This window comes from Aureispira sp. CCB-E (assembly GCF_031326345.1).
In the GTDB taxonomy this organism is placed as follows: domain Bacteria; phylum Bacteroidota; class Bacteroidia; order Chitinophagales; family Saprospiraceae; genus Aureispira.
The window spans coordinates 6,135,686-6,193,356 of sequence record NZ_CP133671.1 but is presented as its reverse complement, the minus strand read 5'-3'; the positions used below and the strand labels follow the sequence as shown (position 1 = coordinate 6,193,356).

The window sequence follows — 57,671 nt, the reverse complement described above, 5'->3', positions numbered from 1 at the left end:
CCCCGATAATCTAATAGAAAAATATCATAGCCTAAATTCAAATAAATTGGAGCGATTCGCCCCCAGCCATTTAAGGCACCTGCATTGCCATGCAAATAAAAGATGAGTCCTTTAGAAGAGTCTTGTTTGAACCAAAGCCCGTTTAATTGCTCAGGTGGATCAACTGGAATTTGAACTTCTTCAAAAGGACGTTGAAAAGAAAATTCAAAATTTGAAGGCAACTGGCGAGGAAAGAAAATTAATTTTTCTTGAAAAAAATACAACCCAATACAAATCACTAGGTATAAAAATAGAAGGGTTTTTAAAGTAGCTTTGATAAACTTTTTGAGTGATTTCATAGAAGCGTTATTATTTTTGTCGTTTTGTAGCGCTTTAGATGTCTTTGGCAGAAGTGTTTTAAACAGGTTCACCAATTAGATACATTTTATTCCCTGCTTTTCCTTTTATAATGCCCTTTTTCCATGTATAATTATCAGAAGGTAATTGTGCCAAAATTTCATCCCAATCGGCTAGGGTGTAGGTTCTAGCGTTAGAAACGGCGCCATCCCAAGCAATAAAAATGGGAAGTAAAGGAATTAAATAAGTAAAAATGATTTGTCGAAAACTGAGAGGTCGAACAAATGGCGTAAGAAAAAAGACCATTAAGAAACTTGTAGGGATGGCTAACCACCAAAGAATAAACGGCAGGCTATTGTCACTAATCTCATAAATACAAATTGGCTGTCGATCCTGTTGTGCAGCACGAAGAATGTTTTGTGCTGTTTCGGGACGCATATGATGCATACTACAAACCATGGTGCGAAGACCTTCTTTCCCTTTTGAAACATTGGTTGCATCTACAGGCTCGGTTAGGTAACTAAGGTTCGGGTCTTTTTGCGCATTAATTTGGGCTGCAACTTCTGTATTGGGGTAGAGGTCTGTCAAAGTTAAGGACAAGTTAGAAAAATCATATTGAGTTTCTAAAACTTGTTTAACCTCTTCCATTGGTCCTCCTGCCCCTGAACATAGGTCTATAATTTGATGCGTACTCGTTCTTTTTAAAACAGGAGCAAGTAGTTGCGCTACATCATCTGCCGATCCCAACAATCGATGCATGGTGAGGATGTAACGAGTCATGCTCATTCTCAAAAAATTAGGAAACCAGTGAAAGTCTTCAAACTCAAATAGGTGGATGCGTTTCATAGTGGTATGATATTTCAATTTAGCGAATAGAGATGCCAATAGTAAATTTATAATTTTTATAAAATCAAAGGAACAAAAATTCTATTAAAATGATTGTATTGTTGTATTTTACATCATACAATTTACGAGTATCAATTCTTAAGAACGATTATTTACTATAAATCTTTAAAAACTATGTTCGATTGGTTTTTTAATTTATTTAAAACAAAAAAAGAGGAAGAAGAGCCTATAAAAGTTGACTACAGTGTGCATGATTTGGGAACGGGGTTTCTTCTGGATTACAATATGGAAAGTTGGGAGGTTTTGGCTTCTTATACTTACCGCTACAAAGGGTATTCATCCAAAGAATATAAAATTAGATCAAGCTCAGAAACAAGATTCTTGAACGTGTCGGATAGCAATAGTTTGTTATTAGGACTTAGTAGAGAAGCGAATATTAATAACATAGATAGCGGTTTGCGTTCTAGTGTTGCTATGGGGCAACCTTTAACACGGATTACTTGGAATGGAGAAACGTATTCGTTGAAAGAGTCTGCCAAAGGACAGTTTGCTGATGATGCGATACAAGATTGGGCTAATTTTTCTAGTTGGGAGTATGTTAATGCAGCCAATACGAAGTTTATTTATGTTTCCAAATGGGAAGATAATTCGATAGAGTGTTATGTTGGAGAGTACCTTAAAGAACATGAAATTTCAAACATCTTAGCGAGTACTTGAAGGTCACGTAAGAGTGGTATGAGAAAAGGATGTGGAATCTTGTTCTTATTTATGTTGGTTTCTCTGTTTTTAAACCTCTTGCCCTTTAGTTGTAATAATGCTGATATAACCGAAGACCCCGTTCGATTATTGATCGAACAAGAGTCGATGGAGCCAATGTTTACCATATTGCTCTTTGATATGGATCAAGAGGGTGTTTTTTCTAAGACGTACAAACATCGTTATCGGGTTATTAAAGAAGAAAATGGTAAGGTGGTTGGCAAGGATACCAAATGGTACAATGTGCCTTCTAGTTATTTTCAGCAGAATGAAAATAATTTAGGTATGGAAATGGCGGCTAAAGATAGTACTGGAAAAATTGCTCGAACAATAGGACCACCTGGTTATACCAACTACATCGGAAATCCTAGATACGGTTATTGGGGAGATGGTACAAGCCAGCCTGATTCGTTGTCTAACAATGGTGCCAATGTGGCGACTAATTTTTGGTATTTTTATCCTAAATACACTAATATTCGAGAATTGCTACAACTTCCAGCAGGTAAGATTTATCAAAAAGACCACAAAGAGGCTAGAAATTATTACAATCGAGGATTTATTTACTACGGAATTATTACCTCTGGAGGACGGCGTAGGTATGGAACGTATAGCAACCACTATCGTACGAATACTTATAACAAACGATGGTCTAGAGGGGGAGGAGGATATGGAAAGTAGTTGCTCGTTGTCTTGGGAAGCGTACTTTTATCCTATCAAAGGTGTTGTGAACAAGAATTGCATAAATTCTCAAAATGCCAAAGTCCAATTTGAATAACCTTTATTAAATTTAATTTGAAATTATGTTTAAAAAACATATACTATTCGTAGTCTTTTGCTTTTTGACACAACTATTAATTGCACAAGATGGCTATTATAAGAATCATAATGACTACTTAAATGATAGACTCCAAGAATGTGAAATTTTATCAATAGGCCATATCGCTACTGATTTTTGCATGGATGTGAAAATTAATGGCAAAAAAATAAGAATTGATATAGATGTAAAAAACATGTGGGGCTATAAGAGGGGAGATCTTGTTTATAGAATTGGGGATAAAAATTTTCCTTTTGAAGTATACAAGAAAGGAGAGGTCTATACTTACAGATCAGAGTCAACAGCAACTTCAGGTAGTGGACATGAATATACGTCAACGATTATGAGAATGTCAAAAGGATCTGATGGAGAGATGATGCCAATAACAAAAGCGAATCTCAAAAAGATGTTTAAGAATGATGAAAAGATGCTTTCTGAAATAGAAGAATTAAAAGGTTTAAGTTCTGTGATTTATTTCATTTATGGTTTAAATCTTAATGATAACAATTTTCCACAAGAATTTTTAATTGCTAAAAAAGATGTTTCTGAATACATCTATTTTCATGCAGGTATTCAAGATTATATACAATCAGTTCAAAAAGAATTGTTAAAGAGCTATGTCAAGTTTTCCTATATTGAAGAACAACAGCTTGAAACGCCAGGTTATTCTGATGCTCTAGAAAAGTATAGTATAAAATATAAGAAAGATTTATCTGAGAATAAGACCTTATTGATAAAAATTGATGATTTGCACAAGAAATTAAAAACCATACCTAAAGAAGAACGAGAGGTTTATATCAACAAGCACCTAAAAATTCCAAGTAAGTTTAAAAAAAACAAACGATAAGTAAGCGGGCAGAGAAAAAGTATTGTTAGAGAATAGACTTATTTTTGAAATCAAAGTATTAGGGGAAGTAGAAAAAGTAAATTGGTTTGATTATGCAAAAGTTCAGTTAAATTGAATTAAAAATGAAAGAATATCTAGAAGTCAGTTATTGGGGAGAACCTTTTATTTATATGTTGGTAGGGTTTCTCTTATTTTTGAGTGGAAAGTTGTTGTATCAATTGCTACACAAAGGAGTAGATGTTGATGCAGAAATGGTGGATAAAGATAATCTAGCATTTGCAGTCACTCATGTGGGGTATTTTGTAGGATTGTTGTTGGCAATATGTGGCTCTATGTCTGGTATCAAACACGATTCGTTAATACATGATATAGGAATTACAATGGGATTTGGTTTGGGAGCCATTGTCCTGTTGAATATAGCGATTATTATCAACGACAGAATTATTTTTGGTGGCTTAGAATTGAAAAAAAGCATTGTCGAAAAGGGAACAGTTGCTGTTGGAATTGTAGAATCTGCTAATTCTATTGCCAATGGTTTAATTATTTATGGAGTACTAACAGTAGAGTCGGAACATATTTTTGTTGCCTTAGTTTTTTGGTTGGTAGCACAAATTTTAGTGATTTTTATGGCAATGGTTTACAATAAAATCATGCCCTATGATGTGTTTTCAAAAATCTATGCAGGCAATGCGGCTGTTGCTGTTGCCTTAGCAGGTTTTTTAGTTGGAATGGCTAATATTATACGCTATGCAATAGAATCGGAGCACAGCGATTGGGCAGAATCTGCTGTTGCAATAGGCATCCAACTCGTAGTCGCAATGATTGCGTTTCCTGTTTTTCGTTTTTTGACAGACAAACTTTTATTGCCTAAGAGAAGTATTACAGATGAATTGGTTCATCAAGAAAAACCTAATTTTGGTGTCGGCTTGGTAGAAGCATTCGCTTATGTTAGTGCTTCTGTATTAATTATTATTTCATTGTAGGGTATCGCTGATAGAAGTAAAATGGAGGATCGGAAAAAGGGACATTCTTTGATATTAATGACCGCACTTTTTGCAACAGGGCTGTCTGGAATTGTAGCAGAGTATGTATTAGCAACGTTGGCAACTTACTTTTTGGGCGACTCGGTTTTTCAGTGGACGATCGTACTTTCTCTAATGTTGTTTTCAATGGGACTGGGCAGTCGTTTTAGCCAAAATTTTAAGAAAAATCTATTAGAGACATTTATAGTTATAGAGTTAATCCTTTCTATCTTAATTTCTCTTTGTGCCCTTATTACATACCTAATTATGCCTTATACTACTAGTATTTGGTTGGTCATGTATTTAATGGCAATTGTGATTGGTCTGTTGATTGGGATGGAAATTCCCTTGGTAACTCGAATCAATCAAGATTACAAACCATTGCGTACCAATATTTCTGGTGTAATGGAAAAAGACTATTATGGCAGCTTATTTGGAGGCTTGTTTTTTGCGTTTATTGGTATTCGTTACTTGGGTTTAACGTACACGCCCTTTGTTGTTGGAGGAGTCAACTTCTTTGTTGCTTTGTTGTTGTTTTATTATCTAAGAAGAGTCATTATTATCGAAAAAAAAGGGCGGTTGCAATTCGGCTTTGCGATTACTGGTGCCATCTTAGCCATTGGACTATTTCTAGCCGAGCCAATTGTCTTGTTTGGAGAACAGAGTCGTTATCGAGAAAAAGTAGTCTTTACCCAACAAACGCCTTATCAAAAAATTACTGTTACCCAGTGGCAAGGAGATTATTGGTTGTACCTCAATACAGGCAAACAACTAAGTACCTTTGATGAATGGATGTACCACGAACCATTGGTGCACCCAGCGATGCAATTGGCAAAGTCGCACAAAAATATCTTAATTATGGGAGCAGGGGATGGCTGTGCCATACGAGAGGTATTAAAATACAAAGATGTTGAACGTATTGTGTTGGTTGATTTGGATCCAGAAATGACGGAGATTGGAAAGAATCACCCTATCTTCAAGCAGCTGAATCAATCGGCTTATTTTTCACCTAAGTTGGAAGTGATCAATGCGGATGCCTTTAATTATGTAGAGTCTACCAAGGCTTTCTATGATGTTATTATTGCCGATTTTCCTGATCCCAAAAGTGTAGAAGTCAATCGACTATATACCCGAGAGTTTTATCAAATTTGCAAAAAAAGATTACGCCCCAACGGTGTATTTATTACTCAAGCTGCCAGCCCTTATTATACCACCAAAGCATTTAGAACCATCGAAAAAACAATCAAAGCAGCTGGTATGAATGTTGTCCCTATCCACAACCATATTTATACGTTTGGAGAATGGGGTTGGGTGATTGCCATGAAAGAACCGCCTTCGGAAGCTATAAAAAAAGAACTACAAACGCTGACGTTTGAGGGAATTGATGTTCGATGGATTAACCAAGAAAGTATGTTAATGATGACTTCTTTTGGAAGGGATTTGGTAAAGGTAGATACGGCAGATTTGGAAGTAAATACCATTCATAATCCTGTTTTGTATCGTACCTATGCAGAAGGGAACTGGTCGTATTATTTTTAATTATGTGGTTGTTCTCCAAACATATAGATTTAGCAGCCTTATACCTCCCTATATGGTTGTGTTGGATGGTGTTATTTAATTTGCCTTCAGAATATTTGCAAGCAGATATTCCACTTTGGGTTTGGGTGCTATTTGTTTTGTGTATTGATGTGGGACATGTGTGGAGTACCATTTTTAGAACCTATTTAGACAAAGAAGAATTTAGAGAACACAAAACGTTGTTGATGGTGGCTCCCTTAATTAGTTTTGTTGTTGTTGCAACGATTGCTTTTATTTCCACCTTTTGGTTTTGGCGATTATTGGCTTACTTGGCTTTGTTTCATTTTGTAAAGCAACAATACGGATTTTTGGCATTGTATAAGATGAAGGCACAAGATTTTGGAATCAAAAAAATCTTTCAAGATAAATGGGTGTTGTACTTAGCAACACTGTACCCTGTTGTTTATTGGCATTTTGCCGAAGGGCTTTATTTTAGTTGGTTTGTAACAAATGATTTTATTAACCTTCGGTCTTTATTTGATATTTCTTCTCGATTTTGGGTGCTTTTTTTTCAACCTTTAAACATTTTGTATTGGTTGATTATCATAGCTTGGACGGTCGAAGAATGGCAACGTTCTCACAAAGTCAATACAGGGAAAATTCTATGGATGTTGACAACGGCTATTAATTGGTATGTGGGAATTGTCTATTTTAATTCAGATTTGGCATTTACCGTTACCAATGTGGTTGCACATGGCATACCTTATTTGACCTTGATAATTTATTATCAATACCAAAAAAAAGGAATAAAAGGAGATGGATTAACAACAGCATATCGAGTGGCGGCGGCTATTTTGCCTGTCGTTTTTTTCTTGGGCTGGCTAGAAGAGTATTTTTGGGATATGCTTATTTATGGAGATCGAGGATACTTTTTTGGTGCTGTCATTGCTTACCCATTTGACTTGTTGCAAAGTCCTTTAGCCCAAGCTATTGGTATTGGTTGTTTAGCATTGCCACAATTGACCCACTATATCATTGATGGGTTTATTTGGAAATCAAACGAGTCGAACCCCTATGTCAGACAGATATTTAAAAATGGATCAAAATAGCAGTATGAATCGACGTGAGTTTGTAAAATTTGGAGCTTTGGCATTAAGCCCTATCTTGGTTAAGTTTTTGAATGATTGGACGCAAGGAACGACTGAAAATGATTTTGATATTGAAATTTTATCCGATGCAGGAGTCGGACATTTGCTTTGGGAAAGCAAGGATTATCCTCAAGGAGAAACCTTAGAAACTTCTTATTTGATAGTTGGAGGAGGTATTGCAGGGTTGAGTGCCGCTTATGAATTAAAGAACGAAGACTTTTTACTCTGTGAATTATCGGATTATTTGGGAGGAAGCTCTTCCGCCAATACGCACCAAGATCAATACTTTTCTCAAGGTGCACATTATGACTTGGCTTATCCAAAGTATTATGGAAAAGACTTGTTGGAGGCTTTATTTGACTTGGATATTATTGATTATAATTACCAAAAAGAAGAATGGGTTTTTGTAGACAAACAATTCCTGATTCAACCCAAGAAAGCAAGTCAAAGCTTTGATCAAGGTATTTTTAGGGCAGATGTATTGCCAGAAGGAAAGCTCAAAGAAAGTTTTGAAGCCTTATTGCGTCCTTTTGTTGGTCAGATGCCCATGCCTACCACTTCCATATCAAGAGAGTTTCATTATTTAAACCAACTTACTTTCAAGGAGTTTTTGGAACAGCATCTTACCTTAGATGATGCTTTTGTGCAAGCCATAGATTATGCTATGTTAGATGATTGGGGAGCTACTTCTGAGGTTGTTTCTGCGTTGGCTGGAGTACATTATTATACCTGTCGATCGTATTTTGATGGGAATCCAGAACTTTTTTCTCCACCGCAAGGCAATGCTTATTTTGCTCAACAATTTATTCGAAAAATTCCACAAGAACGCTTATTAACCAATCGCTTGGTAAAGCAAATAGAGCGTTCCTCAACAGGCTTTAGTGTGAACGTTATAGATGTCAAACAAAAAAAGATTGTCACCATCAAAACTTCAAAGATTGTCTATGCAGCACACAAACACGCTTTAAAATACATCTACCCAGAAGCTTATCCTTTGTTTCAACAGACAACGTATGCCCCTTGGATTGTTGTCAATATTGTGCTGAATAAAGCCGTTACAACGCCTGTTTATTGGCAGAATGAATACCTCTCAGGAGAACAAGCTTTTATGGGCTTTGTCGATTCGGGGGCACAGTACCAACCCTTGACGACTAGAAGAACTTTAACAGCTTATTATTGTTTGCCAACGGAACAACGAAAGGAGTTATTAAACATAGAACAAATGGCTCCCTCGTTGGTAGAACAAAGTATTGTTGCTATAGAAGAGGTGCTGCAACAGTCGATTCGACAGGATATTGAAAAAGTTTACATAAAAGCAATGGGACATGCCATGCCGATTCCAAAACCTCACTTTTTGCTTCAAAACCATAATGCCAATGCTAGGGATACAGGAATTGCCTATGCTGGAGTCGATGCTGGGCACTTGCCTTTGTTTTTTGAAGCCGCTAATTCTGGCTTGCAAGCTGCTCGTTTGTTAAAAGGGTAGTGTAAGGTGCTCAAAGTATTTAATTTGGATGATAATAAATCAAAGGCTTTTGAGTAATGTTCCAACGATGCAACATTTTGGACTGTGGAGATATGTATTGATGAGGAGGAATTGGTTCCCAAGATAAGATGCTGCAATCAGGAATTAAAACAGGTTCCTCGGTAGCCTCTGATAGTTGAAATAAGGTGCTTCGTTCACAACTATTACGAACAGGATAAAGGGACAAGGAATCGATTATAGTAACCAATGTAACAACGGCTAGAATGGCTGTTTTAAGTTTTTGAGCAGAAGATTTGGAAAGTGATTGGAGCAATAAATTAGCAGTAGCTCCTAATAGAATAAAAAGTCCAAATGTAATCGGAAGCATCGTGTCAAATCGGATGATTAAATTGCGGTAGCCTCGATAACCGCCAAAAGGAAGCAATACGGTGTAAATGAGAATGAAGATTATAATGTATTTTGCAATCGTTAGCAGCTTTTTTAAGGCATCCGATGGGTGATAACGGTGTAAAAAATAGAGGGCAATGGTTGTCAATATTACAATGGTTAGAGGTGTTGTTTTTACTAAAAATAAAATCTTAAAGATGCCCGCAGCTAACAAATCAAATCGCTCTAAGATACTAGGAAGTGCTGTTGGATTCTCAGTGTTAAATGTTCCTAAGTAAAACGAGTATAGCCCAAGTAAGATGATCCATCCAAAATGAAATAAAATAGGGCGTGGAATTAATGAGATAGCTTTGACAAAATGAGTGACACCGTACCCAGGTTGTTGCTTAAAATTATGCCACCACAAACCCAATAAGGCTAAAGAACTAATTAAGATAGCGGTAGGAGCGTTGATTGGACCATTAAAAATAACAACAAAAGATAACGTTATTAAAAGGAGGTGTTCCCACCATTTGAATTCAAGGGGACGCGTTTGACAATACATTTTAACAAAGGGGTGCATATAGGCTAGCAAGGCTAACAAAGAAAAAGCATAGGCAAAGGTATAGATAATGGATTGGTCTATGACTCTCATTGGAAATAGGAAGCCATAAGGAGAAGCCAAAGACAGGGAGCCAAGTAAAGCAAAAATAAATAAAAATCTTTCGTGGAAAAAAGGTATTCTGGGAGTCACCCAACTAGTTAAAATATACGTAATCCCAATGTGAGTGAATAATTTGTGGATAGCACAAGAGACATAAACACTATCAACTGGATGAATGAAATTTTGTAAAAATAAAGGAAAATGATTAAAGTAAAGGTATGAAAACCAATGCAAAAAGAAACGATTGGGACCAGTATGTGTTTCTCCACTAGATAGCATTTTGAAGCCTAAAGGGTCAGACAAAACAGGGGCATATTCTTCTGATGGAAGAACCATATTGGCTAAGTCTCCTAATAGTGGTGTTTGGAGAAAACAAAAATAACTGGCTATTAAATCAATTATAATAACTAGTATAATGAAGTATCGTAGTGTTTGGTTAGAATTGTTTTGATGCATTGCTCTCCTTTGTTAAACATTTTTAATGCACGATAATGCCTATGAATAAGATTATTTTCTACGTTTTTGTGTTGATTTGGTGCGATTAGGTTGTCAATAAAAAATAAATGGATAGAACAATCCTTTGACGAAGTAGAAAACAAATAAACACATTAGATTACTGATATCGAAACAAACCATTGTAAATTATCTCAGAAGAAGCAATTCGGTAGGCATATATTCCTTGTGTCAATGCTGGCAATTGTACTTGAGTAGAATTACCTTCAAAAGAGTAAGTTGCTATTTTTTGACCTTCTAAATTATAGATACTAACTTGATAGGTTGCTGAAGCCTGTGTTTGGATATGCAATAGTTGTTCCTTGCCAATGGGATTTGGAAAGACAGTAACAGGATTGGGCAAATACTCTTTTTCAACCCTAGGTGCAGTGACTATTGTCACACTGTCTACTGTGATGACCAATTGTCCCCAAGTTGTTAACGCCAAATGATTTGAGAAACTGAATTCTTGTTGTTGGATGGCATCACAAGTATCTAGCACAACTCCCCAGGTTGCACCATCTGCTCTAGCCGAACGTTGGTATAAGGTATAATCATTAGGAGCGAAAGGAATAGGTGTAAGTGTTTTAAATAGAATACTGTCTAATGCCGTAAATTGGGTATTATGACCATAATTATTAATAATCCAATAACCACCCGTGACCAAGTTGTTGGCAGGGATTTGGTCAGGAGCAACATTGAGACGATTTAAAACCAACGTTCCATCTGAATAAATGCCAGAAGAAGGGGTAGCAAAACACAACTGTGTTGTAGTGCTAACAAAAAGACCACTGTTGTTGACTTCTATTTTTTCACTACGTCCCCCACCAACAGGAGCAGTAGATAGCACTCGGCTAGCTGTACCCAAAAATGTTCCGTGCAGTAAACCACTTCTATCTTGTACCAAGGGTGCTAAAGCATTGAACTGATAATAATGAATTAGATTGGGCTGATCGACAGTATATTTGGTTAGGTGTTGACTTGCTCGAATGGCATCTTGGCTCAAGGCAATGTCCCAAATACAGACTTCATCAATTTTGCCTTTGAAGGTACGGCTAATCCAATTGGCATAGCGCCCAATAGTGATGCCCCCTTTCCAATGAAGAAGCCCCATGTTGGCGGCATAAGTACTGGGAACTCCATTTAAGTAGACCCTTGCTGAATCAGGACTAATCACCAAAGCAACATGTGCCCATTCGTTCGTAGGAACAAACAAACCACTGTTCCACGTCCATTGAGCCCCTGGCCATTGAAAGATGAGTTCATTGTTGTTGCCAAATAGTAGCCCAGCAGGAAAACTATCATTGCTATGGGCAATAATACCCGTATATTGATTTTGAATGTTGTCGGCTTTAATCCATGCCGATAGAGTCATTTGGTTGGTCGTCAACTGAAGTGCCTCTGTTTGAACATAATCATTAGGAGTACTGAGTTGCAGCGCATAGCCAGGGATGGTATCTTTTTCACAAGCACTAGCAATGTGAATAAAATCTGTTAAAACCTGTGTATCGCTTCCCCAAGCATCGCTAACGGTAAGGGTTACATTGTAGCTACCAGAGTTACCAAAAACGACCTTGGGGTTTTCATCTGTAGAACTACTGGGTTGTCCGTTTTCAAATTGCCAAGTATAGCTAGCATTACTTCGAGCGGTAGAATGACTAGCAAAATAGAAGGTATCTCGATGGCAAGCACTGTTCTTTTTATGGACACTAATTTGGGCTACAGGAGGTGTGTTTTCGTAAAAATCAACTTCATAAACCGAACGATTGGTGCCGTTGCGCAATTTACCCGCTTTATAATAAGGAACCAATTGCACAGAATGTGTTCTTAAAGGCAAATTGTTGTTAAACAAAACCCAATTAGACAAGTTGTCGTTTTTGTAATAAACAGCGTTCCGTGTGCCTAAATACAGCCCTCCTTGACTGCCCTTTTGATGCTCAATGTTGGTGCTATACACGCCGTCTAAGTCTGGAGTTGTCTTATTTTGCCAAGTAAGTCCACCATCGGTAGTTTGATAAACCTGTTCTCCATCTAAAATAGGTGTTCCTTCATATTTAGAAATTCTAGCTGCCCAGAGTGTATTGGCATCTGTAGCGCTAATAGTCAAGTCATAAGTTACCCAGCGATGGTTAGGGATAAGGCTTGGGGGGGGAGTGATGTCTGTCCAACTATAACCACCATCCGTACTTTTATAAATGAGGCGATCAGCATTAGGCTGGCTAGGGTGATAATTTAAATACATAATGTCAGGATTGCTCCAAGAAATTTCAAAAGAAGTAATTAAGCCATCTCCAAAATCATAAATTTTTTCCCATGTCAGACCATTATTTTCTGATTTCCAAAGGTTGTAAAATTCTGTACTATAAATAGTATTATAAATCTGTGGATGAGTGGTAATACTCCCCGAAAAACCTACTGTAATTCCTGCATGAGGAAGATGTGGCATTGGAGTCGTGGTATTGGGAATTAATCGGTTGCCAGATAAGCTCTTCTTGCCATAATCAGAAAAGGTTAAACGAGTATGAATAGGGTGTACAAAGCCACGATAATTATCTCCTCCATCTGTAGAAAGCCAATCGTTTATATAAACGTGGTTGTCCTTCAAAAGGGTGCCATTGTGATACGTGCCTCCTAGCATGACTTCGCCATCTTGAAAACCTGTCCCAAAGCCCCAAAAATCAGTTCCTTCAATTCCCTTCATTCGACGTTGAAAATGAGCACCATTATCATCCGAATAAAAAATGCCCCCATCACAAGCTATCCAAATTTCGTGATCGTATATGCGAATATCATGGATGTCAGCATGAACGTAATTATCTTTGTAAGAATGATCCCACTGAGCAGGACAAGAAAACGTATTGGCACCATCGCTGGAGAACCACAAATTGACACCACCGACTAATACTGAATCAGCATCGTTAGGAGCGGCAGCTAGTGCCAAATCATAGTAATATTGCCCCCCATTTCCAAGACCATCATCCGACCAGTGCATTAGATTAGGATTGGAGGCACTCGGAAAATTCAAGAGCGCAGCCCCACAGCAGATACTAGACCAACTTTCACCCGCATCATTACTCACCAACATGGAGTGCAATCCACTAGCAAAACCTACTTGACCAGTCAAAACCGCATAGACTTTATTCGAATCGTTGGGCGATACTGCTATTTCTGTACGGCGTTGATCACCTAGTACAGCGGGAACAGGCCAACCTGTCGGCTTTTGAGTAAAAGTGAGCCCATTGTCAATAGATTTGTAAAACTCTGTTCGGTTGCTAACTTGTTTGACAGCATAAACAATATGTGGCAAGTGTGGATGAAATTCTATTTCTTGAAAGTTACCTGCTTGTATCAACGTCCAAGTAGCACCACTATTATTGGTACGGTACAAGCCCTGATTGGAGGCTAAAAGAAGTACATTGCTAAACGTAGGGTGCATGACCATATCGGTACAAGCATGCTGTAGGCTATTAAAAGCGGTCCCGCCTGTTATACTCCAAGAAAGACCGCCATTGTTGGTTTTGTATACTTTCCCATCCAAGTCAGACGCAAAGTAGACAATTTGTGGGTCATTAAAGCTAATCTCTAAAGCCCTTACACTGCTAACGGGCAAATTGGGGGTTGTTAAAGACCAGTTTTTGCCATTGTCTGTACTTTTCCAAACGCCTGCTGTTGCTGTGCCTGCATAAAGCACGTTGCTGTTACTCTTTGATTTTTCTACAGTATAAACATGAGCTGCCCCACAAGCATAAGACGTACTAGCAGCGGTTTTATCAAAATCAAAGGGTCCCAAACATTGCCAGCTAGAAGTAGGACTGCGTTGTTGTTTTAATTGCAACGATTTTTGATAATACTCGGCTTGTTTTTGTTGATAATGCCGTTGTTCTGTAGGATTCATTCCTCCCCAATGCGGGTAGCGCGCAAAGTGACGTTGCCAGCGTTTGTAATATTGTGTATGGCTGTTCTTTTGGAAAGGATGATTTTGATAATAACGTTCAAAAGCTACTTGTACGGCACTAAGGTTGGGATTAGGAGCGTACATCATGGTAACCCAACTGGGTACTGTGGTATCCGTCAAAGGATAGGGAGTTTGTAAATTTTGAGCAACAGCTCCAATCGAAAAGAATAAACAATATATAAGCAGCCATTTTTGCATAATTCTAACCTTTGATTATCAATAGAAAAACAAAATAAGAATAAATCATTATAGAAGTATGCTTATTGTGTCATCTTTGGTCATGGCTTATTGAGCTAATAAAGGGTATGGATCTATAACAAATAGTGTATTGGATAGCTTATATTATGAGCAGTAATTGTTATGGTTGATTAAAATAATCCCAAGTAAGCTTAGCTATTTCTGCGATAATTTGTTGGTTAACATTATCCTCTTCCATAGAATCACTTACCAAAATGCTTATATAAAAATAAGAATTGTCTGATAAAAAGACAATGCCAATATCATTCAATGCTCCTGTTAAACCATCCTTGTTTTTGCCAGAGTGCCCTGTTTTGTGTGCCACGATAGTTGCTTGGGGCAGCAACCCACGAATACTCTTTTTCCCTGTTTTAGTACCTTTTAGGGTTTCCAACAAAAAACGGTGGCTTTGAGCACTCAATAAGTTGTTTTTATTTTCAAAGAATAATTCTAAAACTTGATTGGCCGCCTTGGCTGTTGTCCAATTGTCGTATTGCTTTTCCCATTCTGATTGCATGACCATTTCATTGTGATGAATGGCAATATCTTTGATACCAATTTTATGTAAAAAGGATTGTACAACCGATGTGCCTCCTATCAGTTTGAACAATATGTCACAGCCTAGATTATCACTTAAAGCAACCGTATATTGGAGTAATTCGGCTATACTGACTCTAGCACCATTGGGATACTTTTTACGCAATGGACTCCATAAGTGGCTGTACGCTTGAATGTCTTTTTTTCTAATAACAATCTTTTTGTTTAGGCGAAGTTTCCCTTTGTCAACTTGGTGAAGAACAGCTAAAGCTAAATGATATTTAAAGACACTTTGCATGGGTAAATGTTGATGACCATTGATCGACATACTATCGTTGGAATTACTGCCTTGTATGGCAACGCCAACCGTAGCCGACTTGTTTTCAATCACCGTTGTTATCTTCTCTCGTAACGTTTCAATAGATTGAGCTTTTGTGACACTTAAGGTTAGTAGAAGGATAAATTATTTTGACCATCATAAATAAAGTTTTTCAACGACCACGTAGTAGCAGCGCAGCTAACTATTGTAAAAGTAGTTATTGGGTTTTATAATCGAATCTAGAGGAACAGGCAATTTCAGACACTAGTAGATTGGTTTCATAGCGTTAAGTTATGATCACTCTAGTTTGTTGACTCTATCAAAAATTGTAATGCTACCAGCAACGGCAACATTTAGAGAATGATCGCCAGGGAGTTGTACTAAATCATGACATCTTTGTTTTAGTTGGTGGGGAAGCCCGTTATCTTCAGAACCTAAAATGTAGATGGCTCTTGGAGGATGTTGGTATGATTTAATTGCTTGTGCCTTGGCATCCATTTCAACCCCAACTAGCTTACAACTATAGGGGATGCTATCCAAAAATGCATCTAATGTCTTATACTGAAAGAGTGGAATTTTAGACCAAACTTTTAGGACATCGGAACTTTGTTTTTTGTACTTTTCTTCAATAATAAAAATGAAACTAGCGTTAAAAATATGCGCCGTTCTCCATAGAGAACCAATATTTTCTGCTGTTTTGGGTTGGTAGATACCAATACCAAAATAACGTTCCTCGCTAGCATCCCATTTTCGTTTCATTGTTATGTGTCTTTATTTAATCATTGCCTTCTTCTTCATAAAGAGCATCATCTCCCAAGTCATCTTCGTCTATAGGAAGGGGATCTTCCTCTTTGCACCCCTCTGGAAATTCACTCATTAACCAAAGATCAATACCTGAACCCATGGTTGCATTCTCTCCTGCCGACGGACTTTGTTTCCAAACCCAAGCAGCTAAAGTATCGTTAACAACACCTTGAATGTGAACCGTTCCTAAGTTGAATTGACTTCCTTTGATCGTAAACTCAGCAACCCCATAAGTATCACAAATTAAATTAGGAATATATTGAGGCAAAGCATCAACACCTTCTAATAAAACTAAATCTACAACAGCATTTTGAGGTATTTTTTTAGGTTCTGTAGGTGGTTTTTCTCCTGCATTGGGATCGGCTTCGATAAACAAAGGAACACCATCTACGTAGGCTTCCACAACTGTGTTTTCTGCTTTTCCACCAGGTTTATAAGTTAGTTTGCCTACTTTTAGATTGCTTCGTTGTAGTTGGCGGACAACATATTCTCTAGGTCGACCGATTAATTGGTTGTAGTACAAATTAACTGTACAGTCCGAATGTCTGGTAATTGTCAAGTAAATTTTTCTACTTTCTTTTACACGGAAAGAAGGACGTGGATTTTGCTCTTTAATAATGCCGCCACTACTATTTCCTTTACAGATAGAGTCTGTTATTACAAAATCTAATTTTCTTGTAGCTAATAATTTTTCAGCTTCGTTCAACTTCATATTAACCAAGTCGGGAACTTCAATAGATTCACCGTGCAAAGTATAGAAACTCAGCGACCACATTAACACCTGAACCAATACAAATGTTAATACTATGACACCAAGGATGTTGAGTAGCAGGGTTTTGCGGAGATACCACAAGTCACTAAAAAAGGTACGTATTTTACTCATAATTTATGTTTCTTTTCTACTATTTACTGTAAGTATTAACTAGCTGTTGGTTGCGTTGAATACCAAAATTTAGAATTTGATGAATAAAGTCATATGGTTTGTAACCATTAATAGCGCATTGATGGAAAATACACGTAGCAGGAGTCATACCTGGTAGTGAATTAACCTCAATAACAATTGTTTCAGCCGTTCCATCTTCAAAAATGCGAACAAAAGCATCAATGCGGGCATAACCAGTCACATTTAGTATTTCCGCTGCTTTTTGTAAGGTAGCACGAACTTGTTTAGAAATGTACTCGTGTTTATAAGGCAAATGAGCAGGAACAAATCGGGCAGGAGTGATATTTTGACCTTCACCAGCTAAAAATTTCTCTTCCAAAGACAGCACTTCGCCTGTTGCCAAAGCTTCGGAAGGTTCAAAAATTTCATAAACCAAATTGCCTTTAGCGTCGTACTTAGTTAGTAATCCACCTGTAATTTCCAGAAAATGAACCGCATCTTTTTTCTCAATAAAAGCTTCCAACAAAGCAACTTCTTTTTGGGGAAACTCTTCCTTGGGTTTTAAACCCAAAATTTTAGCAGGGTGAGGATTGATGAATTCTTTGTCACGGAAGAGGGCTTTTAAAAAAGCATCCAACTCCGTGGCGGACTTAATCAATTTAACAGCCGAACTACAGCCATCATCTACTGGTTTACCAATAATAGGATAGGTTAGTACTTTTTCAATATTACTAATTGTAGCTAGAGGATTTTCTAAGAATTCTTTTTTGTTGATTAGTAATTGATCTGTTACCGACAAACCATGCTTTTTTAGCAATTGCAGGGTATCGTATTTGTTAATGGTAACTTGTGCCGAACTAGCCAACGAACCATTAAAAGGAATGTGCTGCTCTTGCAAGTATTGTTGAACTTCTCCATCTTCTCCTGGGCGACCATGCAAGGCGATAAAAACACCATCTACCTCTTTACCTAATTGTTCATATTGAACCAAACGAGGTGAAAAAATAGGAGGTTCTTGAGTGTATCGTTTTATAATCGCATGACAAGCTTGCTGTATGTTGAGAATAATGGGGTGTGTTGTATAGGCTGCAATTTTATCTCGAATATCGTCGGCATTATCCTTTAGCAATAAATTGATAGGAATATGGTATAATTGATGTGCTTGGCGATTTCCTGTAACAAAAATTGGAATGGGTTCATAGCGGTCAGAGCTAGCTAGTTTTTCGTAAATATTGCGCCCACTTTCAACCGAAATGTGTCTTTCGGAAGAATAACCACCTAGAAAAACGCCTATTTTTTCTCGCTTAGATAGGTTTTGCTGTTGTTCTTTAAGTTGAGCGTCCAATTGGTCCAACAAATCTTCATACAGCCCCAATTGTGTGCTTGTTTGTATGCGTTCGACTAAAGAAGTACGAATGATATAAGTTAAAAATTGAGATGGATTTAGACCAATTTCTGCTGCTTGATGAAAGAAAAAAGAGGAAGGCAACATCCCTGAAGTTGTGTTGGGATCATTTAGAAAAATGCGGCCATCTTCTTGAATAAAACCATCAATACGGGCATAGGTGTTAAACTCCAAATAATCAAACAATCGTTCGCATTCTTGGCGAATGGATTGAATCGTGGCTTCTGGTAAATCAATAGGCGTTAGCTTTCTAGATAATCCAGCTAAATACTTAGAACGGTAATCAAAAATTTCTTTACCTTTTAAAATTTCGGTAGGAGGCAAGGCAATAGCTTCGTTCTCTTCGCCTCGAATAACAACACAAGAAAATTCTCTACCGTGAATAAATTCTTCCAATACCACCGTATGTTCTGAATTATCACCTTGTAAATGAACAACAGAATGTTGTGTGAAATAGGATTCTAAGAAGGCTAGTAGAGCCTCAGGGTGATATAGGATCGTTTGGGTCTCCATAATTTGTAAAGGAAAACCTATTCCTGTCCGTATATCTGTTAGCGTTTTAAGAAAATCAACTTTTGAGGCAGCAGCCCATGCATTCCATTGCTCAGCAGTAATCGTTTCTACAAAAAAAGCAGCATTGACAGCAGGCTCAATATCCTCGATTTGGTTAATAATGCGTACTCCAATAGAGGAACCTTGATTGGCTGGACGAACAACCATTGGCAATCCAATTTGTTGGACAACGCTTGCTTTCCAATCTTTTGAGCAGCCTTTGAGCCATTGATTGCGTTTGACAATTTCCATTTTTGGCATGTTAAATCCACTGGCATCCATCAATTTCTTTTGGTAGGATTTGTCCATGCCAATACTGCTAGCTCGAATACCTGAACCAGAATAGGGTAGGCGAAGGCATTCTAATAGCCCTTGGATCTGACCATCTTCACCTAGATTTCCATGTAAAGCCAAGAAGGCAAAGTCAATTAAATCAGGAAGCTGATCTACCGCAATAGGTGTCCCAACTTGTTCGATTAATTCTTGCAGTTGTGCTTCTTCTAAATTTTGTAAACTCTCAATATATACTTGAAAAGAATGTTTGGTTTCGGGAAGATAGGCGGCAGGAGGGTAGAAATCTCTAATGGTGCCTTTGTACAAAAATTGCCAATTGAGTAAAATAAAATTTCCCAGACTATCAACAAAAATAGGAACGGGAGTGAACAAACTTTTATTCAAATTGTCATAAACTGTTCTACCTCCTGCAAAGGAAATTTCTCGCTCTCTGGATGTCCCTCCAAAAAAAATACCGATACGCATTGTTTGTATGCTTAAATTTTTGAGATAAGTAAATCTAAAAAAATAATTGATTGATTTTTTCCCTTAATCGTGCGTTCATAAAGTAATAATCAATGCCCACGCAGTAGCAGCGTAGCTAAATACTATCACAAAATAGATAGTAGGTTAGGCTGTAAAATTACAGTTTATTTTTGTACTTACATAAAAAAGGCTTAGACAACGAGTAAATGGTTGCATAAGCCTTTTAATTGGTCAAAGGAGTTACCTTATATTTTGATGAATTGATATTCTAAGTCGTTGAGTGTTAAGTAGAACGTGCGTTCATCTGTAAATTCAATAGCAATATTATCATCAAAAGGCCCTGTATTTGATTTTATAGTAAGTGTTTCACCTACGTTGTTAAGAACTTTTCGACTAGATTGAGTAACCGACCAAGTTGCTTCTTCTACAATCCAAGTAGTTGAATTACTGCTACTTTGCATTTTTGTTTGCAAGGTACCGTTGGAGTTGAATGTCATGCTAGCATTTTTGAGCAAGAAAGGTCTATTCTGATAAAACATTTGCAAGTCTCCAACATTTTTCAATTCCCATTCTCCAATTAACTTTTCTTTATAATTCGTCAAATCCAAATCATTGCCACAACTAGAAAAAAAAGAACAGGTTGCCAAAGAAAGAAATACTAATAGTAAGTTTTTTGAAATGTTAAAAAAGTTCATAATAAAGTAGTTGGTCTAATGGTGATAATACTTTGCGGAGAAATTATATTCATTTATTCTATGAATGCTTCGTAATTGATTATCAATAAGATGATTTTAGTTTTGATTTTGATAGTCAAGTGTTTATGAAGGCTTTTTTTGTTTTTGTGATCGCAAGCATAGAATCCACAACTACGCAGTAATAACGCAGTTAAGTACTAATTTTGAAAACATATCATAAATATAACATTTCAAAAGATAAAACGACGCTTTGGAGACAATATTAAACCAATTTTTGCATATTTTCCTTAAGCCTTTTAAGGTAACGATTTTGCAAGTAATAATCTCTGATTTGCTCTAGTTGTTGTGGTGTTGCAGTTGTATCATTATAAGTATCAAAAATCGGCTGTACCTGCTCAAGGAGTTCTTTTTCTTTTTCCTCTACCTCCGTTTGTATCGCTTGATGTATGGACGCATCGTAATCGAATTGCAAATCCATAACACGTTCGTTAATATCCATCATTTCCAACAAAAAAGATTGCGGTAAGTTTGTTTTTATCTCTTTGCCTAACAAGCCTTTAAGTTCAAGAACATATTTGATTCGTTTTTCCTGATCTTTTAATAATTTATAAGCCTCGTTGTTGAGGGTGGATAAGGCTAAGATTTCTTCTTGTTTTTCTTCTGATTCTAAAGTATAAAAATCAGGATGATATTTTTTGCTTAATTTTAAAAATTGACGACGCAAAGCTTCTGCATCTAATTGAAAAGAAATAGGGAGGTTATAAAATTCAAAATAGTTCATAATTAGTGTGTAATACTCCGTTAATTATTTTGTGAGCAGCTCCTTTAAAGCTTACTCGTACTTCCTGTTATTATATATAAGTGCTTCGCAGTTGATTTTCAGGTTTAAACGATTTTGGAACGGAGTGATGAGTTTACTTAGTAAATCTAAAAAATAATGCTCAATCCGTTTGCATTTTAGAAACCGGATTGAGCATAAAAAAGAGCCTAGAATGGTTTATGATTCAAATCCATTGACTCCGTTAACAGTAGTATATTTGAACTGTACTTTTTTATCTGGATAAATATGCTTAAAAGCAGATTGCACCATTAAGGTTCCTTCATGGAAACCACAAAGAATTAACTTTAGTTTTCCTGGATAGGTATTGACATCGCCAATTGCATAAATCCCAGGAATGTTGGTACTGTAATCAAATGTATTTACCTCAATAGCTGAACGGCTAATATTTAAACCCCAGTCGGCAATAGGACCTAGCTTAGGACTCAACCCAAATAGAGGGATAAAGTGATCTACGTTTTGAGTAAATTCCCCATCTACTTTGTGCTTGATTGTCACTTCGTTCAATCGACCATTACCATTAAGACCAACTACCTGAGCTTCTGTGAGTAGCTTGATTTTGCCAGCTGCGGCCAATTGTTCTACTTTTTCTACAGAATCCAACGCTCCTCTAAATGCTTTGCGACGATGCACAATAGTCACTTCTGATGCCACTTCTGACAAGAAAATAGTCCAATCTAAGGCAGAGTCACCACCACCTGCAATAACAATCTTTTTGTCACGGTATAGTTCAGGTTCTTTGATGATATATTCTACACCTTTATCTTCAAAATCTGTAATATTTCCAATAGGAGGTTTGCGAGGTTCAAAACAGCCCAATCCCCCAGCAATAGCAATAACAGGAGCAATCAGTTTTGTTCCTTTGCTAGATGTCATACAGAATCGCCCATCTTCTAACTTTTCAATAGTTTCTGCTCGTTCCCCTAAGGTAAAACCAGGCTTGAATGGTTCAATTTGCTTCATCAGGTTATCTACTAAGTCACCAGCTAATATGTCTGGAAAACCTGGAATATCGTAGATTGGTTTTTTGGGGTAAATCTCTGTTAATTGTCCTCCTGGCTGAGGCAAAGAGTCAATTAAATGGCATTTTAGTTTGAGCAAACCTGCTTCAAATACAGTGAACAAACCACAAGGCCCGGCGCCAACGATAATGATGTCTGTTTCTATCATTTTTATACATTTTTGATTTGGCAAAAAGCTTTTACTCAAAGCTAAATTTTAAATTTTATATACTTTTTTGAAGGATTCTTTTGGTCACAATAGTTGTTAGACAACCCAAAAATAGTAAACTCTTGAATTTTAAGAAATCGATTGTTAAGAATCTAACAAACCTTCTTCTTTTAATTGTGCAATCCACTGCTCTAAGCGTTCATCTGTCTGTTGAGGTTGATTGTCCTCATCAATAGCTAATCCCATAAAGAAGCCCTCTTCTACAACAGCTTTGGACGCTTCGTAATCATATCCTTTGGTACTCCATTTCCCAACAATTGTTCCACCATTTTGTTGGACAACCTTACCGATAATACCTACACCATCAATAAAAAACTCAGCATATCCCTCTTGATCTCCTAACCCAAATAGGGCAACGGTTTTTCCACTAAAATCAACTTGTTGGAACTGTTCAAAAAACTCATCCCAATCGCTTTGCAGTTCTCCGTCATACCAAGTAGATAAACCTAATATTAAGGTGTCGTAAGCAGCAAACTGCTCTATCGAAGCATTAAAAACATTGATGCTGTCAACTTGATCTTGTCCTATAGAGTCAACCAATATATTTACAATTTCTTCTGTCATTCCTGTGTCAGAACCCCAAAAAAGACCTATTTTCTTCATAAGTAAATGATTCCTTGTTCTGTAACATTACTAGGGCTTATCGCAAATTAATGCTTTCATAAGGATAAGCTCTATTAAATTAGAGAGCAAATGTCGGTAAAAAAATATAAAAAAAAGCATCTCTATGCATTTAATTGGATTTAATCTAAATAGAGGGCTAAAGAAATGTAATAGAAGATTATAAATCATAAAAAAAGCCACTTCATTTGATTGAAGTAGCTTTTTAGAATTGCTAAAAAGTAGCAATGAGTAATATTTTACTTTTATCTTATTCTGTTTTGATTAATTCCTTGACAGTAGAAGATTGTGCGCTGTTGATGTGTACATAGTAAATGCCACTTGGCCAGTCATTTGTTTTGATAGAATAGGTATTCAAACCTTGTTGTACATTAATTTCTTTGGATAAAATTAATTGTCCAATTGCATCATAAACAGTAATAGAAGACTCTTTATCAATTGTAGAAACAATTTCTAGTGTGGCATCACCGTCAGAAATTGGATTAGGGAATAGATTAACGGTTTGAACATTACCATCTTTGGTTAATGCTGCAACTACAGAATGTGTATATTCGGAAGTACCATCAACATTGACAGTTTTTACTCGATAATAATAATTGATATTCGGTAGTACCGCAATGTCATTAATAGAATAGTTTTGAGTGATTTGGCTATTGCCGACAGCTGTATGCGTAGTAATTGGAATAAAGTTGGCATCATCAGTACTTCTTTCGATGACAAAATGATCAACATTAACCTCTTTGCTTGTTGCCCAATCTACTTTTATAAATCTATTATTAATAGGAGTAGCGATTAAATCTGTAATCTGAGACTCGAGAATAACAATTCCAGAAAGTACACCAAAAGCAGAAAAGTCTTCAAATCCTGTTCTTTTTAAGTTGGTAGGAGCAGGACCACAGTCATTGTGTAATGGATTTGGAGCAGGATAAGCAAAAACATCATCTTTCGATATTGTCCAAACGGTACCCGTCCAAGGCGTTGTTGGATCTTGTGGCCAAACACGGATTTCATATTCTCCACCATTAGTTACATTATTAATATCATCAAACATCCATTCTCCATGACGGTCGCCCCAAAAATCATTCATATCGTAACCACTACATTCTGTAGCGGCTCCCATAGTATTGTTAGGGCTACCTGCTTCAAAATAGCCAGATAAAACGTCATAGTTATTAGCACCAAATACAAAGTGCACATACTGAAAACCTCTGTTTGTACCATTGTTAGCAACAGGTGCTCCTGGCTCTAAACCAATAAAGTAACCATAGGTTCCACCAGCAGGGTTAATTGCACGACGGTGTTTGCCAATGATATAACCATTGTCTTGAACAGACATGTTGTCCCCTCCAGTTTGATGCCATGTATCGTTGATGTAATTTCCTTGACCAGCTGCAAGGTTCATCATACCAAACTCAGCAGTATAAGCAGACCCATTAGCTGGATATGTGATGGCGCCAACCATTCCAATATCGCTAGTGACAATGCTCGTTGCATTTGTAGGACCTAAGCCTTGAGGATCAAAGTTGACAGAACCTCTAACATCTGCAACATATTGAGGAGTAGCCCCTGCACCACTATTGACCAAATAAACAATACCTTGGTCATTGTTGAGTTCTAAATTATAAAAAGAACCATCGTTGACCCCAATTTGAGATGTTCCACCACGTACGGCATAACTCCCCGAAATAAATTGGCGCTCGCCAACGTTAACATCACTATTTTCAATCAATGTAGTTCCTGTTCCTCTTTGTTGGAAGAGTTCATCGGAGTACATATTTCCTTGTGTTTTCAACAAACCATTATTTTCTAACACACCAGAGGATTGACGCATATGAACGTCTCCCCAAACATGTACCTCAGCACCAGCTTCGATGTGCACCAAAGCACCATTGTTGTAGAACTCGTTGGAATGTTGAGCCTGTAGAGGGAATGCAAGCAAAGCACTTGCTGCGAACAGGCTACTAAGTGTAAATTTTTTTAAATTCATATATTATATTGTTTAATTTAGGAGGACATTTTATTTGCTGAGAACATCAAAAAAGACATTCGATATTAAATATACGTAGAATTTTGTAAATGGACTACTAATTTTTGAGAATTGTTCAATGAATTCTGATTTTTTTATTGAATAACTCTGTGACTTTCAGTTAACTAATTGGTTGCAAGTTATAGTGCTTGTAAAACGTTTTTGAGAATACTTCTTTGATAGTCAGTTTTTTGTAGCTTAAATGGGTTGGAGAGAAAGAAAGCAAAGCCTCCTTTTTAACGAATGTAGAAGTATTTTTGTTGCGTAAGTGCTATAGAAATGAGTTTGTTATGGTTTTGTTAGAAAGGAGGGGATTAGTGTATTATTTTCTTAGGAAAAGCTTCAAGTTGGATTTCTGCGCTTATATTTTCATTCTGGTGTTTATCAAAAACAGCTGTTTTTATCTCTTCTTCAGATAGTTTTCCCCAATAGTTGGAGCCAATTTTTAAAACTTCTGTCGCTTCATCTGCACAAGGTTCAAACAACTTAATATGATATTTTTTGTGGTTGTAAAAGTTATTGTTCTCAACCAAAGAAGTGCCTTGATTGTAATATTTACAGGAGAGTTTTAAATTGGTTTTATTGTGTTTAAAATCATTGTTGGCGACCAAAAAAGAGGAACGTTTATTCATTTTGTGCAACTTGATGGCGTAGTCTTCAAATTTTATAAATTGGTTGTGGCTAATGTCAACAATGCCACCTCCCAGCATCCAAACAACAAGCCCAGAATGTCGACCATTACCTGTGAATTTTTTTAATGTATTATTTTTGAAAGTAGTTGTGCCACCCAACATAATAGAATTGCAGCTTGTCATTTTATTTTGTACAACTGTTGCTAGACTTGTATTTCGAACATTTAAAACTCTATTACAATGTTTGAAACAAGATTTTTTAACCCAAATTTCTGCTTGCCGTTCGGTTTGAATTGCAGTATAACAATGCTCAATAGTACAATTAACAAGATTGATATTGCAACCTTTCGATCGAATCAAATGCGTAGGAGCATTACCAGTGCCCTTGAACGAACAATAGATAAAACAAACTCCTTCTTTTGTATCCGGGGTATAATCATTACACTCTTTGGTAAATAAAAAGCCATTCCAATCGGAGCCATTTAATCCTACAAAATATATTTTTTGATTTTTGCTTCCCTTTGCTACCAAATTACCACTAACAATGATTTGAGTTTCTTTCGAAAAGAAAATCTTAGTTCCTGCTTGAATGGTTAAAGTGATGTCTTTTTCAACCAATAAATCAGTTGTGACAACATAAGGGCTATTGGCTTTTGTCCAAGTTGTATTTTGATCAATATTTTGACCGACATAAGTAGTGGCATTTGCACCAAAAAACGTACAAAACCAACTGCAAAAAAATAATACCAGCGATTTTTTACACAGCATGATGGATAGTTGAGAGTTTAAAAGAGGTATTCTGTGTAGTGATAGTAACGATTACCAAGCATAAAGTTGTATGGTTCGCTGTAGTTCTTTTTACTTTTTTAGCTCGCTAGGCTCGTGAGATCACAAGCTTAGTTACCAAAAAGATAAAAAAGCACATTCATACTTAGTTGATAATTAAAACCTTATCTCAAAATGCGCTGAAATTATAATTTATTGATTATCAACTGCGCAGCACTCATGAAGTACCACGTAGTAGCAGCGCAGCTAACTATTGAGATGGATTGTTTGTGAAAATACAATATTATTTTGATTTTTCTATTGCTTTATAGTTCAAATTGTTTGAAATGAACCTATTAAGGTGATAAAGCAATGCTAAGGCATTTGGAAGTAAATAACACGTGTCAATTGTTTTCGAATTGTTCTAATGTGTTAAATAATAAGTCTTTGAGATAAGTTTTAGACGTGTGTTTTTTTTGCCATTCAGATAAGGTATCAATTCTAATTTTTTCTTCTTGCAACTGTGCCAATTCATCAATTTGTTTTTGATATTTTAGCGAACGATTAAGTAAAGTTTTATACGCAGCGCCATTTTTCTTAATCAATTCAGAAATTCTTGAATATTCTCCTCGAATGTCACTAGCCAAATCATTAATAGCGTTGCATTTTTCTGTTGCAATCAATTGATTAGGTTGATAGACCAATTCCGCCTTAGTTCGAATGGCATCGATCGATATTTTGAATTGATTATGTAGTTGGTCTAGTTGTTCTAATTCTTGTTCGGCTGTTTCTAGCTTAGAAATCAGGTTCGTATGTAGTTTGTTCTGCTCTTTTTTTAAGGTAGTAAGCTCCTTAGTTTGCTTTTTTAGAAGCTTTTCTATGTTGTCATTTTGTTCTTTTTCTAAAGATTGTCTGTACAGATGTATCTGTTCATCAATTTTTTGGTTCAGTTCTTTTTCTTTTGCTAGAATTAATTTTTCTTGTTCAGCTTTTTCTTGCTCTAGTTTCTTTTGGGCGTTAATTAAATCAATATTTTCTTTTTCTAAAGCTTTGATTTTCTCCTCACACACCATGTTGAGACGTTCTGTTTCTTGCTCTATCTCATTAACTTGTTCTTGATATTTTTCTAAACGATTTTTTAATCTAAAAATAATAGGGTCGCCATAGAAAACCTCTTGAATCTCGCAATATTGTTGTAAGTTGAAGATAATATCATTGAGTTGTTCTTGTCTTGTTTTGACCCAAAAAGCCAATTCTATAGGATCATTTAAGATTTCTGGTTGGTTGGCTAATTTATCCAAGGCTTGGTCAAGTGCTTCCAATTTAGATTGGTTAATTTCCCATGTATTGACCATATTTAGCTTTAGGTCGACCAAATCGGATAGATTTTTTACTTTTTGTGGGGTGTCAAAATTTACTTTAGGAAGTTCTTGTGTTAGCAAATGGAATAGCTCCTTAGAAAAAAGTGGGTCAATATTAAAAGCATTGATTTTTTCTAAGAATACATCAAATCGTTTTTTTACTTCTTTGGGAGCAAATTCAAACTCCTCGGCTGAATGTAGATTACTTAATAAATCAATATAACTATTTAGTTCTGATTTAGAATTTAAACCTAGTTCCTTTCTTGTTTTATCTACTATTTTGTTAAACTGATATTTTAATTTCTGCTGTTGCTGATGGCTCTTATTTTTAATGCTATTTTTTTGTTGTATAAAAACCCAAAATTCTTTGCGTTGATTGATTTGGTTATTTGTTATTTGGGATTTGAAACGCTCTAATTCTTTTGCCGCTTTTGTTTTGAGTTTTTTATAATGCGAATTAACTGTAGACTCGAAATTTACATCTTTAAGCTTTTGTAATTCTCTTTGCTGTTCTGTCTCAAGATGCATCAAAGGTTTTTCATGAATTGATATTTTCCCTTTAATCGCACTAATGGCTTGTTGTATTTTAATTCTCAACGAAATAAAAGACTTAAATTCATATTTATTAAAAGCTGGTTGTTTTTTTAGTTTCTCTAAAAATGTCTTATTGGCTACTTTGTAAGCTTCTAGCTCTTTTTCTCGTGCCGATTCTATGTCTTTTTGTATTGTTTGAGTCCAAGTTTTAAGTTGAGTAATTTGTTGTTCTAAATCAGTTCGTTTAGAGAGATGCTGTTGAATTAAATCCAATTCTTTCTGCACTTTTTTTTCCGACTTATTGTTTAACTTGTTTTTTTGCTTTATTAGAGCTTGTTGTTTTTGATCTACTAATGTGCTTACTAATTTTTGAGTAGAGGCTATGGTTTTGTTGGTAAGTGGGCTTTTATCATCAATCTTTAAACGTTGATAGGTTGACGGAGAAATAATAACCTTGCCAATGTGATCAATGCCATGGCGAAACTTAGTTAAAAAAAGTTGCGGGGCAATAATAAGCAATAGTGCTAAGGCAAAAACAAAAAACATAGGATATGTAAATAGTAAAACGCCAAGAATGATGCTGACTAATATAGACTGAAGTAAGAATTCTCGGTGACTATGAAGGCGTTGTTTATAGGCTTCTTGTAACTCTTGAAGCAATACATTCTTTTGTAATGTTGGAGTAGGAAGGCTGATATCAGCAGATGTAATCCCCTTGTTGGGATATTGAGTTGCTGGCAAAGCAGGAAGTGCAATGGATAATCGATTCAGTAAGCTATTGGGGGTAAAATATAAATTAGATGGTGGAATGGTATTCTTAGGAATTTTAGTAAAGGGTAATTTTAGTAAATCTGCCAAGGTATTGCACCAATCTGCTGGCGAAGGACGAAACGAAGGGTCTTGGGCACCATATTCGAAGCAATTTTGAAACAACTCTTGTACCTCTTTAGGTATGTGGAGGAATTGCTTATGAGGAGGAGGGATTACTTTAAAAAATGATTGCTTTTGGCTATGATGCACATACAAATCATTCTCAATTTTGTCATTAAGACCAACTAGATTTTCATAAGGAGAATGACAAGAGGCAGCAAAAGGATGTAAGCCTAATAATAATTGATAAAAAATAACGCCCAAACTAAAATAATCCCAAGTTTCTAAGATGGTTCCTCTAGGTCCTTTATAATGCTCTGGAGGTGTATATTCGGGCGTTGCTACAGGAGCCGAAAAAATTGCTTTGCCATCTTTGATGACTTCAACCGAATCCATATCTACAACTGCCAACAAACCATTGGGTTGCATCAAAATATTATCTGGTTTTAGATCTACCAAGACATATTGACCGCTTGCATGAATTTGATGAATAACAACGGCTAGATTAAAGCAAGTGCGCAATCTAAGTTTGAGAGCATTGGGTTGCTGAAATGCAAACCGTTGCCAAGCCTTATCGGCTTTGCGAGGAAGCTTGGATAATGTTAATTTTGTGAGCTTTTTGCCTTCTATTTTTAGCAACAAAATACCAATAAATTGCTTGTCTTTATACACTAAATCTTGCACCCAACCAATAGAAGGAGCTTGATTTTTACTAAATGTAATCGGAGGGTGCTGCATCAAATACTGCATCTTTGCCTCCCGTTCTGCTGTACGTTTTTCAGGATAGTAGATTTTAGCAACCATATAACTATACGTTCTTGGGCTAGCAATGGCATAAATTGCTCCCTCTCCACCACTGGCAAAAGGCTTGTCAGAAATTTTTATTTTCTCCTTACTATATTTAGTATAAAAGTGTAGTTTGTTAGACATTAGGATTCTATTCGTTCATGATTCGTTGTAGGTGTAAAGGCACAGAGTAGGGATTTATTCTTTAAATATAAAGGATAGATAATTAATACTACACGGATTTTTTAGTTTTTTGATGAAAATATAGAGATTTATCTTTTATTTGATTGATTATGAGTGTTTTGTTGGGTTTTGGCGATGTTGCCTAATTCATTGCGACTGGCACGCAGTAATGAGGCATAGAATACACAAAAAACAGTTTTTTGCTCAATACGCCTGTTTCAATCTTATGACTTGTAATCGGTTTGCTTGTCGTCTAGCTGTTCTAGGCGGTTGAACAACAGGTCTTTAATGTAAATTTTGGTTCGATAACTTTCTTTCCATTGTATCAATGTCTCTATTTTAATTTTTTCTTCCTCTGTGTGCAGCGTTTTGTGTTCTATAGAGGTAAGCGCACGACCTAATTTTTCTAGTTGTACCTGTTGTTGTTTGAATTTATCAAGATTTACTAGGCCTTTTTTGTATTCTTTCTTATGATTTTTAATATGGTGAATGGTATTTTGATGGCTATGAGCATATTGATGAAATGCTTGTTCAAGGGAAGCGTATTCTTTGTCATAAGCTTGTTTGTATTTGTCATAAACAGCTTCAGATTTGGATTGAACAGCTATTAAATCTTCTTCATATTGTTTAATAAGTAGTGTTTCTTCTTGATTGAGCGCTTCTTGCTTGTCGTTATAATCCTTTTCTAATTGTTCCCAATGCTGTTGTTCTTGTATCAACTGTTGGTGCAATTGTTCGTTTTTAACTTCCCAATCTTTTTGTAGCTTTTGTTGAGCCTCTTGATATGCTTGTGTTAGAGTTTGAATAGAAGTTTCTTTTTCTTGTAACCAAGATTGACTGTATGCATTCAATGCTTGTGAACATTCATCTTGTAATTTTTTTTCTTGTTTTGCTCTGTTAATAGTTTCTTGAGGAAGCAAATTCTCTACGACTTTGTTTAAGTTAGCTTCATAAGCTGCTTTTAATTCGTCAATGGCTTGTTGATGATAAAGGTAACTTTCCATCATGGTAGTCGTTTGAAAAATTTTTGCCGCTGAGAAGAAAGCCATTTGGAGCTCTGTGTATTGTTCAAGATCTATTTCTATCGTTAGTAGATGTTCTTTTACAGAATCGACCCAATGTTCCATGAATCCACTATCTTCAGATAGTGGAGGATACTGGAGTAACCAATCAAGAGCTTTGTGTACAGCATCAAAAGCACGCATCATACTATCGTAATGTGATTTTATTTTTTTTTGGCGATGACGCAGCGTATAATTGGTAGTATGTCCCAAGCTGGCTTTTTCAATGACAATAGGTGTTGATGTTTGAGTATTATAAGCACTAGCTAATAGAATGGCATTAACGGACGGAATGGAAAGCCCCAATTTTGAAATGGCTGCTTGAATTTTTTGATACTGTTTTTGATATTCGAACAAAGCAAAATTAAGCGCCGTTCCATCCAAGGGTGTTGCCAGTAATCTTAAGGCAGGTTTGTATTGAGAGTTAAACTTACTGCCGACTTTCTTCTTAGCTGCTTTTAGTACTTTTTCTTTAGTAATTAGGTGTTTTTTCATCTGTTTGTGCAATTTTGACAAAAGTATTTTCTGTTGCTGTGTATAAGAAGCATACTTAGGATGATTAAACGCAATAGGATGTAAATCCTGTTGGAGTGATTTTAGGTCTTGTGCAAGTTGTTGATTAATAGCATCGCAATGGGTTTTGAATTGAGAAAACGAATCAACGTGAATTTGCTTTATTTTTTGCGTATAATCTTCGTCTAACTGTTGGGCACTAACGGATTTTTCAGCGTTGAGTTGTTCTAATTCCTTCTTTAAAAGATCAATCCTTTTTTTGCTCTTAAATTGATGATGGGTATTGTCTTTTTCCAATTGACGCCCCGTTGATTTGATTTGTTTAAATTGTTTGACAAATTGCTTTCTAATTGCATCTTTTTGACTCCACTCTTGTTGTCTAGCCTTTTCCAAAATTGGTTTTAATATACTCTTGATCCAGTGATTAAATTGTGCTACTTCTTGTTTTATTTTTTCTTGTTTGATCAAACCTATTTTGATTGGCTCCACAAGATTTTGAGTATGTTGTATTTGTTGAAGATACTGCTCCAACATTTTTTGTTTCTCATGCAATTTTACGACTTGCTGTTGATGTTGAAGCTCTTGTTGTTTTTTTGTTCGCAATAAAGCATCGTGCTCAACGTATAAGTTGTGGTTTATTTTGGATGATACCGTTTTGCCTACAGCTTGAATGATATCGTGATTCTTGACAAAGAAAAAGTGAATAGAGATAACGCAAAATAGAATTAACCCTATTAACAACAATCCTTGAAAAAAATAGATAATTCCTGATAGAACACACAAAAGCAGCAAGCCCATCATTAATTTGTTGCGTTGCAACTGTATGCTTTGTTGATATGCTTTCAAAAGCAAGTCATAGGCACGATTCTGCGTATTGAGTCCTATTTTAGGATATTGATGCGCCAAGGAATTGGACAGTCCCTCTTTGATAGGAGGGAGGGAGGGAATGCGAATATCTAAGGGGGTATAATCTAAATTTAAATCGAGGGCAGGTACATAGTTGGCTGGTTCAAAATACAAATCAGAAGGTGGAATGTCGATTTTAGGAACCTTATCCGCAGCAATATCAAAAGGCAATTCTAATAATTCTGCTAAGGTACTACACCAATCCAGCGCACTCGGTCTATCAAAAGGATTTTTTGCCCCATTCTCAAAACAAGCTTGAAACAACTGCTGTACAGGAATAGGCAGCTGATGATAATGTTGATGTGGGGGAGGAATAACTTTAAAAGATGCTTTTTTATCAGCATTATGAACATATAAATGATGTTGAATTTTGTCGTGGAGACCTACTAAATTATCATAAGGAGGATGGCAGGACGCAGCAAAGGGATGCAACCCCAAAAGCAACTGATAAAAAATAACGCCCAAACTAAACCGATCCCATGTCTCATGAATTGTTGTTCGAGGATTGGTATAGTGTTCTGGTGGAGTGTATTCTGGAGTAGCCACTGGAGCCGAAAAAATTGTTTTGCCATCTTTGATGACTTCAACCGAATCCATATCTACAATTGCCAATAAACCATTGGGTTGCATCAAGATATTGTCTGGTTTTAAATCTACCAAGACATATTGTTCACTTTTGTGAATTTGATAAATAGCAACCGCCAAATTAAAGCAAGTACGCAAACGGAGTTGAAGTGCATTGGGATCTTGAAACGAAAAACGTTGCCAAGCTTTATCTGCACGGCGAGGTAGTTTGGCTAAGGTTAGCTTGGTGAGCTTTTTTCCTGCTATTTTTATTAATAAAATACCCAAAAATCGGTTGTCTTTGTACACTAGATCTTGTACCCATCCAATAGACGAATGTTGTCCTTTGGCAAAGTGAATTGGCGGATGCTCTAACAGGTATTGCATTTTTTGTTCCCGTTCTTTTGTTCGTTTGTTGGGGTAGAAAATTTTAGCCACCAAATGTCGGTAAGAACGAGGACTTGCAATGGCATAGATAGCCCCTTCACCACCACTAGCCATCGGCTTGTCGGATATTTTGATTTTTTCTTTGCTGTACTTTGTGTAAAAATGTAATTGATTGGGCATTGTCGTTCCGTTCAACAGCAGTTTATATAGTGTTTGATTAAGGTACTTTAAATGTACTTAAGAATTGGTAGAAAAGCTAGTTTTTGTAGAACGTTATTACAAAATAGCCCACTTAAAAGCATTCTTTTGATATTACTTTTAGTGGGCTATTGTCTACTTTTTGGAGTCTTAGAATAGAGGCAATTAAGTGTTATGACTCTAATAAATAATTATAATCTACCCATGCCAAATTCAATTGCAAAACAAGTTGTAGGTAACGCCTTTTAACTTCTATAATTTGCTCCAAACCTTGAAGGACATTCAAATAATCTAATTCTCCAATAGAGAATGCCTGTTGATTGAGAGCTTGTTGTTGTTGTAATGTTGGCAGCAAAACCGTTTCAAAGTAGCTTAGTTGCTTGGTTAATAACCGAATGTTTTGTACCGCTATTTTTTGCTGACTTTGCAATTGTTGTAATTGCCAAACTTTGCGTTGTTCTAGCATTCTACTATTTAAGGTATTAGCTTGAACCTGTGCCTTAATCCCTTTGGCAAATAAAGGAACATTCAAACCAATTTGACCTCCAAAGTTAGGAAATGTTCCCTCTGCTACTTGTAGTTGGATGCCTGTTGATAATTGAGGTAGTAATTGACTTTCAATTACTTCACTCTGCAAATCATTTGCTAGTTTACTTTGATGGATTTGCTCGACCAAAGGATGTTTGTCCAAATTGATTGGCGCAATCCTCGACGAGGAAGGAGTTAATGAAGTGTCAGCTACGTCAATGATGGAGCTATCCATTAATATTTGTTGAAGCAAAATCAATTGGTTGGTATAGTCTTGTTCCAAATTCATTTGTTGCCATTCAATTTGTTGTTTGGCAGATTGTGTTGTGATCAACGGAATTGCTCCAGTTTCGCCAACTTTTGCTCGTTTTTTGGCAATGGTTTCGATTTTATCATAAACGATCAACAATTCTTTGTTAAGCCCTTCTTGACTTTTTAAAAATAACAATTGCTGATACAAAGCAGCAACCGATCGCTCCAGTTGTTTTTGGGTCGCAACCTTTTGCCATTCGCCTGTTTGCGCGAGCGCTTCTTGATACACTGATTTTCGTTTGGCAACCTGAGGCATGTTGAAATCTTGTTGTGCATAAAGGGCATGCACACCAGTTCCAGCAGCACCAAGTTCTTCCATGCTATACCCCAAACTTAAGAAAGGCTGATTTTTGCCTGCATCTTTCAAGATGCGCTGTTGTTGGATATATAAATCTTGTTGCAAGATCGTTGGATGTTGTGTTTTGACTTGTTCGATTGCTTCTTCTAAGCTAATAACTCTTTGCGCATTTAAACGCCAACACATTATGACAAAGAGTGTTGTTATCAAAATAAATCTATGCATGTGTTTTTTGTTTTAGTAAATAAAAAGTACAAGGAACGACTACTAAGTTGAGTAGGGTAGAAGAAACAAGTCCCCCTACTATGACAACAGCCATAGGGCTTTGGATTTCATTTCCTGCCTGCCCTCCAGCTAAGATCAAAGGAATTAGAGCCAGTCCAGTCGTAGTAGCTGTCATTAAAATAGGGTTGAGTCGATCCAAGGAGCCTTCTACAATGGCTTTTTTTAGCGATTTGCCTTCTTCTAACAAAACTTGATACCTTGAAATGAGTAACATTCCATTTCTGGTTGCAATTCCAAATAAACTAATAAAACCAATGGTACTGGCAATAGAGATAATTCCAGAATCAAAATAAATCATAAAAATTCCTCCAATTAAAGCCAAAGGTAGGTTGGTGAGAATAATAATAGACAGCCAGAATTCTTTGAATTCTCGTAAGATGAGGAAGAAAATAATAACTAAAGAAAACAAGGAAGTTAACAAGAGCATACTCGTTGCTTTTTGCTCGTTCTCAAACTGACCACCATATTCTAGGTGATAACCTTCGGGGAGCTGTACATTTTGAGCGATGGTAGCTTGAATTTCTTCTACAGCACTTTTTAAATCTCGGTTGGCAACATTCGTGGCAATGACTAGTTTTCGGTGTACATTTTCTCGACTAATGCGCTCAGGACTACTGTTGGATACAATTCGAGCTACTTTACCAAAAGGAATTTTATCCCCTTCAAAGTTCTCAATCAAGAGGTGCTCTAGTTTTTCGATTTTGTCCCTTGCTTTTTCTTCCAAACGCAATTTTAAATTAAAGCTACGCTGATTTTCGTATACTTGGACTACTGTTTTTCCACCAATAGCCATGTCAATAAAATTGGCAAATTGCTCTATACTAATGCCACTACGAGCTAACATTTCATGTTTAGGATAGATATAAATGTGAGGAATTTCTGTCTTTTGATCCAAGTTAACATCCACAATTCCATCAATAGAACTAATGTTCTGTTTGATCTCATTGCCAATTTGGAACATTTTGGTTAAATCCTCTCCAAATAACTTAATAGCAACATTAGAACGAGTACCAGAAATCATGTGGTCGATTCGATGTGAGATGGGTTGACCAATGTTAATGGTGACTCCAGGTAGTGCCCCAATTTTGGCACGAATATCTGCCAATACTTCACTTTTAGAACGCTCCTTCATATTTAAAGGAACCTCAATTTCAGAGGCATAATGACTTTGAGCATGCTCATCCATTGATGCACGACCAGTACGGCGACCTACCAAGTCTACTTCTGGTATTTCTAATAATAGTTGTTCTACTTTTGTTCCAATTTTATTGGTTTCTGTTAAAGACGTTTCAGGAGGTACTACTACAGAGATGGTCAAAGAGCCCTCATTGAAATCAGGCAAAAAGGAACGACCTAAACTAGACATTGTAACAATAGAAATAACCAACAAAACAAATGCAACTCCTAATACAACATAAGAACGGTTTAAGCTTAGCTTCAAAACCTTGTTATACAGACGCATTAAGCTGCGAATAACAATATTGTAGTTGATTTTTTGTGTTTCTGTTTCCTCTGCTTGGGCATCTGTTTTGAGTAAGACACTACATAGGGCAGGTGTAATGGCAACTGCTACCAATAAAGAAACGACAATAACGATTAAAAAAGCGATCCCTAAAGGCTGTAAAAGACGTCCTTCAACTCCACTAAGGAAGAACAAGGGCAAGAAAGAAGCAATAATAATCAAAGAAGAATTCAGAATAGAAGACCGGACTTCAAATGTCGCTTCATAGATAATCGTTAGTTTACTGCGTTGTTGATCAATGGGCAAGATGGCATTTTGACGCAGCCGTTTATAAACATTCTCAACATCCACAATAGCATCGTCTACCAATACACCAACGGCGATAGCCAAACCACCCAAAGTCATGGTGTTAATAGAAAAACCTGTCCAGTATAATACTAAAATACTTGTGAGTAGCGATAGAGGAATGGTAATAACGGAAATCAAGGTCGTTCGCCATTCCATTAAAAACAAGAAGAGGACTAAAATAACAAAGAAAATACCTTCCAATAAAACACGCTGTAAGTTATTAATAGAATTTTCGATAAAATCCCCTTGTTTGAATAGTGCTGGGTTTAACTCAACAGAGGTAGGCAAATTTTTGGCAATCTCTTGGACTGTTTTGTCAATTTCTTGAGTTAATTTTAGGGTGTTGGCACTAGGTTGTTTTAGGATGGTTAAGGTTAACGCATCTTGACCATTGATCGAAGCATTTCCTAACTTGGGGGCGCCTCCAATTTTGACATCAGCCAAGTCTCCAACACGGATAGCTACTTCTCCTTCCATTTTAACAAAGGCTTCTTCGATCTCCTGAATAGAGCGAATTCTACCTTTGCCAGAGATTAAATATTGCTTGCCATACTGTTCTAAATAACCACCAGAGGCATTGTGATTTAATTGTTCAATTGCTTGGTATAGTTCTTCTAAAGAAACATGATGCAACTTCATTTTGGCAGGAGAAGCCAATACTTGATACTCTTTTTCTTGACCTCCATAAATAATAACTTTGGCAACACCTTCAACGGCCAATAAACGAGGCTTGATATACCAATTGGCTAAGGTATTCATTTCAATTCCAGATAGAGAGTCGGAAGACATACCGATCATCTGAATTTCTCCCATAATAGAGGCGATTGGTGCCATGACTGGTGTTTTGACCTTGTCTGGCAAATCAGATTGTACGGTTCCAAGACGCTCGTTGACAATTTGCCGAGCACGATAAATATCCGTTCCCCAATCAAATTCTACAATAACACTAGAAAGTTCAGAGGAAGAAGTCGAGCGAATGCGTCGAACATTGGGGGCACCATTTAAGGCGGTTTCTAGTTTGAATGTAACCAATCGTTCCATTTCTTCGGCAGACATGCCATGCGCTTCTGTCATGACCGTTACAGTCGGAGCAGTTAAGTCAGGAAATACGTCTACATCTACCTGTGTGGTAACCCAAGCACCTGCTAACATTAGCAAGACTGCGATGACCAACACAACAGCTCGATTGTGCAGCGCATTTTTTATAATTATATTTAACATCTAATTTTGATTTATTGTTGAGAACGTGGCAGCATACCCCATGGATTGTTCCTTAGTTTCTGTTGCCGCGTTTATGATGGTTAGTGATTGTGACCAGCGTGTGGATCCACCGTTCCAGCCATAGAGGCTAATTTTACTTGCAAAGCACCTTTGGTAACTACTTTGTCGTTAAGAGATAGTCCAGATAAAATTTCGACTACTTTACCGTCATTAACACCAATTTCTACCACTTGCTTCTCATAACTTTCAGCACTCTTTTGAACAAAAGTTACATAGCTTCCCATTTCTTCGAGGACAGCAGAGACAGGAACCGTTAGGCGCTTGGTATTGGCTTGTGTCATTAAAAAAACTTCCACCATAGCTCCTGGAGATAAATCAGGATGATTGTTAATCTCAAAATATAGTGGAATGTAATGTCCTTCTGCATGGCTGGTCATTCGACCAAAGGAAATAACTTTCCCCTCCAAGTCAGACATTGAATAAGCTCTATCGGTATAAGGATTGACAAAATTAGCATCTACGATGGTGGGTAATAACGAACGATAACGTGGGGAGACATCTACTTTAATTTGCACTCGACTTGTTTTAAGAATGGAGGCAAGAGGCTGTCCTGCTTTGACAAATTGCCCTTCTTGTACCAATAATTGAGATACAAAGCCTGTGGTAGAAGTGGTCACCAAATGGCGTTTTTCTCCTTTGTTGAATAATTTCTTAATGTTGTCAAACTCTGCTTGCGCCAATTCGTATTCATTTAAAGCTTGATCGTATTCTTTTTGACCAATAATATTATCGTCCATAAGCTTCTTTTTGCGATCCAAGTTGGCTTTTTGGCGATCAAGATTCGATTGTGCTTTTATAAAATTCATCTCTAAGTCATCCTCCATGATTCCCTTTCCTGTCACTGTAAAAAGCAATTCTCCTGAGCGGACTGCTGTACCAGAGGTTAGATTTTTTTTGCGAATATTGACAACTCCATCTCGTTTGGCAACCAATGTCGATAAATCAGTGGTAGAAGGTTCTATAATCCCTGAGGTGTGAACGACATTTCCAACAGGTCTTTGTTGAACCGTTTCCACATCAAATAAATTATTCCATGCTTCTTGACGTTGATAGCTAATACTTCCTGTCGGGTCTGCATTGGGATGCGTTCCTTGAAAAGCGGCTTCTTCGTTTTCGAATACAGGGATGTTATTAAGAACCAAAGAGCGTTTGTTTCCTTCTTTGCCAACAACAAAGATTAGTTTGTGTTGACCAGCGTTCGAAAAACTCAATTGTGCTTCATAGATACCTTTAGAGATGCTTTGACTGGGTAACTTTGGACCATTATTAATATGGATACTTAGTTCTGATGAAAGCGGCTGAAAACCATCTAGGGTTGTTAAAATGACTCGTATAGAGTTGGTTTTATTTATAATGAAAGGCGCAAACTCAACAAATAATTCGGTGTTGCCTTCCCATAATGTATAGGTGATGACCTCTAATTCTGGTCCATGATTATGCCCTTCGTGTGCATCGTGGTTGTGACCACTGTGATCATGATCATGTCCTTCATGATCGTGAGAATGGCAACCTGTTATGAATAACCAGCTAGCTACCATTAGTAGCAGGATGAATAATTTCATGTTATAAATGATATTTTGACACTTTGAAATACCTGATGTTGCCCAATTTGTAATCTGATGACGATGTAGTACAGTAGCAGATGACTAGCACAATTGGTAGCCCAAAGTGTTATTTTTAATAATTGTATGTTAGTATTATACTTTGTTGCATTATTCCTCGATTGTTGTTATTAAGGCTTGGAGGATAACGCATAAGTCTAGTTTTAGTGAACATTTACGACTAGATACGAGTCCTTCAAGGTTTTTACAATCAAACTTAGAGGAAAATAGAGTACAACATTGTGAGTTGGATAGCAGCAAACTCCATGGATAAATACACAATAACTTATCTCCTTCTATGTTGTTTGATAAGAAGTATACAAGTGAGATTATAGACGACAAGTAGCATGACAAAACCGAATTAACAACCTCGTTTTGAGGCGTAATTGGGATGTTCTCTACTTGAAATATTTCCTAGTTAGTGTATAGTGTATTAATTATTGGAATTGCTGTTAGACTACTTGGGGAGGATGCCAAATGTCTTTAGAGAGGAGTTGTTTGTAATTGTCGGTAGGCATTGCCCATTCTGTTGGTTCTAAATTTTGTGTGTTGCCATTAAATGGGAGATTAGAGGCGTCAATAGCTTGGAAGCTAGGGATGTTTAGTATAAAATGACTAATGCCACAAGCACAAAAAGGAGTACAAGCGTGATGGTGGTTAGAACCTTCATCGTGGTGGTGGTGATTTTCATTGGTCACAACCGTTGTATGGGTACATTTTTCGTGCATGTCTATGCCTACTATATTTTCCATGACTTTAGTATATAGCAAGGTGTGATTGCAAGGCACAACCATTAAACAAGTAAAATAAACACTATATATTATCAATAGAAAATGTTTCATACAGCTAAGATAAACAAAAATGATGCTCAAATCAACAACTGAATCTGCTTTTTTTTGTTTCAAGGCAAAATTAGTGATTGGAAATATACACTTCTTTTTATTAAGGTGTAAATAATTTTTCAATCTACTTAACTTTTGAATCTAAAAAGTAGTACCTTGTGTACTCATAATAGAATACAAGACCTCGCTATAAGAGCGAAGCAAATTAACAAAAGAGTTGTATCAATCAACTTGTATTTTTTATCTAAAAAAGTTTGTCGGAAATGTTTGATATTCAGCATCCTGATCGTTTTGTGAATCGTCATCTGGGCCCCAATAAAGAAGCATTAAAAGATATGTTAGCAACTATTGGTGTAGACTCTTTAGAGCAACTAATAGAGGAAACGGTTCCGTCTAATATTCGTTATAAAAAAGAGTTAAATCTTCCTGAAGCTATGTCAGAGTTTGATTACTTGAACATGCTTAAAGAAGTAGCCGCCAAGAACAAGGTGTTTAAATCATACATTGGTTTGGGATATTACCCAACGATTACACCTCCTGCTATTTTAAGAAACGTTTTTCAGAATCCTGGTTGGTATACTCCTTATACGCCTTATCAAGCAGAAATAGCACAAGGTCGTTTGGAAGCATTGTTGAATTTCCAAACTATGGTGAGTGATTTAACAGGTTTGCCAATAGCAAATGCTTCTTTGTTGGACGAAGGAACTGCTGCGGCAGAGGCTATGTACATGTTTTATAACAATAAAAACAAGCGTGCAAAAGGAGATTTGGCCAATCAAATCTTAGTTTCTAAAAAAATATACCCTCAAACCTTGGATGTTATTTATGCAAGGGCTGAACCATTGGATATTGAGGTCGTTCTAACAGATACTTTTGAGATAACAGATAAAACATTTGCTATATTATTACAATATCCTGACTTAAACGGGGAGGTGGTTGACTATAAGGCAATTGTAGAAAAAGCGCAAGCCAATAAAATACATACTATTGTAGCTGCGGACTTAATGAGTTTGGCATTGTTGACACCTCCAGGAGAATGGGGGGCAGATGCTGTGGTTGGAAATACACAGCGTTTTGGTGTGCCAATGGGCTTTGGTGGTCCTCACGCTGCTTACTTTGCAACAAAGGATGATTTTAAACGCCAAATTCCTGGGCGGATTATTGGGGTATCTATAGACAGTAGTGGAGATCGTGCTTTGCGAATGGCTTTGCAAACAAGAGAGCAACATATTCGACGCGATAAGGCAACCTCTAATATTTGTACAGCGCAGGCTTTGTTGGCTGTTATGGCAAGTATGTATGCGGTTTATCATGGTCCTGATGGTATCAAAGCAATTGCTGGGCGTATGCATACGTTAACACAAATCTTAGATTTGGAATTACAACGATTGGGGTACAAACAGTTAAACAGCTATTATTTTGATACAATAAAAATAGAGATTGATCCTACTCAAAGAGGAAAAATTAAAGATGCGGCTTTGGCAGCTAAAATGAATTTCTACTATGCTGATGAGCAATCTGTTCAAATTTCGTTGAATGAAGTTGTTGACATTCGTGCTGTAGCAGAAATTATAAATGTTTTTGCAGAGTTGAAAGGAGCAGCTGATGTTTCAATAGAACAGTTGGTAAATAAATACAAAGATTTAACCGTAAAAATCCCTGCTGACTTAGTACGAACAACGGCTTATTTGACACACCCAACATTTAATACGTATCATTCAGAAAGTCAGTTGATGCGTTACATCAAGATGTTAGAAAATAAAGATTTGTCATTGGTGCACTCGATGATTTCTTTGGGCTCTTGTACGATGAAGCTAAATGCAGCGACAGAAATGTTTCCTGTGTCTTGGCCTGAATTTTCAGATATACATCCGTTTGCTCCAAGCAGTCAAACAAAGGGCTACGAACAGCTGATTAATGAATTAGAAGATTACTTGTGTGTTATCACAGGATTTGATGCTTGTTCGTTGATGTCCAATTCTGGTGCACAGGGAGAATACTCTGGTTTGTTAGCCATTCGTGCTTATCATAAGTCAAGGGGAGAAGGGCATCGAAATATTGCTCTAATTCCATCTTCTGCACATGGAACAAATCCTGCTTCTGCAGTTTTGGCAGGAATGAAAGTGGTTGTAACAAAATGCGATGAGCGAGGAAATTTGGATATTAATGACTTAGCCGAAAAAGCCGAAAAGTACAAAGATAATTTAGCTGCTTTGATGGTTACTTATCCTTCAACACATGGTGTTTTTGAAGCAAATATCAAAGAAGTGTGCGCCTTGATCCACAAATTTGGAGGAAAGGTTTATATGGATGGAGCGAATATGAATGCACAAGTAGGGTTAACTTCTCCAGGAGAGATCGGGGCAGATGTTTGTCACCTAAATTTACACAAGACTTTTGCAATCCCTCATGGCGGGGGAGGACCAGGAATGGGACCTATTTGTGTGAACGAAAGTTTAGCGCCATTCTTACCCAAGCATGCTTTCCGTATGGTTGGAGGGAGTCAAGGGTCACATGCCGTTTCGGCAGCACCTTGGGGCTCTGCTAGCATTTTGCTGATTTCTTATGGATATATTCGATTATTGGGGCGTACGGGTTGTAAAGCAGCTACCGAATATGCTATTTTAAATGCCAATTATATCAAAGCAAAATTAGAGACGGAATACGATGTTTTGTATACAGGAGAGCAAGGACGTGCTGCGCATGAATTAATTATTGATTTGCGTAATTTTAAAGCAGTAGGGGTATCTGCTGAAGATGTTGCTAAGCGTTTGATGGATTATGGTTTCCATGCTCCAACTATGTCGTTCCCTGTTGCGGGGACTATTATGATAGAACCCACCGAATCAGAAGATCAAGCAGAACTAGATCGTTTTTGTGATGCCTTGTTAGAAATTCGCAAAGAAATTGATGAAATTGCAACAGGCAAAGCGGATGCTCAAAATAATGTATTGCATAATGCCCCTCACAAACAAACAGTTGTTGTAAGTTCTGAGTGGGATCGACCATACAGTGTCGAAAAAGCAGTATTCCCGTTGCCTTATTTAAGAACGAACAAGTTTTGGCCACAAATAGGGCGGGTTAATAATGCCTATGGCGATAAAAATTTAATTTGTGCTTGTCCTCCAATGGAAATGTACGAAGAGGTAGAAGCGTAGTCTTATTTTAAGATAAAAGATAATGAGCTGGTAGTTGTGTCATACAATTATCAGCTTTTTTAATATAGGCTTAATATGGAGATAAAAAGCAGTTTGTAGATGCAACGAGTTAACACTTTTTAACGTTTGATTTACATCGGGGCGGGTAAGTGTTGAAAAGTTGTAAAGAGTTTTTTTGCGTATAAAATGAGGTGTTAGAGGTGATTTACCGTATAAAAAACTACTAAAAAACCATCTTAAAACAATAAATTCTTTACAAAATGTTAAAATATCTCCGTTAAAATTGACTTGTTATTTTAATTCTTGGTGATTAAAATGTAACTTTGAGAGATTCTCAAGAAATAGAAAGCGCTGTGTATTGTAGTTTTATTACATTTTTAGAAAAGTATAAAGCTACTTTTACTTGTTGGAAGCTATTCTTAAGGTTAATAAAATAATGACGGTCACCCCAACAAGAACAACGTCCTATAGAGGATTACTATTATACGTAATACATATATTATTTTTTTAACTACTAAATCATATAGTTTTGGATAGCAAAAATTTTCCTCCAAGTTTAGCGCAACGATGTTGGCGTTATTCGCGTATCCTCTTACTAGCTTTGGGCTTTTTTGTCTTCGGCAGTCAAGATGCGAACGCTTCTCATTTTGCTGGTGCAGATCTCACTTATGAATGTGTTGGTAATAACCGATACGTTGTTACTCTAACAATATATCGAGATTGTGTTGGTGCAGGAATGGGAACTACAGAATTTATTGGTCTTACGTCTGCTAGTTGTGGGGTTACTCCTCCTAATATTGGTTTGCCAAGAGACACTTTTTATGAAGCATCTCAACTATGTGCTCCTGAATTAGCAAATTCAGCTTGTAAACCAGGTGGAACACTTCCTGGAATTGAGGCACATGTTTATCGAGATACAATTACTCTACCTCAAACTTGTACAGATTGGGTAATTAGTTGGTCTAGTTGTTGTCGAAATGCTGCGATTACAAACTTAGCATTAAACCAAGCTTCTTTTTACATCGAAGCAGGGATTAACAGTACTATATGTAATAGCTCTCCGACGTTTACATCAAACCCAACGCCTTATTTTTGTGCAGGACAATGTTACGATTATAATCACGGTGCTTTTGATCCAGAGAATGATTCGCTGCGGTATGCGATGAGTTGTCCATTGCAAGGAGCTAATAACTGTATTCCTCATGCGGCACCGCAAACAGTTCAACAGCCCTTAGTTACTAACCCTGCGAATAGCTTTGTATTGGATAGTGTGACAGGACAAATGTCTTTCTGTCTTGCACCAAACCAAACACAAATCGCTGTAGCAGCAGTAACAATTTACCAAATTATTAATGGCGATACAATGGGATATGTACAACGTGATATTCAAATGGTTGTTTTGAATAATGCGAACTGTACCTCTCCAGTAGGTTCTAACTCTCCATTGGTATTAAACGGAGGTTCTTATGATACGACAGCAAATACATTTGTTGTTTGTGCAGGGGAAACTTTAATCTTCGAATTGATTTTGACAGATCCTGATGGAGATACGATTCAAATTAATCCTGCAAATACGAACATTAATCAAGTATTTGGATCTAGCGCTTCGCTTATTTTACAAAACACAGCTCCTTTTAGACCAGATAGTGCAAAACTATTTGTTCAAGTACAAGCAGTTCCATCTAATATTGGTGTCAACCAGTTTACGATAGGTATTACCGATGGTGCTTGTCCTATTCCAGGAGACCAAATTTTAGGTTATAACTTGATTATACCAGGGGTTGAAGTGACAGCTTCAGATACCACAATTTGTCCTGGTATTGCCCAACAAATACAAATGAATGCGAATAGTTTCTCCTCGGTCGGAGCATTAGCAGCAGGAACTTTCTCTTGGACTCAATTATCAGGTCCTAGTATAACATTTAGTGATGATACAATTCCTAACCCATTAGTAGACGTTCCTTCAACAACTTTAGATGGAGAAGTAATTACTTTACAAGTTACCTTTACAACAACACCAGACCCTGTTACAGGGACAAGTTGTGTGACAACAGATTCCGTTTCTATCTTCTTAAGTGCTTTGCCACTAAGTTTGAATATATTTGCAACAGATACTTCTCTGTGTCCAAATAATCAACCTGATACCGTTTCGTTTAATACAGCGATTTCTGGACCAGGTATTGATTTGGTAAATGGGGTGTACTCTTGGACAGCCAATCCATCAAGTTATTTAGGTAATTTGACAAGTACTAGTGTCAATAATCCAGATGCGATCGTAAGTGGAGGACCTGGAGATGCGGTTACTTATGCGGTTAATTATACGTATGGATTATGTACAGGTTCGGATAGCATTGAATTAACTTGGAGAAATGCTATACCTCTAGTGAGTGCTGCTCAAGATACTATTTGTCCTGGAGATACAACCCAATTAACAGCTGTACTTTCAGATTCTATTATTGTAATTGACCCAACAGCATGTAGTACGTATACAGTAGATCCAATTCCATACGGACCTGTTGCAGGTTCGGGAACTTCTGTATCGTTGCCAGATGATGGAATTACAGGAGCATTACCAATCGGATTTAGCTTTGAGTTTTTCTGCAATACCTATACTCAATTTATTATTAGTTCAAATGGATTTATTTCATTTAATTTGGCTTCGCCTCATGGGTGTTGTTCAGGACAATTAGTGCCTGATAATGGTCCTGGACCAAATAATGTCATTGCCTTAGCTTGGGAAGATTTGAATCCAGGTGCTGGTGGTACTATCGAATACTTTACAGTAGGTACTGCACCGAACCGGCAGTTGATTGTTAATTACATCAACGTACCTCGTTTTGGTGGTGCTAGCAACGTGTCAGGGCAAATTGTGTTGCACGAAGGAACCAATATAATTGATATCCACAGTACTTCTATTACAGGTGCTGCCTTTGATGTTACTACACAAGGTATCGAAAATAATGATGGTACAGCAGGTTTTGCCGTGCCAGGTCGTAATGGAGTTGCTAACTGGTCGGCAAACAATGATGCTTTCCGTTTCACACCAGGTGTGGCATTCTTATTTGGACCAATTACATACAACTGGACACCAGGATTTGCTGTTTCTGATGCAGCAGCATACAACCCAGATGCATTCCCTCCGTCTACAACTACTTTTGTAGCACAAATTAACGAAAAGGGATGTATCTTAACAGATTCGGTAGAAATATTTGTGAATAGCCAAATTCCAGTTCCAACTGTTTCTTGTGGTACGCCTGCTAATCAAGCAACAACTGTATTGTTTGAGTGGGGTGGTTCTCCAGGAGCAACAGGATGGGAATATAGTTTAGATTCAGGTTTGACTTGGACTCCTAGACCATTGGCTGATAGTTCTTACTTAGTTACAGGATTGACAAATGGCGATTGTGCTAATATTTTAGTTCGTGCTGTTGGTGGTGCAGGCCCTTGTCCAACAAATGCCGCTGCATATTTAGAATGTTGCACGACACCTTGTCCAATGCCAACGACTTCAACAATTACTAATCTAACTTGTAATGGTTCGAACGATGGAACGATGACAATTGATATTGATGGAGGGGTTTTAGGAGATCATCCTAGTTATACCGCAACTTTATTTGACACTTCTGGTGCTCAAATAGGAACTCCATTTGTTACTCCTGCTGGAACATCACCAGCAACAGCTACCTTTACAGGGTTATCTGCGGGAGTATATTATGCTTACTTGACAGATACATTTGGTTGCTTTACCAATTCTGATACATTAGTAATTACAGAACCAGATACACTGATTATTTCTTTAGATAATACAACTTTAACGACTTGTTTTGGCGATGCAGATGGAACAGGAACTGTTCTTGCTACGGGAGGAACTCCTTCGTATAACTTCCAATGGGATGCTGCTGCAAATGGACAAACAACGGCTACAGCTACTGGATTGGCACGTGGCAACTATGATGTAATTTTGACAGATGCGAATGGTTGTATGGATACTTTAACAGTAACTATTAATTCTCCATTCCCTGCTGCTCCTGCAATTACGCTAAACTCTACACCAAGTACAAGTTGTGCTGGAGATGGTACGGCTACTGTTTTTGCTACCTTTAATATGGTAGGTAGTGCCAATGACTATACTTACACTTGGGCTAACAGTACTTCTACTGGACCAACAGCTACTAACTTGCCTTCAGGTATGGCAATTGTTACGGTAACAGATGTGAATGGTTGTCAAGCAGTAGATAGTGTTTTGGTTACAGGTAGCCCAACCGTAAGTATTACAGCTATGCCTGTAATTAATACTGGATGTGGTACTTCTGTAGGACAAATTACTGTAGCGGCTACCGGTGACCCTGCGGGATATACTTATCAGTGGTCTCCAAATGCAAATGGACAAACAACAGCTTTGATTACTGGTTTAGGCTTGGGTACATACGATGTTACTGTAACAGGTATTTCAAATGGATGTACAGCAACTGGAACAGCAATCGTACAAGAGGCAAGCCCATTGAACGTTGTTGGATTTAATGTTACTAACCCAACTTGTGGTGGTAGTGATGGAGATGCTACTGTACTAACAGTAGGAGCTACTGGCGCTTTATCTTACAATTGGTCCAATACTCAAACAACCAACCCTGCTACAGGTTTGGCTGCGGGAACATATTTTGTAACCGTTACAGATGCAGCGACAGGTTGTTCTGCAATTGGTGATACTGTATTGATTCAGCCTAATTTCTCAGCTAGCTTTACAGCACAAAATGATCCATCTTGTAACTTGTCAAATGGTAGTATTACGGTGACAGGTACTGTGACAGATGGTCCTGCTGGTCCATTTACATACTTGTGGAGTGATGGACAAACAACAGCAACGGCTACTGGTTTGAGTGCTGGTGTGGCATATACTTGTGATGTTACTTATCAAGGATGTACACAAACAGTAGGTCCTTTGACAATGAACAGTAGTACCTTACAAATTGCAATTACAGATAAAGATGATATTATTTGTAACGGAGACTTGTCTTCTTATGCAAATGTAACATTAGTAACAGGTGATTCAGCAACAACTACTTACTTGTGGTCTAATGGAGCAACTACTCAGAATATTTCTGGAATGCCTGCTGGAACATATACTGTGACAGCAACATCTGGTTCTTGTACCGTAACACAATCTATTACAGTAGTAGATGTTACGTTGACTGTTAATGCATGGATTGTAAGTGCAGGTCAAAAAACAGCAACTATTCAAGTAAATGATGTTGTTCCTATTAGTGGAGGGGTTGTGACAAATCACGCTAACCCTGTTTATACTTGGTCAGAAAGCAACCCTGCAATCGTAGATATTACAGATTCTACGGCAATTGCTACTGATGCCACAGGTAATCCTGGTAATGGTAGTTCTTGGTTGACATTCTCTGCAACAGCTGGACCTTGTACGGCTGTAGACTCTGTAATGGTAACTGTAGAATCTTACATGGGAATGCCAACAGCCTTTACGCCAAATAACGATGGAATTAACGATTTATTCCAACCTGCTGGTTTGCAAATGTCTGATAAGGTAATTCAATTTAAGATTTACAACCGTTGGGGACAATTAATGTATGATGATACTGTTAATCACTTCTGGGATGGTACATTTAATGGAGTACCTCAACCACAAGATGTGTATGTTTATGTATTTGAATATATTCCTTCTGTAGGTAACCCAATCTTAATTAGAGGTGAATTTACATTGATACGATAAGAATCAATTATTATCGAAATATATTAAAGCGACTGCCCAATTCGGGTGGTCGCTTTTTGTATGTAGTAGGTGCATGTGTAGTAGGGGGTATTAGGTAAGTGATCAAAAAGAACTTTTGTACAAATACTTAAGGTTGAATTTTTCGAAAAGTAAGGTTGATTCTAGGTGTTGTAATACGTTTTGTTTTAGCAATTTGGTGTTGCCATTTATGTTGACTATCTCCTTGCATAAGCAAGAGACTACCCGGTTCTAGCAATACGGTAGTTTTTATTTTATGATCTTCTTTTTGGCGCAGTTGAAATTTTCTGGCAGTCCCCAAACTAATAGATGCTATTGTAGGCTGTGTTCCTAGTTCTTTTTCATCATCGCTGTGCCACCCCATACTATCTTGACCATCTCTATACAAGTTGGCAAGTACAGAGTTAAAATTTAGTTGTAATTCATGTTGTAATTTTTCTCGAAGCTGCTTTAAATCATTGTCCCAACCTTCTGCGGTTAAAGTCGTTTGAGAATAGGTGTACTGAATGCCTTTATCACCATACCAAGCAATCAGCCTAGGTTGCCAAATAGTCTTCCCAAACATACGAATAGGGTATTGTTGCCAATCTAAATTATGAAGCAACTTTTGATACAATACTTGGGCTTCAACTGTCGATAAAAAATTATTGTAATAAAGAATGTTATCTGATTGGCTTAATATAGAAATGGCTTTATTTTTGGAGCTCTTCATCTAAAAAAGGATTTTTAGTTGATATTTCAAAAGTGAATAATTATCTTGTATTAGCTCTCCATATATACAACATATATTCTGAAATATTAATTGATAAATTAGCAGAATAAATACTTAGAACTACTTTTAAAAGAAGATTACTGGATTAAAGATACAACTTTAAGACAACTAGATGTGTTTATTTAGTGACAGACAAAGTTTATTTTTACCCACAAAAAATTAAATAATATCGATTAAAATCTACTAGCAAGACCGCTAATAGATAAAAACACACACGTTATGGCAAAAGCAGGAAAGATAGTAAAAACAGTTCTCAAAGTAATAGGCGTTATTCTTATTCTAATTATTGGGGCACTGATAGCAATTCCTTATTTCTTTAAGGATGAAATTCTGGATAGAGCAAAAGAATTTGCCAATGAACAAATTAATGCAGATTTAGATTTTGATAATGATCAAGTGAGTTTATCATTGTTGTGGACATTCCCTAATTTTAGTTTTAATATTGGTGATTTATCCGTAACAGGAAAAGAGGAGTTTGAAGGAAAAAAGTTGGCTCAAATAGGCAATTTTTACTTTACACTGAATCTGATGGATGTTTATAATGGAGAATATCGCATTAATGGTGTTACTCTAAGTGATGCGGATTTGTATATAAAAGTATTGAGAAATGGTAAAGCAAATTATGATATATTCGAGACCGAACCTTCGAAAGAAGAAAAAGGCGGAAGCAGCGATTTAGAATTGGCTATTGATTATTGGTCGGTAGAAAATACAAATTTTGTTTATGATGACAGAACAGCTGAGATTTATGTTGAAGTCAAAAATTTGAATCATAATGGTAGTGGTGATTTCTCAACAACTGTATTTGATTTGGAAACAGAAACAGATATTGAGGCATTAACGATTGCAATGGGGCAAGTTTCTTATTTGAAAAAGGCAGCAGTTAATGTAGATTTTAATGCCAATATAGATTTAGGGAGAAAGGTCTACAAAATTCAAGATAATACCTTTCGTTTGAATGACCTTGTCTTGAAATTGGATGGAGAGGTAGCTCAACCATCTGAGGATGATTTGAAAATGGATTTGAAATTCAATGCTCCGAATACAGCATTTTCAGAAGTCTTGTCTATGATTCCAGCAGCCTATACCAAAGATTTTTCTTCTGTTAAAACCAAAGGAGATTTTAAATTTAACGGCTATGCAAAAGGAATTTTAAATACTAAAAAAGAGAGTTATCCTGCGTTTGGAATTGATTTATCGGTCAAAGATGCAGAGTTTCAGTACCCTGATTTGCCATTGCCTGTAGAAGATATTAATACTAAGATATCGGTAAAAAGTCCTTCTTCAAATTTAGATAAGATGGCTATTGATGTGAGCCAGTTTCATGTTAAAATTGGTTTGAATCCTTTTGATGCTATGTTGAAACTGCGTACTCCTATTAGTGACCCTGATGTGGAAGCTAAAATAGATGGTACTATCAATCTGACCGAATTAGGAAAGGCATTTCCAATGGAAGGTGTTTCAAAGCTTTCAGGAATTGTTAAAGCCAACTTAGAGACCAATACAAAGATGTCTTATGTCAATAATAAACAATACGATAAGGTTAAGATGAAAGGCTTGGTGATTGTTTCTAATGCTAACTATGTATCTGCGAATTTGCCTCCTGTAAAGATTCATACAATGGCACTCAATTTTACGCCGAATAATGTTGATTTACAAAATTTCGATTTAAAAGTAGGGAAAAGCGATGTCAAAGCTAGCGGAAAGTTGGATAACATTTTAACCTATTTTTCTAGAGATAAAATCATGAGAGGAGACCTAAAAGTCATCTCTAATATGCTAGATTTTAATGAAATTTTAGAAGCAGCAGGTGGGGCAACTTCTACTTCAGAAGAGTCCTCTAAAACCACTTCAGAAGAAGAGTTAGCAACCAGTATGCAAGATACGACAAGCTCCAAAGAAGCACCAATCTTTGATAGTTTTGAATTTGGGATGGATGTAGACTTGAAGCAGGTAAAGTATGATGTTTATGATGTTAAGAACTTTACAGCTAAAGGTAGTTTTGCACCAATGAGAGCAGAACTAAAAGATATGAGCTTGATGATTGGGAAAGTAGATTTGAGGGCAAAAGGTACTTTGGAGAATATTTACGGCTATTTGTTTGCGGATGAAATCATAGATGGAGAACTCACTTTGTATTCTAATTATATGAATTTAAATCAGTTTATGTCTGAGGATGGAACGGCTGTAGAAAAAGAAGAAGAAATTAATGAGGTGCCTGATGATTTGAGTCAAGTGGAAAATGATCTAGAACCAATGCAAATCCCTGGCAATATTAATTTTACGCTTTATGCAACGTTTAAAACATTGATTTATGATACTTATAATCTGAAGAATGTTCAAGCAGAGGCGCATGTTTATGATCATATATTGGATATTAATGCGTTGAGAGCAAATGCTTTTGGTGGTGCAATGGCTATGAATGGGAAGTATGATACGCAAGACCCTGCTAACCCCAAATTTAAGTTTGGGTACGATGCCTCAAAGGTAGATATTCAAAAAATTGCAAAACAAGTAGGGCTGTCTAAACGATTTTTGCCAATCTTAGAATCTGTCTATGGGCAGTTCAATTCTGAATTTGAAATCAATGGTGTTTTGGATAAAAATTTATACCCAGATTTAGGTTCTTTGTCTGCGAAGGGAATTTTAAAGACATTTAATACTACGATTAAGAATAACAAAAGTTTGGACGCCTTGAGTGATAAACTTAATATGGAAGATTTAAGTACATTGGATTTAGGAAATACAACCAATTTCTTTACGATAGAAGATGGACGTTTGAAAATTGATCCTGCAACGTATGCCGTAAAAGGAATGGATATCATTTTTGGAGGGTCACATGGTTTAGACAATACGTTGGATTATGATATGAAAATGCGTGTTCCTCGTGAGCTTTTATCTAAGAATGCCGCAGGCGCAGCTGCGAATAATGCTGTCAGTGCAGGTTTAGGAGCTTTGGGCGCACAAGCAGATAAATTAGGTATAAAGATACAGGATAGTGAGTATTTAAATCTAAATGTAGGTGTCGGTGGAACGGTTAAGAAGCCTAAATTTAATGTCAAATTATTAGGAGCAGGAGGAAACGGTGACAAAGGGTTGGCTGGGCAAGCTGTGGATGCTGTTAAAGAAGAAGCGCAAAAGGTAAAGGATGAAATAGAAGCAAAAGCAAAAGCGGAAGCAGAACGAATTCGTGCAGAGGCAGAAGCAAAACTAAAAGCAGAACAAGAACGTTTGAAAAGAGAAGCAGAAGAAAAGGCAAAACAGTTGGCACAACAGGCGGTAAAAGATCCAAGCTCTGTTGTTGATAGCTTAAAGAATATCGACCCAAGTAAGATTATCAAAAATCCTGGAAATATTCTTAAAAATCCTGGTGGTCTTTTGGGCGGAGATAAAAACAAAGATGGGAACAAAAAAGGAGACGATAAAAAAACAAATCCTTTTGGTAAATTTAAAAATCCTTTTGGACCGAAATAGCTTTTTAAGCTTTGAATAGAATGCTCTGCTCTTAGGAAATATTTGTCTTAGGAGTAGAGCATTTGTTTTTATTGGAAGTGCTGTATTCTGGGCAAAGGGAATTTTTTATTGTTAAAATGGTTTATATCATTATCTTTGTGAAACTAGAAGCAGATAGGATTATTATCTTTTAAAGATCTTGATTTTAAATAGTGAAAAGGCAACGTCTAGCAAATTATTAACAAGAGTAACATGAACATAGAATTAACAATAAAGGAAAATGTATCTAAAGCCATTGAAACGCTTTATGATAAAAAAATAGAACTAAATCAGGTTCAAATCAAACAAATTCCCAAGCACTTGGAAGGAGACTATAGTGTCATCACATTTCCTTTTGCCAAAGTATTAGGAAAGAAACCTAACGAGATTGCTGCTGAATTGGCTACTCAGTTAATGGCGCAAAGCAAGGTGATTGCAAATGCTATTTCGGCGGGACCTGGTTTTTGTAACTTGAGTATAGGAGATGCCTATTGGACCGATTTTGTGAAAGAGGTTTTAAAAAGTGAAGCTTATGGACAACATCCTTCAAAAAACGAAACGGTGGTGGTCGAATATTCTTCTCCAAATACGAATAAACCGTTGCATTTAGGGCATATTAGAAACAATCTTTTGGGCTATGCAACGGCTGAAATTCTTAAGGCAGCGGGATACGATGTGAAAAAAGTTCAAATTATCAACGATAGGGGGATTCATATTTGTAAGTCGATGTTGGCTTGGCAAAAATGGGGTAATGGCGCAACACCTGCCTCTAGCCAAATGAAAGGAGATCATCTCGTTGGTTTCTATTATGTGGAATTTGAAAAGCATTTTCAACAAGAGTATTCGGCTTGGCAAGAAACAGAAGTTGGTCAGCAGCATTTGACAGAATGGCTATCCAATGAAAAGAATGTTAAAAAAGCAGAAAAAGCCATTGAAAAGCAAAAGCAAAAAGCAATAAAAGAGGCAGAAAAAAATGATATTCCTGTTCCAACAGAAAAAGAATTAAGCCTTAAATACAATTTGAAAAACTATTTTTATAAAGAGGTTTATAAGAATAAGTATTTTAATAAATATAGTGTATTGGGGACTGCAGCTAAGAATATGCTTCAAAAATGGGAGGCAAATGATGCAGAAATCAAAAACCTTTGGAATACAATGAACAACTGGGTTTATGAAGGGTTTAAGGAAACCTATGAAACCTTAGGGGTTAATTTTGATAAGTTGTATTACGAATCCCAAACCTATCTGTCGGGCAAACAATTGGTCGTTGATGAATTGAAGTCTGAAAACTCTATTTTCTTTAAAAAGGATGATGGTTCTACTTGGATAGATTTGACCGATGTCAAATTGGATGAAAAAGTGGTCTTGAGAAGTGATGGAACATCTATGTATATTACACAAGACTTGGGAACTGCTGCTTTGAGATTCCAAGATTTTGGAATGGATAGAATGGTGTATGTTGTGGGGAATGAACAAGATTATCATTTTAAGGTGTTGTTTGAAACCTTGAAACGTTTGGGGCATAGCTTTGCCAATAATTGTCACCACTTGTCATACGGAATGGTCAATTTGACAACTGGTAGAATGAAATCTAGAGAGGGAACGGTAGTAGATGCCGATCATTTGATGGCTGATGTTATTGCAAATGTAAAAGCGGAATCTGAAAGTAGAGAGAAATTGACGGAGTTAACGGAAGCTGAAAAGGTGAAAATTTGGGAGGCAGTTGCTTTGGGAGCTTTGAAATTTTATATCTTAAAAGTAGAGCCTAGAAAAACCATGACATTTGATCCTAAGCAATCAATCGACTTGCAAGGACAAACCGGACCTTATATTCAAAATGCACACGTAAGAACGCAGTCTGTTCAGCGAATGGTGGTAGAGAAAGGGATAGAATTGGTGTCGTATGATCATTATCAATTGAGCGATGTAGAGCGTGATATTCTTGTCTTAGTACACGAATTACCAAGTACTATTGAAAAGGCGGCTCAAAATTACAATCCAGCAGATATTGCGAATTATCTCTACGATTTGGCAAAAGAATTTCATAAGTTCTGGGGAAATACAACGATTTTGGATGCGGCTAATCCTGCGGCAACTTCCTTCCGTTTAGATATGAGCAAAGCGGTGGCGGTAGCACTCAAAGCTGCGGGGCAGCTAATTGGTATGCAAATGCCAGATAGAATGTAGTGAAAAACGATTTTAGTGATCATAGAGCAATCTAGCATTTTGTGTTAGATTGCTTTTTTGTTGTAGAGAGGACTTATTTAGATTCCAGAAAATAATTTCCAACCTTGCTTTGGATTTCAAATAATTGGTTAAAAAAATACTAAAAGTCCTTTTTTCAAATACTAAAATATAAAAAGTAGAGTTTACTTAAATAGGGAAATAGAAATTGTCATACGACTTTTTATTACTTATAACACACTTTGTTTGTTAAGTCAGAGAACAGGAAATAAACGATCTAATAGATACCTTTGTCTGAAGAATCCCTTATTTTTAAATAAAACAATACTTACTTATAAGACAAACTAATACATTGAACGAATAACTTACCGAGGCTAGGTGAGTTGTCAAAGGATTACAAAACAAGTTTTATAAAGTCTCTTAAATAGAGACAATTAGGGATTAATCATTCAATGTATGCAATTATTTAAGATTGTTTTTATTGCCGTTTGGGCAATATCCACTCAACATTTGGTCGCACAAGAAATAGAGGCAGGGTTATTGGCTTGTGAAACAGCTGATACCCCAGACTTATTGGCGCCACCAATTTCCAATATTGAACATTATTACAAAGAACTGATCGCTAAAGAAGGGCAAAATGCACGCTATCGTGCAAGTGATTTAGCTTTGCAAAAATACGGCTGTGACAAGGAAGAGTACAGTGCCAAACTGTATAATTTACTAGCAGAAGAAGCCTTTTTGATGCAGAACTATGAGGTGGCGAAATTGTACTATGACAAAGTTCTAGAAACAGAATTTGTGGCAGATTATTTTGCACAAGGTTTAGTTGCAGATCGAGCTAAATTAACAGCATTAGTGGGGCTTCGTAATATTGCCATGCAAGAGGAAGATTATTCAACTGCTTTGATTTTTCATCAGAGTTATGTCGACTCGTTGGAAAAAAATTGGAGAACCATTGCTGCACAGAATAAATTGGAGCACGATAAAATATTTGCAAAATGTTATCAAGCTTTAGGGCAGTCGGAACAAGCCATTAATTATTTGATGCCTTATGCTTTTGGTGCAGTAGCAGGAACTTATGGTACGATTGATAAAGAGGCGATTGACTATCTAACAGATTTGTTACGCACAAAATATCCTAAGAAAATATACAAACAGTTTCTAAATAATATAGCAATGCAAATTTATAGTGAGGAAAAAGGAGGGAAGGTGCTGTTTTTTCTGCAAGTCCTAGATAATAAGATTTATTTCCAAAATGATTCGGCAAATTATCAATATCGAGTGGCAGAAAACGCCTCATTGAGGGGGCAGGCAGTGGCACATTATCAACGAAAATTGTTGAATTCTTATTTTTATCAAAGTCTATTTCGGTAATTGTAAACTGTTTTAGTGTCATAATGGCACCTTTAATGAAGGTTTTAATGTCATTTTGTCATTTGT

At 36.7% G+C, this 57,671-nt stretch carries 33 protein-coding genes (1 of these 33 cut by a window edge); 12 read left to right on the top strand and 21 right to left on the bottom strand.

Going from position 1 to position 57,671, the window contains the following annotated elements:
• Positions 1-338, bottom strand: partial view of an alpha/beta fold hydrolase gene (locus QP953_RS24040; RefSeq protein ID WP_309553198.1) — the beginning only. It extends 466 nt beyond the left edge of the window; 338 of the gene's 804 nt are visible here — the first part of the coding sequence; it begins with the start codon at positions 336-338; the stop codon falls past the left edge of the window.
• 58 nt (positions 339-396) lie between these two features.
• The gene (locus tag QP953_RS24035) at positions 397-1,182 is read right to left on the bottom strand and encodes a hypothetical protein (protein ID WP_309553197.1); all 786 of its coding nucleotides are present in this window, start codon (positions 1,180-1,182) and stop codon (positions 397-399) included.
• 174 nt (positions 1,183-1,356) lie between these two features.
• Between QP953_RS24035 and QP953_RS24030 the strand changes: the two genes are divergently transcribed.
• From QP953_RS24030 to QP953_RS24000, 7 genes are all read left to right on the top strand, one after another.
• Positions 1,357-1,899 (top strand): DUF4178 domain-containing protein, encoded by a 543-nt coding sequence (locus tag QP953_RS24030; RefSeq protein WP_052592791.1) that lies wholly within the window; start codon positions 1,357-1,359, stop codon positions 1,897-1,899.
• An 18-nt stretch (positions 1,900-1,917) separates the two neighbouring features.
• Positions 1,918-2,616 carry a hypothetical protein gene (locus QP953_RS24025; RefSeq protein WP_156039634.1) on the top strand — a complete coding sequence of 233 codons (699 nt, stop codon included), beginning with the start codon at positions 1,918-1,920 and terminating at the stop codon, positions 2,614-2,616.
• Positions 2,617-2,738: 122 nt separating this feature from the next.
• Positions 2,739-3,599 carry a hypothetical protein gene (locus QP953_RS24020; RefSeq protein WP_309553196.1) on the top strand — a complete coding sequence of 287 codons (861 nt, stop codon included), beginning with the start codon at positions 2,739-2,741 and terminating at the stop codon, positions 3,597-3,599.
• A gap of 122 nt (positions 3,600-3,721) precedes the next feature.
• Positions 3,722-4,582, top strand: coding sequence for a DUF350 domain-containing protein (locus tag QP953_RS24015; protein ID WP_052592794.1), 861 nt, complete (start codon positions 3,722-3,724; stop codon positions 4,580-4,582).
• A gap of 21 nt (positions 4,583-4,603) precedes the next feature.
• Entirely contained in the window at positions 4,604-6,160 is a 1,557-nt protein-coding gene (locus QP953_RS24010; RefSeq protein ID WP_052592796.1) for a polyamine aminopropyltransferase, read from the top strand.
• Between the two features lie 2 nt (positions 6,161-6,162).
• Entirely contained in the window at positions 6,163-7,248 is a 1,086-nt protein-coding gene (locus tag QP953_RS24005; RefSeq protein WP_052592798.1) for a hypothetical protein, read from the top strand.
• A gap of 4 nt (positions 7,249-7,252) precedes the next feature.
• On the top strand, positions 7,253-8,773 hold the full coding sequence (locus QP953_RS24000) for an FAD-dependent oxidoreductase (RefSeq protein ID WP_309553195.1): 1,521 nt from the start codon (positions 7,253-7,255) through the stop codon (positions 8,771-8,773).
• 19 nt (positions 8,774-8,792) lie between these two features.
• On the opposite strand, the gene QP953_RS23995 is transcribed toward QP953_RS24000, so the two are convergent.
• The 18 genes from QP953_RS23995 to QP953_RS23910 all read right to left on the bottom strand — a co-directional run bounded on the left by QP953_RS23995 (position 8,793) and on the right by QP953_RS23910 (position 40,783).
• Positions 8,793-10,259, bottom strand: a complete 1,467-nt coding sequence (locus QP953_RS23995; RefSeq protein ID WP_309553194.1) for a hypothetical protein — start codon at positions 10,257-10,259, stop codon at positions 8,793-8,795.
• Between the two features lie 157 nt (positions 10,260-10,416).
• On the bottom strand, positions 10,417-14,448 hold the full coding sequence (locus tag QP953_RS23990) for a LamG-like jellyroll fold domain-containing protein (RefSeq protein WP_309553193.1): 4,032 nt from the start codon (positions 14,446-14,448) through the stop codon (positions 10,417-10,419).
• 160 nt (positions 14,449-14,608) lie between these two features.
• On the bottom strand, positions 14,609-15,415 hold the full coding sequence (gene bla, locus QP953_RS23985; protein WP_309553192.1) for a class A beta-lactamase, subclass A2: 807 nt from the start codon (positions 15,413-15,415) through the stop codon (positions 14,609-14,611).
• Positions 15,416-15,640: 225 nt separating this feature from the next.
• Positions 15,641-16,102, bottom strand: coding sequence for an RNA methyltransferase (locus QP953_RS23980; protein WP_309553191.1), 462 nt, complete (start codon positions 16,100-16,102; stop codon positions 15,641-15,643).
• Positions 16,103-16,118: 16 nt separating this feature from the next.
• A complete protein-coding gene (locus QP953_RS23975; protein WP_309553190.1) occupies positions 16,119-17,030 on the bottom strand; it encodes a PASTA domain-containing protein in 912 nt (303 codons plus the stop codon).
• Positions 17,031-17,049: 19 nt separating this feature from the next.
• The gene (locus QP953_RS23970; protein WP_309553189.1) at positions 17,050-19,746 is read right to left on the bottom strand and encodes a D-alanine--D-alanine ligase; all 2,697 of its coding nucleotides are present in this window, start codon (positions 19,744-19,746) and stop codon (positions 17,050-17,052) included.
• Between the two features lie 245 nt (positions 19,747-19,991).
• On the bottom strand, positions 19,992-20,441 hold the full coding sequence (locus QP953_RS23965) for a hypothetical protein (protein WP_052592815.1): 450 nt from the start codon (positions 20,439-20,441) through the stop codon (positions 19,992-19,994).
• Positions 20,442-20,703: 262 nt separating this feature from the next.
• On the bottom strand, positions 20,704-21,222 hold the full coding sequence (hscB, locus tag QP953_RS23960) for a Fe-S protein assembly co-chaperone HscB (RefSeq protein ID WP_309553188.1): 519 nt from the start codon (positions 21,220-21,222) through the stop codon (positions 20,704-20,706).
• 216 nt (positions 21,223-21,438) lie between these two features.
• Positions 21,439-22,449, bottom strand: coding sequence for an NAD(P)/FAD-dependent oxidoreductase (locus QP953_RS23955; protein WP_052592818.1), 1,011 nt, complete (start codon positions 22,447-22,449; stop codon positions 21,439-21,441).
• Between the two features lie 144 nt (positions 22,450-22,593).
• Positions 22,594-23,112 carry a flavodoxin gene (locus tag QP953_RS23950; RefSeq protein ID WP_052592820.1) on the bottom strand — a complete coding sequence of 173 codons (519 nt, stop codon included), beginning with the start codon at positions 23,110-23,112 and terminating at the stop codon, positions 22,594-22,596.
• A gap of 268 nt (positions 23,113-23,380) precedes the next feature.
• Entirely contained in the window at positions 23,381-25,117 is a 1,737-nt protein-coding gene (locus QP953_RS23945; protein ID WP_309553187.1) for a T9SS type A sorting domain-containing protein, read from the bottom strand.
• Positions 25,118-25,470: 353 nt separating this feature from the next.
• The gene (locus QP953_RS23940; RefSeq protein WP_052592824.1) at positions 25,471-26,556 is read right to left on the bottom strand and encodes a hypothetical protein; all 1,086 of its coding nucleotides are present in this window, start codon (positions 26,554-26,556) and stop codon (positions 25,471-25,473) included.
• A 401-nt stretch (positions 26,557-26,957) separates the two neighbouring features.
• Positions 26,958-30,248 carry a hypothetical protein gene (locus tag QP953_RS23935; RefSeq protein WP_309553186.1) on the bottom strand — a complete coding sequence of 1,097 codons (3,291 nt, stop codon included), beginning with the start codon at positions 30,246-30,248 and terminating at the stop codon, positions 26,958-26,960.
• Between the two features lie 263 nt (positions 30,249-30,511).
• Positions 30,512-33,898 (bottom strand): hypothetical protein, encoded by a 3,387-nt coding sequence (locus tag QP953_RS23930; protein ID WP_309553185.1) that lies wholly within the window; start codon positions 33,896-33,898, stop codon positions 30,512-30,514.
• Positions 33,899-34,088: 190 nt separating this feature from the next.
• On the bottom strand, positions 34,089-35,279 hold the full coding sequence (locus tag QP953_RS23925) for a TolC family protein (protein ID WP_309553184.1): 1,191 nt from the start codon (positions 35,277-35,279) through the stop codon (positions 34,089-34,091).
• Positions 35,272-38,370, bottom strand: a complete 3,099-nt coding sequence (locus tag QP953_RS23920; RefSeq protein WP_309553183.1) for an efflux RND transporter permease subunit — start codon at positions 38,368-38,370, stop codon at positions 35,272-35,274. The genes QP953_RS23925 and QP953_RS23920 overlap by 8 nt, the downstream gene beginning before the upstream one ends.
• A gap of 80 nt (positions 38,371-38,450) precedes the next feature.
• Positions 38,451-39,992: an efflux RND transporter periplasmic adaptor subunit gene (locus QP953_RS23915; protein WP_081909441.1), complete on the bottom strand. Its 1,542-nt coding sequence runs from the start codon at positions 39,990-39,992 to the stop codon at positions 38,451-38,453.
• Positions 39,993-40,483: 491 nt separating this feature from the next.
• Entirely contained in the window at positions 40,484-40,783 is a 300-nt protein-coding gene (locus QP953_RS23910) for a hypothetical protein (RefSeq protein ID WP_156039635.1), read from the bottom strand.
• A 353-nt stretch (positions 40,784-41,136) separates the two neighbouring features.
• Between QP953_RS23910 and gcvP the strand changes: the two genes are divergently transcribed.
• Positions 41,137-44,031 carry an aminomethyl-transferring glycine dehydrogenase gene (gene gcvP, locus QP953_RS23905; protein ID WP_309553182.1) on the top strand — a complete coding sequence of 965 codons (2,895 nt, stop codon included), beginning with the start codon at positions 41,137-41,139 and terminating at the stop codon, positions 44,029-44,031.
• Between the two features lie 529 nt (positions 44,032-44,560).
• Positions 44,561-49,765 (top strand): T9SS type B sorting domain-containing protein, encoded by a 5,205-nt coding sequence (locus QP953_RS23900; RefSeq protein ID WP_309553181.1) that lies wholly within the window; start codon positions 44,561-44,563, stop codon positions 49,763-49,765.
• 127 nt (positions 49,766-49,892) lie between these two features.
• Here the strand turns inward: QP953_RS23900 and QP953_RS23895 are convergent, their stop codons facing one another.
• Positions 49,893-50,495: an alpha-ketoglutarate-dependent dioxygenase AlkB gene (locus tag QP953_RS23895; protein ID WP_309553180.1), complete on the bottom strand. Its 603-nt coding sequence runs from the start codon at positions 50,493-50,495 to the stop codon at positions 49,893-49,895.
• Positions 50,496-50,774: 279 nt separating this feature from the next.
• Here QP953_RS23895 and QP953_RS23890 point away from each other — a divergent pair, with 279 nt between their 5' ends.
• The 3 genes from QP953_RS23890 to QP953_RS23880 all read left to right on the top strand — a co-directional run bounded on the left by QP953_RS23890 (position 50,775) and on the right by QP953_RS23880 (position 57,605).
• Positions 50,775-54,029, top strand: coding sequence for an AsmA-like C-terminal region-containing protein (locus QP953_RS23890; RefSeq protein WP_309553179.1), 3,255 nt, complete (start codon positions 50,775-50,777; stop codon positions 54,027-54,029).
• Between the two features lie 231 nt (positions 54,030-54,260).
• Complete coding sequence (gene argS, locus QP953_RS23885) at positions 54,261-56,234, top strand: arginine--tRNA ligase (protein ID WP_309553178.1); 1,974 nt, start codon at positions 54,261-54,263, stop codon at positions 56,232-56,234.
• A 453-nt stretch (positions 56,235-56,687) separates the two neighbouring features.
• Positions 56,688-57,605: a hypothetical protein gene (locus QP953_RS23880; RefSeq protein ID WP_052592847.1), complete on the top strand. Its 918-nt coding sequence runs from the start codon at positions 56,688-56,690 to the stop codon at positions 57,603-57,605.
• Positions 57,606-57,671 lie beyond the last annotated feature (66 nt).

Coding starts and splice junctions, on each gene's coding strand:
- QP953_RS23940 (WP_052592824.1), bottom strand. CDS start 26,556: ATGCTGTGTAAAAAATCGCTGGTATTATTTTTTTGCAGTTGGTTTTGT.
- QP953_RS23990 (WP_309553193.1), bottom strand. CDS start 14,448: ATGCAAAAATGGCTGCTTATATATTGTTTATTCTTTTCGATTGGAGCT.
- QP953_RS24000 (WP_309553195.1), top strand. CDS start 7,253: ATGAATCGACGTGAGTTTGTAAAATTTGGAGCTTTGGCATTAAGCCCT.
- QP953_RS24025 (WP_156039634.1), top strand. CDS start 1,918: ATGAGAAAAGGATGTGGAATCTTGTTCTTATTTATGTTGGTTTCTCTG.
- QP953_RS23950 (WP_052592820.1), bottom strand. CDS start 23,112: ATGAAGAAAATAGGTCTTTTTTGGGGTTCTGACACAGGAATGACAGAA.
- QP953_RS23915 (WP_081909441.1), bottom strand. CDS start 39,992: ATGAAATTATTCATCCTGCTACTAATGGTAGCTAGCTGGTTATTCATA.
- QP953_RS23925 (WP_309553184.1), bottom strand. CDS start 35,279: ATGCATAGATTTATTTTGATAACAACACTCTTTGTCATAATGTGTTGG.
- QP953_RS23910 (WP_156039635.1), bottom strand. CDS start 40,783: ATGGAAAATATAGTAGGCATAGACATGCACGAAAAATGTACCCATACA.
- QP953_RS23980 (WP_309553191.1), bottom strand. CDS start 16,102: ATGAAACGAAAATGGGATGCTAGCGAGGAACGTTATTTTGGTATTGGT.
- QP953_RS23930 (WP_309553185.1), bottom strand. CDS start 33,898: ATGCCCAATCAATTACATTTTTACACAAAGTACAGCAAAGAAAAAATC.
- QP953_RS24030 (WP_052592791.1), top strand. CDS start 1,357: ATGTTCGATTGGTTTTTTAATTTATTTAAAACAAAAAAAGAGGAAGAA.
- QP953_RS23895 (WP_309553180.1), bottom strand. CDS start 50,495: ATGAAGAGCTCCAAAAATAAAGCCATTTCTATATTAAGCCAATCAGAT.
- QP953_RS24020 (WP_309553196.1), top strand. CDS start 2,739: ATGTTTAAAAAACATATACTATTCGTAGTCTTTTGCTTTTTGACACAA.
- QP953_RS23945 (WP_309553187.1), bottom strand. CDS start 25,117: ATGAATTTAAAAAAATTTACACTTAGTAGCCTGTTCGCAGCAAGTGCT.
- QP953_RS23955 (WP_052592818.1), bottom strand. CDS start 22,449: ATGATAGAAACAGACATCATTATCGTTGGCGCCGGGCCTTGTGGTTTG.
- QP953_RS23890 (WP_309553179.1), top strand. CDS start 50,775: ATGGCAAAAGCAGGAAAGATAGTAAAAACAGTTCTCAAAGTAATAGGC.
- QP953_RS23970 (WP_309553189.1), bottom strand. CDS start 19,746: ATGCGTATCGGTATTTTTTTTGGAGGGACATCCAGAGAGCGAGAAATT.
- QP953_RS23975 (WP_309553190.1), bottom strand. CDS start 17,030: ATGAGTAAAATACGTACCTTTTTTAGTGACTTGTGGTATCTCCGCAAA.
- QP953_RS24010 (WP_052592796.1), top strand. CDS start 4,604: ATGGAGGATCGGAAAAAGGGACATTCTTTGATATTAATGACCGCACTT.
- hscB (WP_309553188.1), bottom strand. CDS start 21,222: ATGAACTATTTTGAATTTTATAACCTCCCTATTTCTTTTCAATTAGAT.
- QP953_RS23920 (WP_309553183.1), bottom strand. CDS start 38,370: ATGTTAAATATAATTATAAAAAATGCGCTGCACAATCGAGCTGTTGTG.
- gcvP (WP_309553182.1), top strand. CDS start 41,137: ATGTTTGATATTCAGCATCCTGATCGTTTTGTGAATCGTCATCTGGGC.
- QP953_RS24005 (WP_052592798.1), top strand. CDS start 6,163: ATGTGGTTGTTCTCCAAACATATAGATTTAGCAGCCTTATACCTCCCT.
- argS (WP_309553178.1), top strand. CDS start 54,261: ATGAACATAGAATTAACAATAAAGGAAAATGTATCTAAAGCCATTGAA.
- QP953_RS23880 (WP_052592847.1), top strand. CDS start 56,688: ATGCAATTATTTAAGATTGTTTTTATTGCCGTTTGGGCAATATCCACT.
- QP953_RS23965 (WP_052592815.1), bottom strand. CDS start 20,441: ATGAACTTTTTTAACATTTCAAAAAACTTACTATTAGTATTTCTTTCT.
- QP953_RS24015 (WP_052592794.1), top strand. CDS start 3,722: ATGAAAGAATATCTAGAAGTCAGTTATTGGGGAGAACCTTTTATTTAT.
- QP953_RS24035 (WP_309553197.1), bottom strand. CDS start 1,182: ATGAAACGCATCCACCTATTTGAGTTTGAAGACTTTCACTGGTTTCCT.
- QP953_RS23995 (WP_309553194.1), bottom strand. CDS start 10,259: ATGCATCAAAACAATTCTAACCAAACACTACGATACTTCATTATACTA.
- QP953_RS23935 (WP_309553186.1), bottom strand. CDS start 30,248: ATGTCTAACAAACTACACTTTTATACTAAATATAGTAAGGAGAAAATA.